Annotated in this window: 50 protein-coding genes (1 of these 50 running past the window's edge); 18 read left to right on the top strand and 32 right to left on the bottom strand. The window is 67.6% G+C overall.

All coding sequences use genetic code 11. From position 1 onward, the window contains the following. Nucleotides 1-31, bottom strand: partial view of a TetR family transcriptional regulator gene (locus tag ABZS43_RS00250; RefSeq protein WP_355033603.1) — the 5' portion only. It extends 587 nt beyond the left edge of the window; 31 of the gene's 618 nt are visible here — the first part of the coding sequence; its start codon is at nucleotides 29-31; the stop codon falls past the left edge of the window. Nucleotides 32-184: 153 nt separating this feature from the next. Here ABZS43_RS00250 and ABZS43_RS00245 point away from each other — a divergent pair, with 153 nt between their 5' ends. Then, nucleotides 185-1,387, top strand: coding sequence for a cytochrome P450 (locus ABZS43_RS00245; protein WP_355033602.1), 1,203 nt, complete (start codon nucleotides 185-187; stop codon nucleotides 1,385-1,387). Further along, on the top strand, nucleotides 1,384-1,575 hold the full coding sequence (locus ABZS43_RS00240) for a ferredoxin (protein ID WP_355033601.1): 192 nt from the start codon (nucleotides 1,384-1,386) through the stop codon (nucleotides 1,573-1,575). Before ABZS43_RS00245 ends, ABZS43_RS00240 begins: the two co-directional genes overlap by 4 nt. Before the next feature lie 18 nt (nucleotides 1,576-1,593). Here the strand turns inward: ABZS43_RS00240 and ABZS43_RS00235 are convergent, their stop codons facing one another. Beyond that, on the bottom strand, nucleotides 1,594-2,199 hold the full coding sequence (locus tag ABZS43_RS00235; RefSeq protein ID WP_355033600.1) for a hypothetical protein: 606 nt from the start codon (nucleotides 2,197-2,199) through the stop codon (nucleotides 1,594-1,596). A gap of 176 nt (nucleotides 2,200-2,375) precedes the next feature. Between ABZS43_RS00235 and ABZS43_RS00230 the strand changes: the two genes are divergently transcribed. From ABZS43_RS00230 to ABZS43_RS00220, 3 genes are all read left to right on the top strand, one after another. Then, nucleotides 2,376-2,918, top strand: coding sequence for a YaeQ family protein (locus ABZS43_RS00230; RefSeq protein ID WP_355033599.1), 543 nt, complete (start codon nucleotides 2,376-2,378; stop codon nucleotides 2,916-2,918). Nucleotides 2,919-3,316: 398 nt separating this feature from the next. Beyond that, nucleotides 3,317-4,096, top strand: coding sequence for an HNH endonuclease family protein (locus ABZS43_RS00225; RefSeq protein WP_355033598.1), 780 nt, complete (start codon nucleotides 3,317-3,319; stop codon nucleotides 4,094-4,096). Between the two features lie 56 nt (nucleotides 4,097-4,152). Then, nucleotides 4,153-4,356 carry a hypothetical protein gene (locus tag ABZS43_RS00220; protein WP_355033597.1) on the top strand — a complete coding sequence of 68 codons (204 nt, stop codon included), beginning with the start codon at nucleotides 4,153-4,155 and terminating at the stop codon, nucleotides 4,354-4,356. Between the two features lie 9 nt (nucleotides 4,357-4,365). Here ABZS43_RS00220 and ABZS43_RS00215 read toward each other — a convergent pair whose 3' ends face one another. Then, nucleotides 4,366-5,379 carry an NAD(P)-dependent alcohol dehydrogenase gene (locus ABZS43_RS00215; protein ID WP_355033596.1) on the bottom strand — a complete coding sequence of 338 codons (1,014 nt, stop codon included), beginning with the start codon at nucleotides 5,377-5,379 and terminating at the stop codon, nucleotides 4,366-4,368. Between the two features lie 17 nt (nucleotides 5,380-5,396). Continuing rightward, a complete protein-coding gene (locus ABZS43_RS00210) occupies nucleotides 5,397-5,609 on the bottom strand; it encodes a hypothetical protein (RefSeq protein ID WP_355033595.1) in 213 nt (70 codons plus the stop codon). A gap of 134 nt (nucleotides 5,610-5,743) precedes the next feature. On the opposite strand from ABZS43_RS00210, the gene ABZS43_RS00205 reads away from it, so the two are divergent. Further along, nucleotides 5,744-6,535, top strand: coding sequence for a helix-turn-helix transcriptional regulator (locus ABZS43_RS00205; RefSeq protein ID WP_355033594.1), 792 nt, complete (start codon nucleotides 5,744-5,746; stop codon nucleotides 6,533-6,535). Nucleotides 6,536-6,540: 5 nt separating this feature from the next. Here the strand turns inward: ABZS43_RS00205 and ABZS43_RS00200 are convergent, their stop codons facing one another. The 10 genes from ABZS43_RS00200 to ABZS43_RS00155 all read right to left on the bottom strand — a co-directional run bounded on the left by ABZS43_RS00200 (nucleotide 6,541) and on the right by ABZS43_RS00155 (nucleotide 27,862). Continuing rightward, nucleotides 6,541-7,353: an ABC transporter permease gene (locus ABZS43_RS00200; RefSeq protein WP_355033593.1), complete on the bottom strand. Its 813-nt coding sequence runs from the start codon at nucleotides 7,351-7,353 to the stop codon at nucleotides 6,541-6,543. Beyond that, nucleotides 7,353-8,171, bottom strand: coding sequence for an antibiotic transporter (locus ABZS43_RS00195; protein ID WP_355033592.1), 819 nt, complete (start codon nucleotides 8,169-8,171; stop codon nucleotides 7,353-7,355). Before ABZS43_RS00195 ends, ABZS43_RS00200 begins: the two co-directional genes overlap by 1 nt. Next, on the bottom strand, nucleotides 8,168-9,196 hold the full coding sequence (locus tag ABZS43_RS00190) for an ATP-binding cassette domain-containing protein (RefSeq protein ID WP_355033591.1): 1,029 nt from the start codon (nucleotides 9,194-9,196) through the stop codon (nucleotides 8,168-8,170). The genes ABZS43_RS00195 and ABZS43_RS00190 overlap by 4 nt, the downstream gene beginning before the upstream one ends. Beyond that, the gene (locus ABZS43_RS00185; protein ID WP_355033590.1) at nucleotides 9,180-22,559 is read right to left on the bottom strand and encodes an amino acid adenylation domain-containing protein; all 13,380 of its coding nucleotides are present in this window, start codon (nucleotides 22,557-22,559) and stop codon (nucleotides 9,180-9,182) included. The genes ABZS43_RS00190 and ABZS43_RS00185 overlap by 17 nt, the downstream gene beginning before the upstream one ends. 346 nt (nucleotides 22,560-22,905) lie before the next feature. Continuing rightward, nucleotides 22,906-23,358, bottom strand: coding sequence for an AMP-binding protein (locus tag ABZS43_RS00180; protein ID WP_355033589.1), 453 nt, complete (start codon nucleotides 23,356-23,358; stop codon nucleotides 22,906-22,908). Nucleotides 23,359-23,572: 214 nt separating this feature from the next. Then, nucleotides 23,573-24,778: an NAD(P)/FAD-dependent oxidoreductase gene (locus tag ABZS43_RS00175; RefSeq protein WP_355033588.1), complete on the bottom strand. Its 1,206-nt coding sequence runs from the start codon at nucleotides 24,776-24,778 to the stop codon at nucleotides 23,573-23,575. 202 nt (nucleotides 24,779-24,980) lie between these two features. Continuing rightward, nucleotides 24,981-25,631: a PadR family transcriptional regulator gene (locus tag ABZS43_RS00170; protein WP_355033587.1), complete on the bottom strand. Its 651-nt coding sequence runs from the start codon at nucleotides 25,629-25,631 to the stop codon at nucleotides 24,981-24,983. 133 nt (nucleotides 25,632-25,764) lie between these two features. Next, nucleotides 25,765-26,022 carry a S1 RNA-binding domain-containing protein gene (locus ABZS43_RS00165; protein WP_355033586.1) on the bottom strand — a complete coding sequence of 86 codons (258 nt, stop codon included), beginning with the start codon at nucleotides 26,020-26,022 and terminating at the stop codon, nucleotides 25,765-25,767. Nucleotides 26,023-26,218: 196 nt separating this feature from the next. Further along, nucleotides 26,219-26,926: a hypothetical protein gene (locus tag ABZS43_RS00160; protein ID WP_355033585.1), complete on the bottom strand. Its 708-nt coding sequence runs from the start codon at nucleotides 26,924-26,926 to the stop codon at nucleotides 26,219-26,221. Between the two features lie 216 nt (nucleotides 26,927-27,142). After that, on the bottom strand, nucleotides 27,143-27,862 hold the full coding sequence (locus ABZS43_RS00155) for a TetR/AcrR family transcriptional regulator (RefSeq protein WP_355033584.1): 720 nt from the start codon (nucleotides 27,860-27,862) through the stop codon (nucleotides 27,143-27,145). A gap of 77 nt (nucleotides 27,863-27,939) precedes the next feature. Here ABZS43_RS00155 and ABZS43_RS00150 point away from each other — a divergent pair, with 77 nt between their 5' ends. The 4 genes from ABZS43_RS00150 to ABZS43_RS00135 all read left to right on the top strand — a co-directional run bounded on the left by ABZS43_RS00150 (nucleotide 27,940) and on the right by ABZS43_RS00135 (nucleotide 31,326). Then, entirely contained in the window at nucleotides 27,940-29,343 is a 1,404-nt protein-coding gene (locus ABZS43_RS00150) for a lipase family protein (RefSeq protein ID WP_355033583.1), read from the top strand. 116 nt (nucleotides 29,344-29,459) lie between these two features. Beyond that, a complete protein-coding gene (locus ABZS43_RS00145) occupies nucleotides 29,460-30,335 on the top strand; it encodes an oxidoreductase (protein WP_355033582.1) in 876 nt (291 codons plus the stop codon). 131 nt (nucleotides 30,336-30,466) lie between these two features. Next, nucleotides 30,467-30,937 carry a transcriptional regulator gene (locus tag ABZS43_RS00140; RefSeq protein WP_355033581.1) on the top strand — a complete coding sequence of 157 codons (471 nt, stop codon included), beginning with the start codon at nucleotides 30,467-30,469 and terminating at the stop codon, nucleotides 30,935-30,937. 26 nt (nucleotides 30,938-30,963) lie between these two features. Next, nucleotides 30,964-31,326: a DUF3817 domain-containing protein gene (locus tag ABZS43_RS00135; RefSeq protein ID WP_355033957.1), complete on the top strand. Its 363-nt coding sequence runs from the start codon at nucleotides 30,964-30,966 to the stop codon at nucleotides 31,324-31,326. 106 nt (nucleotides 31,327-31,432) lie between these two features. On the opposite strand, the gene rdgB is transcribed toward ABZS43_RS00135, so the two are convergent. The 10 genes from rdgB to clpS all read right to left on the bottom strand — a co-directional run bounded on the left by rdgB (nucleotide 31,433) and on the right by clpS (nucleotide 38,701). Continuing rightward, the gene (gene rdgB / locus ABZS43_RS00130; RefSeq protein WP_355033580.1) at nucleotides 31,433-32,041 is read right to left on the bottom strand and encodes an RdgB/HAM1 family non-canonical purine NTP pyrophosphatase; all 609 of its coding nucleotides are present in this window, start codon (nucleotides 32,039-32,041) and stop codon (nucleotides 31,433-31,435) included. After that, on the bottom strand, nucleotides 32,041-32,814 hold the full coding sequence (rph, locus tag ABZS43_RS00125; protein WP_355033579.1) for a ribonuclease PH: 774 nt from the start codon (nucleotides 32,812-32,814) through the stop codon (nucleotides 32,041-32,043). The genes rdgB and rph overlap by 1 nt, the downstream gene beginning before the upstream one ends. 76 nt (nucleotides 32,815-32,890) lie before the next feature. After that, complete coding sequence (locus tag ABZS43_RS00120) at nucleotides 32,891-33,655, bottom strand: cyclic nucleotide-degrading phosphodiesterase (RefSeq protein WP_355033956.1); 765 nt, start codon at nucleotides 33,653-33,655, stop codon at nucleotides 32,891-32,893. 69 nt (nucleotides 33,656-33,724) lie between these two features. After that, on the bottom strand, nucleotides 33,725-34,462 hold the full coding sequence (locus ABZS43_RS00115) for a rhomboid family intramembrane serine protease (RefSeq protein WP_355033578.1): 738 nt from the start codon (nucleotides 34,460-34,462) through the stop codon (nucleotides 33,725-33,727). A gap of 225 nt (nucleotides 34,463-34,687) precedes the next feature. Beyond that, entirely contained in the window at nucleotides 34,688-35,650 is a 963-nt protein-coding gene (locus ABZS43_RS00110; protein WP_355033577.1) for a cysteine synthase, read from the bottom strand. Between the two features lie 8 nt (nucleotides 35,651-35,658). Next, nucleotides 35,659-35,931 (bottom strand): MoaD/ThiS family protein, encoded by a 273-nt coding sequence (locus tag ABZS43_RS00105; protein ID WP_355033576.1) that lies wholly within the window; start codon nucleotides 35,929-35,931, stop codon nucleotides 35,659-35,661. 55 nt (nucleotides 35,932-35,986) lie between these two features. Continuing rightward, a complete protein-coding gene (locus ABZS43_RS00100; RefSeq protein ID WP_355033575.1) occupies nucleotides 35,987-36,415 on the bottom strand; it encodes a M67 family metallopeptidase in 429 nt (142 codons plus the stop codon). Nucleotides 36,416-36,608: 193 nt separating this feature from the next. Further along, nucleotides 36,609-37,667, bottom strand: coding sequence for a P1 family peptidase (locus ABZS43_RS00095; RefSeq protein ID WP_355033574.1), 1,059 nt, complete (start codon nucleotides 37,665-37,667; stop codon nucleotides 36,609-36,611). Nucleotides 37,668-37,765: 98 nt separating this feature from the next. Continuing rightward, a complete protein-coding gene (locus tag ABZS43_RS00090) occupies nucleotides 37,766-38,335 on the bottom strand; it encodes a DUF2017 domain-containing protein (protein ID WP_355033573.1) in 570 nt (189 codons plus the stop codon). Between the two features lie 45 nt (nucleotides 38,336-38,380). Then, nucleotides 38,381-38,701 (bottom strand): ATP-dependent Clp protease adapter ClpS, encoded by a 321-nt coding sequence (gene clpS / locus ABZS43_RS00085; protein ID WP_355033572.1) that lies wholly within the window; start codon nucleotides 38,699-38,701, stop codon nucleotides 38,381-38,383. A 109-nt stretch (nucleotides 38,702-38,810) separates the two neighbouring features. On the opposite strand from clpS, the gene ABZS43_RS00080 reads away from it, so the two are divergent. After that, entirely contained in the window at nucleotides 38,811-40,124 is a 1,314-nt protein-coding gene (locus ABZS43_RS00080; RefSeq protein WP_355033571.1) for a nicotinate phosphoribosyltransferase, read from the top strand. Between the two features lie 156 nt (nucleotides 40,125-40,280). Here ABZS43_RS00080 and ABZS43_RS00075 read toward each other — a convergent pair whose 3' ends face one another. Beyond that, nucleotides 40,281-40,511 carry a hypothetical protein gene (locus ABZS43_RS00075; RefSeq protein ID WP_355033570.1) on the bottom strand — a complete coding sequence of 77 codons (231 nt, stop codon included), beginning with the start codon at nucleotides 40,509-40,511 and terminating at the stop codon, nucleotides 40,281-40,283. Between the two features lie 93 nt (nucleotides 40,512-40,604). On the opposite strand from ABZS43_RS00075, the gene ABZS43_RS00070 reads away from it, so the two are divergent. From ABZS43_RS00070 to ABZS43_RS00060, 3 genes are all read left to right on the top strand, one after another. Next, a complete protein-coding gene (locus tag ABZS43_RS00070) occupies nucleotides 40,605-41,168 on the top strand; it encodes a nicotinamidase (protein ID WP_355033569.1) in 564 nt (187 codons plus the stop codon). An 84-nt stretch (nucleotides 41,169-41,252) separates the two neighbouring features. Continuing rightward, the gene (locus ABZS43_RS00065; RefSeq protein ID WP_355033568.1) at nucleotides 41,253-43,292 is read left to right on the top strand and encodes an ATP-dependent DNA helicase; all 2,040 of its coding nucleotides are present in this window, start codon (nucleotides 41,253-41,255) and stop codon (nucleotides 43,290-43,292) included. An 81-nt stretch (nucleotides 43,293-43,373) separates the two neighbouring features. Then, nucleotides 43,374-44,084 (top strand): methyltransferase domain-containing protein, encoded by a 711-nt coding sequence (locus ABZS43_RS00060; protein ID WP_355033567.1) that lies wholly within the window; start codon nucleotides 43,374-43,376, stop codon nucleotides 44,082-44,084. A 207-nt stretch (nucleotides 44,085-44,291) separates the two neighbouring features. On the opposite strand, the gene glgP is transcribed toward ABZS43_RS00060, so the two are convergent. Continuing rightward, nucleotides 44,292-46,859 carry an alpha-glucan family phosphorylase gene (glgP, locus tag ABZS43_RS00055; protein ID WP_355033566.1) on the bottom strand — a complete coding sequence of 856 codons (2,568 nt, stop codon included), beginning with the start codon at nucleotides 46,857-46,859 and terminating at the stop codon, nucleotides 44,292-44,294. A 150-nt stretch (nucleotides 46,860-47,009) separates the two neighbouring features. Here glgP and ABZS43_RS00050 point away from each other — a divergent pair, with 150 nt between their 5' ends. Together ABZS43_RS00050 and glgB are read left to right on the top strand one after the other, a co-directional pair. Further along, a complete protein-coding gene (locus ABZS43_RS00050) occupies nucleotides 47,010-49,016 on the top strand; it encodes an alpha-1,4-glucan--maltose-1-phosphate maltosyltransferase (RefSeq protein ID WP_355033565.1) in 2,007 nt (668 codons plus the stop codon). Further along, nucleotides 49,013-51,190: a 1,4-alpha-glucan branching protein GlgB gene (gene glgB, locus ABZS43_RS00045; protein WP_355033564.1), complete on the top strand. Its 2,178-nt coding sequence runs from the start codon at nucleotides 49,013-49,015 to the stop codon at nucleotides 51,188-51,190. The genes ABZS43_RS00050 and glgB overlap by 4 nt, the downstream gene beginning before the upstream one ends. A 120-nt stretch (nucleotides 51,191-51,310) precedes the next feature. On the opposite strand, the gene ABZS43_RS00040 is transcribed toward glgB, so the two are convergent. The 3 genes from ABZS43_RS00040 to ABZS43_RS00030 all read right to left on the bottom strand — a co-directional run bounded on the left by ABZS43_RS00040 (nucleotide 51,311) and on the right by ABZS43_RS00030 (nucleotide 53,888). Further along, complete coding sequence (locus ABZS43_RS00040; RefSeq protein ID WP_355033955.1) at nucleotides 51,311-52,153, bottom strand: tetratricopeptide repeat protein; 843 nt, start codon at nucleotides 52,151-52,153, stop codon at nucleotides 51,311-51,313. Nucleotides 52,154-52,214: 61 nt separating this feature from the next. Continuing rightward, nucleotides 52,215-52,592: a DUF3817 domain-containing protein gene (locus ABZS43_RS00035; protein WP_355033954.1), complete on the bottom strand. Its 378-nt coding sequence runs from the start codon at nucleotides 52,590-52,592 to the stop codon at nucleotides 52,215-52,217. A 111-nt stretch (nucleotides 52,593-52,703) separates the two neighbouring features. Then, nucleotides 52,704-53,888: an acetyl-CoA C-acetyltransferase gene (locus ABZS43_RS00030; RefSeq protein WP_355033563.1), complete on the bottom strand. Its 1,185-nt coding sequence runs from the start codon at nucleotides 53,886-53,888 to the stop codon at nucleotides 52,704-52,706. Nucleotides 53,889-54,032: 144 nt separating this feature from the next. On the opposite strand from ABZS43_RS00030, the gene mce reads away from it, so the two are divergent. Both mce and ABZS43_RS00020 read left to right on the top strand, forming a co-directional pair. Further along, on the top strand, nucleotides 54,033-54,506 hold the full coding sequence (gene mce, locus ABZS43_RS00025; RefSeq protein WP_355033562.1) for a methylmalonyl-CoA epimerase: 474 nt from the start codon (nucleotides 54,033-54,035) through the stop codon (nucleotides 54,504-54,506). Between the two features lie 86 nt (nucleotides 54,507-54,592). Then, nucleotides 54,593-55,594 carry a hypothetical protein gene (locus ABZS43_RS00020; protein WP_355033561.1) on the top strand — a complete coding sequence of 334 codons (1,002 nt, stop codon included), beginning with the start codon at nucleotides 54,593-54,595 and terminating at the stop codon, nucleotides 55,592-55,594. 104 nt (nucleotides 55,595-55,698) lie between these two features. On the opposite strand, the gene ABZS43_RS00015 is transcribed toward ABZS43_RS00020, so the two are convergent. Genes ABZS43_RS00015 through nucS form a run of 3 tightly spaced genes read right to left on the bottom strand, consistent with a single transcriptional unit; the run spans nucleotide 55,699 to nucleotide 57,457 of the window. Next, nucleotides 55,699-56,001, bottom strand: a complete 303-nt coding sequence (locus ABZS43_RS00015) for an ATP/GTP-binding protein (RefSeq protein ID WP_355033560.1) — start codon at nucleotides 55,999-56,001, stop codon at nucleotides 55,699-55,701. A 24-nt stretch (nucleotides 56,002-56,025) separates the two neighbouring features. Next, nucleotides 56,026-56,745, bottom strand: coding sequence for an endonuclease/exonuclease/phosphatase family protein (locus tag ABZS43_RS00010; RefSeq protein WP_355033559.1), 720 nt, complete (start codon nucleotides 56,743-56,745; stop codon nucleotides 56,026-56,028). Nucleotides 56,746-56,773: 28 nt separating this feature from the next. Then, complete coding sequence (gene nucS, locus ABZS43_RS00005; RefSeq protein WP_355033558.1) at nucleotides 56,774-57,457, bottom strand: endonuclease NucS; 684 nt, start codon at nucleotides 57,455-57,457, stop codon at nucleotides 56,774-56,776. Nucleotides 57,458-57,671: the final 214 nt, after the last annotated feature.

Here is a 57,671-nt window from a genome sequence, read left to right as displayed (position 1 = left end):
GCCGCTGCTGTCGGGTCCACCGCTCCACCATGGGCCACATCCTGCCAAACGATTTTCACATACCACCCCGTATCTGACATACGAGAATGTATCTTGGTGACGAAACCGCCTCCGGGCGAGAGGGTTACGGCACCCACGGGTAGTCGCATCGAGATCCGCCGACGATGACGAAGGGGTGCACGTCATGACGAAATCCGCAGTGGAATTCGATCCGTTCTCCGAGGAGTTCTACGCGAAGCCGTACGAGATTTACCGACGGATGCGGCAGGACGCTCCCGTCTACTACAACGCCGAATACGACTTCTACGCGCTGACCAGGCACGCGGACGTCGCCGCGGCGTTCAAGGACCACGGGACCTATTCCTCGGCGCGCGGTGTCGACCTCGCACAGGTGAAATCCGGCGTCCCGCCGCAGAAATCGATCATCTTCATGGACCCGCCCGACCACAGGCATATGCGCAACCTGCTCAGCAGGGCGTTCACTCCGCGCGCGGTCCAATCCCAGCGGGACACGATCAGCGATCTGGTGCGCAAATATCTGGACGGGGTCGATCCCGCCGGATTCGACTTGATCCAGGATTTCTCCGCGCTCTTTCCCGTGGAGGTCATCACCCGCATGGCGGGCGTGCCGGAGGAATTTCGGCAGCAGGTGCGCTTGTGGATCGACGAATCACTGCACCGCGAACCGGGGCAGATGGAGATGAGCGAATCCGGCGTGCAAGCCGCGACGGACACCTCGATCTTCTACTACAACCTCGTCCAGCAACGGCGCGCCGAACCGCGCGACGACATGATCAGCGCCCTCATCGCCGCCGAGATCGAACGCGACAACGGTGAGACGACCACCCTCGACGACCTCGAGATCGCCGCCTTCGCCACTCTCCTCGGCGGGGCCGGGGCCGAAACCGTCACCAAACTGCTCGGGAACGCCGTGGCGATCTTCGCCCGCCATCCCGATCAGTGGCGGAAACTACTCGACGATCGCGACAAGATTCCCGCGGCTGTCGAAGAGGTCCTGCGATACGAAGGCCCCGTCCAATACAACGTGCGGTGCACCCGCACGCAGGTGCGGGTGCACGATGTCACCATCCCGGCGGGCAAACCCGTCTTCCTCATCGGCGCGTCCGCGAACCGCGACCCGGACGCCTTTCCCGACGCCGACACCTTCGATATCGACCGCGACCGCACCCGATCGCAGAATCTCGGACTCGGCTACGGGATCCACAGCTGTCTCGGCGCCGCCCTCGCCCGTTTGGAGACGACGATCGCACTCGCCCATCTCCTCGATTTCATGCCGCGCTACGAAATCCTCTGGGACCGTTGCGAACGTGTCACCATGCAGAACGTCGCCGGATGGTCCCGACTGCCGATGAAGGTGCTGCGATGAGAATCGATGTGGATTACGGATTGTGCGAGAGCAATGGCGTATGCGCGGGCATCATCCCCGAAGTGTTCCAACTCGGAGATGACGACCAGCTCACCGTCGTGCGCGCCGAAGTGACGCAACGCACCGAAGGACCCGTGCGCGAGGCGGTCCGGCAGTGCCCACGGCAGGCGATCACCGTGGTCGACTGACATACCCGGCCCGGTCCACTATTTCGCAAACGCTTTGCCGCCGGTCGGGGCCACCGCGAACCATGTCCCGCCGACACCCTGCCCGAGCAGATCGCCCGGATTCTTGTCCTTGGAGAAGTAGTACACCGGCCAGCCGCCGATGGTGATCTGGCAGTTCCCGTCGGCCCGCTCGATGAGCCCGACCCGCTGGGGATCGACGCCCGCCGCGAACAGCGCCTGCTCCCTGGTCACGGTCAGCGGGGGCCAGGTCTCCGCGCACTGGCCGGAGCAATTGGATGCCGACGGCTGCGCGGTGTCCTTGTCGAACCGATACAGCGATCTTCCCGTGCCATCCGAAACATATTGTCCGACAGCTGGACTGTCGATCACCTTCAGTTGTACCGAGTTCGTGCCCGTCGGAGCGGTCCCCGCGTAGATCTTCAGCCATCCCTGCGTCTTCGCGACGGCGGGGGCCTGCCCCGTGACAGGTTCGCCCGCGGCGGTCGCGCTCGACGTCGCCGCCCGCGGGGCAGGCACGGCCTGCGAGGCTTCCTCGCCGCCGCACGCACTGAGCAGGCCGACCAGAACGACCGCCGAGGCCGCGACGGGGACCATGGAACGCTCGACTCGCTTGACAGAAAACATTTTTCACCTTCCGGTGCGCTTCGGCGCGGCACTCGCCGCGACTTCTCACCCATTCCACGGACTGCCGCGAACTTCGGTTCACCGCTCTGCGTGCCGAATGCCGCGTCACACCGCCTGGGACGTTCACCCGCCGGGGCGCGGGACGGTGCACGGCAGTGCTCTAAGCTGCTGTTTCCATGGCTCTCAGCGCAACAGTGCACAACTTCACCGTCCAGGTGGCCGACGTAGACCGGGGCGTCTACGAGGATCTGACCCTGAGGTTGGCGCGGCATCCGTCCGAGACCGCCGAATTCATGCTGACCCGACTGCTCGCCTACTGCCTCGAATACGAGGAAGGCATCACCTTCAGCGAAGGCGGTGTCTCCTCCACCGATGAACCCGCGGTGCTGGTGCGCGATCTCACCGGCCGCGTCACGGCATGGATCGAAGTGGGCGCACCCGACGCCGAACGCGTGCACCGAGGGAGCAAACTGGCCGGGCGCGCCGCCATTTACACCCACCGCGACCCGGCCAAAGTGCTGGCCCAACTCGCGGGCAAACGCATCCACCGGGCCGAGCGGATTCCGCTCTACAGTTTCGACCGCGCCTTCATCGATGCCGCGTCCGCCGCGATCGAGCGCCGCAATACCGCCACCCTGTCGATCACCGAGCGTTCGATGTACCTGGAGCTGAACGGTACGAGCCTGAGCACATCGATCGATGAGCACCTCCTGGGGTAGTTTCACGCGCCGCACAGGAGCATCGCCACGCCGGGTGATCCGGCGCAGGCACGCGGACTCGGGGCGGGTCAGCTTCTTCCGGGACTTTCGATACCGGTCACCGTGCCGCACAATTGATTCACCGCGAGTGTGCTGAACCTCATACGTGGCGTTGGCCTTCCGCACGCCCGTAGCAAGGTAGCTTGACGCCCGATTCGGTAACTGGTTGTCGGCATGAGGGAGTTCGATGAGGTTCTCGGCCCGTAGGCCGTCACGACTCCCGCTCGGCCACAACCGTCGCGACAGGAGCTCCGTCCGTCCGGATCGGGCCAGTTCGCGTGATCTCACCGGTATTACCGCATTTCGACGCAGCGTGACGTGAGCGGCATGGTTGCAGTCCTGTTCTACGGAGTGTTCTTGTGAAGTGGTCCACCTCCCGTACCGCGCGTAGGGCTTTCGCCGTGTGCGCACCGATCTGCCTGGCCGCCGTGGTCGCCAGCGCCTGCACCGCCGTCGACGAGTCCACACCGATCGACGGCGGCGCACCCGGTCCCGTGCCCACCGCGACGCGGTCGGGCAAGGACATCGGCGATATGGTCGAGAAGCTGGTCGAAGCGCCGGAGGCGTCGATGTCCGGGTACAGCCGGGAGAAGTTCCCGCACTGGGATACCAATAAGCCCGAGCACGGATTCGGCGACCAATTCGCGCAATACAGCCGCTGCACCAGCCGAGATGTGATGATGCTTCGCGACGCCGTCGGATCGGTCACCCTCGATCCGAATACCTGTGACCTCAAAGTCGGCAAGGACGGCGGCTGGCGCGACGAGTACGGGTTCATGGACCCGAAAACCGGGAAACTCAAGCCGTACAAGTGGATCACCAACCCGGCCGGAGTCGACGCCGAGCATATCGTCGCGCTGGCCGAGGCATGGCGTTCGGGTGCGAGCAAACTCGATGAGGACACCCGCCGCCGCATCGCCAACGACGCTGTCAACCTGGAGGCCTCCGACCCTTCGGCCAACCGGTCCAAGGGTGACCAGGACGCTGCCAACTATTTGCCGCCGGGCATATTCCGGTGTGTCTATCTCGAGCGCTATATCACCATCAAAGTAAAGTACGGGCTGACAGTCGATCCCGCCGAACATGGAGCATTGCGCACCGCAGTCGCCGATTGCGTTAGTCGAGGAGAGTTCAGATAAATATCATCATCGAGTTCACCACCAAGATAGCCGTCCTCACCGAGGAGGAAGGGACGATGTCGGGTGAGCTCGATGTCACTCTCGACGACACGGGTAAGGGGCTCGTCCGGTATCGCGATACCGAGCAGTGGTACACCATCGGCAATTTCGACGCCGAGCCGCCGCGCACCTGGAAGTCCGTGCACGAGCTCGCCTCGGCCATCCATGCCGGGATCGGCGCGCGTGACGCCGCGGGCAACACCGTGCCCTTCGAGGCATGAGCGGCGTCTTCACGGCACGCTGATCACCACCTTCCCGAACGGATCCGCTTGCCGGTAGAAGCGGTACGCCGCGACCGCCTCGTCCAGCGGAAAGGTCCGATCGAGCACCGGCCGTATCCGGTGTACGGTCATCGCCTCGTTCATCGCCTCGAAATGCGCGCGGCTGCCCACGGCGATACGGCGGATCGACAGGTAGGAACCGCCGAACGGATTGCCGTCGCCCCCGTTCAGCGCGGGGCCCGGCATCGCGCCGATGAGGGTGAGGCGAGCGTTGTAGGCCCCGGACCGTACCGATTTCGGCAATGTCGCCATGCCAACCGCGTCCACGATGTGCTCCACGCCGTCACCGCCGGTGAGGCCGCGCACCCGCTCGTCCCAGTCCGGGTTCTCTCCGCGCAGGATCACCTCGTCGACGCCCATGGCGCGCAGGCGTTCGGCTTTCGCCAGCCCCGAGGTGATCGCGATGACCCTCGCCCCGAGTGCGCGCGCGTGCTGGACGGCGAACAGCGCGACCGCGCCGGTGCCGACGACCAGCACGTTCTCGCCCTGCCGCACCGGCTCCGGGGTGGTGAGCGCCGTCCAGGCGACGACTCCGGCGCAGGTCAGGGTGGCCGCTTCGGCATCGGTGAGATACGCGGGGACGTGGACCACCGAATCCTGTTCCAGCACCGCGTAGGTGGCGAGCATGCCGTCGTGATTCGCGCCGTACTGTTCGGCGACGTGCGCGCGACGTTGCGGGCCGTCGATCCAGCGCACGAAATACGACGCGGTCACACGGTCGCCGAGTGCGGCGCGGGTCACGTTGTCGCCCAGCGCGATCACCTCGCCCACCCCGTCGGAGAGCGGGATAACGCCCGCGGTCGCGGGCAGCGGGTAGGTCCCGTCCATCAGCATGAGGTCGCGCCGGTTCAGCGATGCGGCCCTGACCCGGATGACCAGCTGATTCGGGTCCGGCACCGGGATCGACTGTGCTCGGACGGTCAGCCCGTGCCGCGAATCCAAATGGTAGGAAATGGCGTTCACGATGCGCTCCTTGTCGATCAGATGCCGATGTACTGGTGGTCCAGCCGGATTCGGCCGTCACCGTCGAGCGCGATGACCTCGTAGCGCATCGCCCGCGGCGGATCGAGGAGAATCTGCGCGCCGTCGACCGACCACAGGTCGTGGATCAGCGTGCGGCGCAGGTGCGCGTCGGGTTCGTTCCACTGGGCCAGGTAGCGATCGGCGAAATCGGTGTCGTCGTGATTGCTCATGGGAACGAGCTTCACGAAGACGGTAAACGTCCGCGATTCCCCACAGGGAATGAGAGCACCTGAGCGCAGGTCCCCTGCCGTTCATACCCTGCGGGGAATGGCAGGTGACCCACACGGTCGGCTATCACTGAGTAATGACAGCAGTGGCAGAGCCGACCGGATTCGCGCGCCAGCTCAAACACTGGCGGACCCTGCGCCGGATCAGTCAGCTCGATCTGGCGATCAGCGCGGACACCAGCCAGCGCTACCTGAGCTTCTTCGAACAGGGGCGCTCGCGCCCCGGACGGACCATGGTGGTGCGCCTTGCCGAATCACTCGGACTGTCGCTGCGCGAGCGCAACGGTCTGCTGCTGTCGGCGGGCTACGCGCCGGTGTTCCCCGAGTCCCGTCTGGACACCCCCGAATTGGCGCCGGTCAAGGCCGCGCTCGACCGCATTCTTGACGGGCATATGCCGTATCCGGCGGTGGTGGTCCGTCCGTCCGGCATACTCGTCGCCGCCAACGCCGCCTTCGACATCCTGAGCGAGGGCAGCGCGCCGGAACTGCTCGCGCCGCCGGTCAATGTCCTCCGGCTGGCGCTACATCCGCGGGGTCTGGCACATCGGGTGCTCAATCTGGCCGAATGGGGTAGACACGTCACCGAATCCCTGCGCGGGCGCGCACTGCGCAGTCCGGACCCCGGCCTCGACGCGTTCATCGCCGAATTGGAAAGCTATCTCCCCGACGCCGATCCCGGCCCGGATCATCTCGGTTTCGCGGTCCCGCTGCGGCTGCGTTCGGACTCCGGCGAACTCCGGCTCATCACCACGATCACCTCGTTCGCCACCGCCGTGGATATCACCCTGTCCGAACTGCACCTGGAAGCGTTCCTCCCCGGTGACGAGCGCACCGCGGACATCCTGCGCCGCCGCCACGACGAGCGCTGACCCGGTTACCTGCGGCTGGCCCGGCGGTAGCCGATGACGGCGGGTACCGCGAACACCACGATCGCGCCGAGCGACCACATCGCGGTCAGCAGCAGCGGCCGGGCGAGCGGCCCGCCCAGCGACAGTGCCTTCATGGCGTCGACGGCCACCGACATCGGCTGATTGCGCACCACCGGCTGAATCCACTCCGGGAACGCGGCCAGCGGCACGAATCCGGTACTGAAGAACATCAACAGTGAACTGAGGATGGTGATGCCCTCGACCAGGGTCGCCTTCGCGGTGAAGACGGCGACGGCGGTGACCATCGTCGCGAACGCGAGACCGAAGAGCACCGGTATCAGGATGAACAGCGTGGCCGCCGCTGGTCCCTGCTGGAAACGGAAGCCGAGCAGATGGCCGACCACAACCACGGCCAGCGTTCCGACGAGGATGCGGCAGCCTTCGGCCAGGATGCGCGAGATCAGTCCGGATGCCCGGTGCACCGGCAGCACCCAGAAGCGGGCGAGCAGGCCGGCGTCGCGTTCGCGGCCGAGCATGACACCGCTGGCGACCGCGCCGGACAGCGCACCGACGATGGCGACCATCGGGACCGACCCGTAGAGGGCGTCGGTGCCGACGAATTTCTCGATCTGGCCGCCGATGACGATATCGAGCATGAGCAGCAGCAGGCACGGGATGATCAGGGTTTCCAGCAGCGACACCGGATTGCGCGACCAGCGCAACAGCAGCCGCTGGGTCTGAATCGCGGTATGCCGCAGCAGCGAGACCGGTGCGGTTTCCGACGATACGGTCCGAATGCGAGCGTCCGAGTACACCATCACGCCTTCCTCGAGCTCAGCCGGATGGCCAGTGGCAGGCACACCGCGAGAATTCCGATGGCCCACAGCAGCGGTGGGCCCATGAGCGACCAGCTCACCTCGCCCGCATTACCTTTCGCATCGCCGGCCAACGCCCGCAACGCGATGGCCCACTGGGAGATGGGCTGGTTGCGAACGAAAGGTTCGATCCAATCCGGGAATTGACTCGCCGGCGCGAGTCCTGTCGAGAGCATGCCGAAGATCAGCGGCGGCAGCACCAGCGCCTGGGTCGTCGCCTCCGGACTTTTCGACACCGTGCCGATCACATCCGCGCCGAGGGTCAACGCCACCCCGATCAGTAGGGAGAACAGCACCCAACCCAGCGTGTGCCAGGCGTCGAGGTAGAAACGGAAGCCGATGACCTTTCCGCACACCACCGCCGCCACCAGGGCGATCAGCAGCCGGAACAGATTGCCCGACATGCGCGCCCCCACGGGGACCAGCGCCCCGATCGGCATCGACCCGAATCGGCGATCCAGTCCGGCGACCGCGTCGGTGGCCGACCGGAAGGCCGCGCCGATGGCGGTGAACGCGGCGGCCTGCAGGATCACCAGCGGCATCATGAACTGCGCGTAGCTGCTGAAACCGTTGCCGGAGAACATCATCACGGTCTTGAGCGGAATGTAGAAACTGGCGGTGAACGCGGCGGGAGCCAGGACAGAGGACAGCACCTCACCGGTCTTGACCGAAGGCACGATCAACCGGGAGGTGAGCACCCACCACTGCTGCACCCGGAACGGGGTGGCGCGGGCGTCGGCCAGCCAGGCCCCCGTCGTCACGCGACGTCCTCTTTCGGTTCCGATTCCGCCAGATGCCCGGTCAGCTGCAGGAAGACATCATCGAGGGAGGGACGCCGCAGGGCGATGTCGACGAGTTCGACACCGGCGGAGTCGAGGCGGCGCAGCGCCTCGGCGAGTGTTCTCGCACCGTCCGGGGCCGGGATCGCGATCCGGTCCGACTCCGCGGTGAGCGCGGCGCGATTCCCGTCCGGCAGCAGTGAGCCGAGCGCGGCGGCGATGGCTGGCAGATCCTTCAGATCCAGCGGCACCACTTCGCAATAGCTGCCGCCGGTGCGCGATTTCAGTTCGTCGGCGGTGCCTTCGGCGATGACGACACCGTGGTCGATGACGATGATCCGGTCGCACAGCGCGTCGGCCTCCTCCAGGTACTGCGTCGTCAACAGGGTGGTGATGCCGTGCTTGCGGAAACCGGAGACGAGATCCCACACCCCCTGTCTGCTGCGTGGATCGAGACCGGTGGTCGGTTCGTCGAGGAACACCACATCGGGCCGGACCACGAGACCGCACGCGATATCGATACGCCTGCGCATACCGCCGGAGTAGGTGCCGACCCTGCGGCCCGCCGCGCCCTCCAGATCGAATTCGACGAGCAGTTCGGTAGCGCGGGCGCGGGCTGCCCGTTTGCGCAGCCCCATGAGCCTGCCGAACATCACCAGATTCTCGTAACCGGTGAGCATGTCGTCGAGGGCGGCGAACTGCCCGGTCAACATGATGGCGCGGCGTACGGCGGCCGGATCGGTGACCACGTCGTGGCCCGCGACCACCGCCCTGCCCTTATCGGGGGAGACGAGCGTGGACAGGATATTCACCATCGTGGTCTTGCCCGCGCCGTTCGGGCCGAGGATGCCGAGCACCTCCCCCTGCGCGGCGACGAAATTCACACCGCGCAAGGCGTGTACGGCGCCGAAGGATTTCTCGACACCCTCCACCACTACTCCCGTCTCGGCCCGCCCATCCGTCGTCGGGCGGACACCCCTCACGGAATCGCTACGCGATGCGGTCATGTTCTGCCTCCTGTTTCGGGCGGGAGCTCCGCGCCGTCAAATGCTCGTCGAGTACACGCGCGATGATCGGGAGCACGTGCGGTGCGGTCAGTTCGTCGTGGGTGACATCGATGTCGATATTGGTGATCTCCCCGGTGACGTGGGGACGCCAGCCCTGCGGCCCGAAAATGTCCGAACTATCCACGGTGGCACTGAAATACAGCACATCACCGTCGAAAATGGGCCTGCGGTAGCCGGTTCTGGTCCTGGCCGAGGCATTGTAGGAACCCGCCATCCGTTCCAGGGTGTCGGCGTCGACCAGTTGCGCGCCGCCCATCCGTTCCCGGATCAGGTCGGCGGCCTCCTGGGCGGTGGCCTCGGCGGGCACATCATCGATGCCGAACACCGCGCCGAAGGTGCTGATGAACGCGCCCGCGGTGAGTTTCTCGATGCTGTCGCCGTCGATATCGGCGGTGTCGGCGTCCAGCAGTGCGACGACGCCGACCTCGTGACCGGCCGCGGTCAGCTTGGTGGCGACGGCGTGCGCGATGAGTCCGCCGAACGACCAGCCGAGCAGATGGTAGGGCCCATGCGGCTGGACGGCGAGTATCTCGCGCACATAGCGGTCGGCGAATTCCTCGATGCTGCGCGCCGAGGGTTCCCTGCCGCTCAGGTCAGGGGCCTGGAGGCCGTAGATCGGGCGGCCGGGAGCCAGCGCCTCGGCCAATCCCAGGTAGGTCCACGCCATTCCGGACGACGGGTGCACACAGAACAGCGCGGGTTCGTCGCCGCCCGCGCGAATCGGCAGGAGCACATCGAGTCCGAGCGCATTACCCGGCTGGTCCGACGCGGCGCGTGCCATGGCCATGGCCATGGCCCGTTCCTCGTCGGCCCCGGCCTGCGCCGCCTCCGGTGTCCGCGCGAACGCCGCCGCCGCGGCGAGCGCGTCCACCCAGAGCCGGGCGAGTTCGGCGACATCGTCGCGCTCGAGCAGATTCTCGGGGAATCCGAAACTCGCGGTCAGTCGGTCACCGAGTACCACCGCGTTCACGTCGATCTCCGATTGCAGTGCGACATCGGGATATTCGGTGGCAGGCAGCTCGCCGAGTTCATCGGTGGGCAGCCAGCCGAGACCCTCGAGTCCGGCGGGAATATCGCCGGTCGAGTACCTGCCGAGGTAGTTGAAGCCGATACGGCCGGGCAGGCGCCGCGGAAGTCGTTGTGCGGTCTCGGCATTCAGGTAGCGCAGCAGTCCGAATCCGATGCCCTTGTCCGGCACCGCGAGCAGCCGATGTTTGGCGGCGCGGATGGCCGTGCCCATGTCGGGGCCGCCCGCGAACGCGGTATCCACATCGACACCGTCGGCGTCGACGCGCACCGGGTAGACGGTGGTGAACCAGCCGATCGTCCGCGAGAGATCCGCTCCGGGGACGATTTCCTGCTGGCGGCCGTGTCCTTCGAGCCGGATCAGGACGCTGTCACCGCCGTCACCGCCGTCGTTCTCCGTCGCCCGATCCGCGCGCCACCGGCGTACGGCCAGCGCCAGCGTGGCGAGCAGGGTGTCCTCCACACCGCCGTGGAACAGGCCGGGCAGCGTGGTCAACAGTGCCGCGGTGACATCCTCCGGCACCTCCACCTCGATCTGGCGCAATGTGAGCGCCCGGTCGACGGCGGGGTCGAGGTCACGGGCGCCGAAACGCGGATCGGGTCCCTCGATCACCTCACGCCAGTATCCGAGTTCGGCGATCCTGCTGTCGCGGTGCGCCTCTTCGGTCAGCGCGTGCGACCAGCGACGCATCGAGGTGCCGGTATCGGCGAGCACGGGGGTGGCGCCCGCGGACACCTGCGCCCAGGCCGCCATGAGATCGGGGACGAGGATTCGCCACGACACACCGTCCACCACCAGGTGGTGGGCCACCACGATCAGACGCCCCGCCCTGGTGCGGTCCCCCGCTTCCCCCACCGGATCGAGCCAGAGCAATCGCAGCACCCTGCCCCTCGCCGGATCCAGCCGATTCATCGCGGAATCCAATTCGGTGACGGCGAATTCACGCAGGTCGACGGTGTCGGCGTCCGCGGCGAACTCGACACGGCGGATGAGCGCGGCGATATCGACCGATCCGGGTTCGGCGACCTCGAGCCGATAGTCGCCGTGCGGTCCGCCATTACCTTCCGGGCGCACCTCCCGATAGAGGCGGGCACGGAGCATATCGTGGCGATCGACCACGGCCGCGACGGTGGCGACGAGCTGATCGTGCCGGATGCCGACCGGCAGTTCCAGTACCGCGGTCTGGGCGAAACGGTTGTGGTTGCCGCCGCGTTCGAGCATGTACCGCACGATGGGCGTCAGCGGCATCGCACCGACGCCGCCGCCGGGCAGTTCGTCGAGGGTGACGGCCGCACCGGCCGCGTCCGAGGCCGCCGCGAGCGCGGCGACGGTGCGATGTTCGAACACCTGCAACGGAGTCACCGTGATGCCCTGCGCGCGGGCCCGCGAGACCAGCTGGATCGCCAGGATACTGTCGCCGCCGAGGGCGAAGAAGGAATCGCGCACGCCGACCTTGTCGCGGCCGAGCAGTTCGGCGAAGACCTCGGCCAGGATCTCCTCGGTGGGCGTGCCCGGTGCGACGTATTCGGTCTCGTCATCGGCGAATACCGGTTCCGGCAGCGCTTTTCGATCGAGCTTGCCGACCGCGGTGAGCGGGATGGCGTCCATGACGACGATCGAGGACGGCACCATATAACCGGGCAGCGATTCGGCGGCGTAGGCGCGCAGCGCCGCGATATCCACCTCGACCCCCGGCTCGCGCACCACGTAGGCCGCGAGCGCGGTGGAACCCGCCGGGCCGCGCACACCCAGTGTCACCGCGAATTCCACGCCGTCGGCGCGTCCGAGAACAGCATCGATCTCACCGAGTTCGATGCGCTGACCGCGCACCTTCACCTGGAAGTCGGTGCGGCCGATGTATTCCAGCCGCAGCCCCGCCGCCGTCCCCGCCGCGCGGACCCAGCGCACCAGGTCACCGGTGCGGTACATCCGATCCCCCGGGGCACCGTAGGGATCGGCGACGAATCTGGCCGCGTTGAGATCGGGCCTGGCGTGGTATCCGCGCGCCAATGCCGGTCCGGTGAGGTACAGCTCGCCCGCCACCCCGACCGGAACCGGACGCAGGCGCTCATCGAGCACGAGGACCGCCGCGCCGCGGATCGGGCCGCCGATGGTGACCGGTTCGCCCACCGTCAACGGTGCCGAACCCGTTGCCCAGATGGTGAATTCGGTGGGCCCGTACAGATTGACCATGGTGCGCCCGAGCGCCCAGCGCTCGACGAGTTCGGCGCCGACGGCCTCGCCCGCCACCGCAAGCACCCGCACGCTCGACACCCGCTCCGGATCCACCGTCGCCAGCGCCGAGGGGGTGATGACCATATGGGTGACCCGGTGCGCCTCGATCAGTTCCGCGAGCGCGTCGCCGCCGAATACCTCCGGCGGTGCGACGACCGCCGCGCCGCCCGATCCGAAGGCCATGAGTGCCTCGAAGATCGAGGCGTCGAAACTCGGCGACGCCACTTGGAGCACGCGGGAATTCTCGTCGACGCGCAGTGATTCCTGTTGGGCCGCGACGAGATCGGCGAGGCCGCGGTGCGACACCGCGACGCCCTTCGGCGTTCCGGTCGACCCCGAGGTGTAGATCATCCAGGCCGGGTGGTCGGGCCGGATCGGTGCGCGCAGATCGGTGGAGCGCAACGCGCGGGCCTCGGCCGCCTCCCAGGTCGCGGCGAATTCCGGGTCGTCGAGTACCAGCCAGCGCGTCCCGTCCGGCAGCCGCTCCCGGTGCGCGCCGACCGTGAGGCCGAGTGCCGCATCGGAATCGGAGAGCATGTGCTCGATCCGGTCGGGCGGATACTTCGGATCGACCGGCAGGAATGCCGCGCCCGCCTTCGCCGCCGCCCATACGCCGATCAGCAGTTCCGCGCCGCGGGTGAGGCCGAGGGCGACGACGGTTTCCGGGCCTGCGCCCGCCTCGATCAGCAGTCGGGCCAGCCGGTTCGACCGCGCGTCGAGTTCGCGGTAGCTGGTCGTGACACCGTCGACCACCAGCGCCGGATGGTCCGGGTAGGCCGCCGCCGATTCCGCGAGCAGCCACGGCAGCGGCACGGTGCCGATCCCGCGCGGGCCGCGTACCGGGACCAGCGCCGCGCGCTCGCCCGCCGCGAGGATGTCGATGTCGGCGATCGTCAGATCGGGGTCGGCGACCACCGCGGCGAGCACCCGCTGCCAGCGGTCCGCGAACGCCGCGACCGTGGCCGCGTCGAAAAGGTCGGTGGCGTAGGTGAGCACCCCGTCGAGACCCGCCGCGTCGGTGCCGGAGAAGCGTTCGCGCAGGTCCAGTGTCAGATCGAATTGCGCGGCATCGCGATCCAGATCCTCGACCTCGATGCGAAGGCCAGGCAGCTCCAACACGGGTTCCACGAAATTCTGCAGTGACAGCGACACCTGGAAGATCGGATGGTGCGCCGTCGATCGGGCCGGGTTCAGCACCTGCACCAACCGTTCGAACGGCACATCGGCATTGGCGAAGGCGTCCAGATCCGATGCCCGCACCCGGCCGAGGAATTCGCGGAATCCGGCATTCGGGTCGACGGGTGTCCGCAGTGCCAGGGTGTTGACGAACATGCCGACCACACCGTCCAGCGCGGCCTCGCCGCGCCCTGCCACCGCCGTGCCGACGACCACATCGTCGGTGCCGCCGAGACGGGCCAACAGGACCGCGAGCGCGGCGTGCACCACCATGAACAGGCTGACGTCCGCGGCAGCCGCGAGATCGGCCACACCGCGGTGCAGCGCGGGATCGACGGTGAATGCCAGGTCGGCGCTGTGCATGGACTGCACGGCGGGACGCGGGCGGTCGGCGGGCAATTCCAGCAGATCCGGCGCGCCGGTGAGCGAATCGGTCCAGTAGCCGATCTGACGCGCGGCGAGCGATTCCGGATCGGATTCGTCACCGAGCAGTTCCCGGTGCCACAGCGCGAAATCCGCGTATTGCACCGGCAACGCGGGCATGTCGGTTTCGACGCCCGCGGCGCGCGCGGCGTAGGCGGTCATCAGATCGGTGGCGAGCGGCGCCATCGATGTGCCGTCGGCGCTGATGTGGTGGACCACGAGCACAACCACATGCACCGGGGGCCCGCCCTCCTGGGACGAGTCGTCGTGGACACGGAAAAGCCCCACCCGCAACGGCGGCTCGGTGGCGAGGTCGAATCCGACACCGGCCAGCTCAGCGATCCGATCGCGCAGTGCCGCCGGGCTGTCGGCATCGACCGGGCGCAGTGTCGGCGCGGCCACCTCGACCCCGACCACGACCTGGCGGGGCCCGTCGGCATCGGCGGGATACATGGTGCGCAGACTCTCGTGCCGCGCGACCACATCGGCCAGGGCCAGCCGCATGGCCTCGGTGTCCAGTTCACCGGTCAGCCGCAACGCGACGGCGATGTTGTACGCGGGCGAACCGGGTTCGAGCTGATTGAGCACCCACATCCGCTGCTGCGCGGGCGAGAGCGGGATGCGATCGGGGCGGATACGCGGGGCGAGACCGAACCGGGCGCGCTCCCCCGCACCCGCGGGGACGACGCGGGTCGCCAGCTGCGCGACGGTCGGCGCGTCGAACAGATCGCGCAGGGCGATCGTCGAGCCGAGCGCGGCGTTGACCCTGGCCACCACGCGGGTCGCGCTGAGCGAGTTGCCGCCGAGTTCGAAGAAGGAGTGATCGACGCTGACCCGTTCGTTGTCGAGCACTTCGGCGAAGACCTCGGCGACGGCGTGTTCGACCGGGGTGCGCGGGGCCAGGTAGCGGCGCTGGAAACTCTCGAAATCCGGTATCGGCAATGCCTTTCGATCCAGTTTGCCGACCGGCGTGAGCGGAACGTCGTCGAGCACGATCAGGTAGCCAGGGACCATATACCCCGGCAGCGCGCCCGCGATGCGCACCCGCAGGCGCTCGGTATCGAATTCGCTGTCGGCGCCGACGGATTCGCGCCAGGCCTGGGTCGGCACCACGTAGGAGACCAGCACGGTCTCCCCCGCCGGACCGGGGCAGCCGATGGTCGCGGCGTATTCGACCTCGTCGTCGGCGGACAGTACGGCGTCGATCTCGCCGAGCTCGATTCGCAGACCGCGAATCTTCACCTGGAAATCGCTGCGCCCCAGGTATTCCAGCTCCAGTGTGTCGTTCCAGTCGACCCAGCGCACCATATCGCCGGTCCGGTACATCCGCTCCCCGGCCGCACCGTAGGGATTGGCGATGAACCGCGCCGCGGTCATACCGAAACGATTGAAGTAGCCGCGGGCGATGGCGGGCCCGGCCAGATACAACTCCCCTTCGACACCGACCGGCACCGGACGCAGCCAGCCGTCGAGCACCATGACCTCGGCGCCGCGGATCGGACCGCCCATGGTGACCGGCTCGCCCGCCCGCAATTCACCGGGACCGGTCGCCCAGATGCTGAACTCGGTCGGTCCGTACAGGTTCGCCATGCGCCGTCCCACCGACCACTGCGCGGTCAGCTCGGCCCCCGCCGCCTCGCCCGCGACCGAGAGCACCCGCAGATCGGGCAGTCCGCTCGGATCCATGGTGGCGAGCACCGACGGGGTGATCACCGCGTGGGTGACCCGCTGGGCGCGCAGCAACTGCTCGAGTTCGGATCCGCCGTAGACCTCCGGCGGGGACAGCACCAGCCGCCCGCCCATGGCGTGCGCGGTCAGCAATTCGAAGACCGACGCGTCGAAACTCGGTGAGGCGACCTGCAATGCGCTGGCCGTGGGGTCGAGATCGAGCGTTTCCCGCTGTGCCGTCACCAGATTCGCGATCCCGCGATGGCTGAGCAGCACCGCCTTGGGTTTGCCGGTGGAGCCGGAGGTGTAGATCAGGTACGCGGTCTGATCCATCCGGATCGCGCCGCCGCGTTCGTCATCGGTGATGGGCGCGTCGGAGACGGTCATCACGCGCCGGATCGTATTGAGGTCGTCCAGCAGCAACCAGTCGATACTGCCGGGCAGCGTCTCACCGGTCGCCCGGACGGTGACGCCGATCGGGGCCTTGGAATCGGTGAGGATGTGCTCGATCCGCTCCACCGGGTAATTCGGGTCGAGCGGCGCGAAGGCGGCGCCGGTCTTGGCGAGCGCCCACACCGCGACGACCGATTCCACCGAGCGGGTCAGCGCGAGGACGACGAAGACCTCCGCGCCGATACCGCGACGCAACAGCACCCGCGCGAACCGGTTCGACCACGCGTCGAGTTCGCCGTAGGTCATGCTGTCACCGCCCGCGTCGACCGCGATGGCATTCGGATTGATCCGCGCCCCCGCGCCGAGCACATCAGGCAGGGTGCGCTGGGGCACCGATTCCGGCCCGCGCACCGGCAGCAGCGCGGCCCGTTCGGCGGCGTCGCAATGGTGCAGCCGCGCGACAAGGGATTCCGGATGTTCGGCGATCTGGGTGAGCAGCAGCACGAACCGGTCGAGCAAGCGCCGCGCCGCGGATTCCGCGAGGTGGTCGGCGAGGAATTTCACGGTGACGCGCAGGGTGTCGTTGCTGCCCGGCATCCCGTGCAGTGGAATCACCATGAGGTTCAACGGATACGGGGTGGCGTCGGTGCCCGCGACGTCGAGGATGCGCATACCCGCGATATCCATCGACCGCGACAGCGCCTCGCGGTCGATCGGATACGACTCGAAAACCGTGAGGGTGTCGAACAATTCGGCCAGACCGACGGCCTTGTGGATGGCCGCGAGCCCGACGTGCTGATGATCGAGCAGCCGCGCCTGTTCGGACTGTACCCGCGCCAGCAGCGCCGACACCGATTCCGACGGGTCCAAACGCACCCGTACCGGCAGGGTGTTGATGAACAGCCCGACCATATCCTCGACGCCGGCCAGCTGCGGCGGCCTGCCGGAGACCGTACCGCCGAACACCACATCGGTGCGTCCGGTCGACATCGCCAGCAGCAGCGCCCACGCCGCCTGCACGGCGGTATTCACGGTGGCCCCCGCAGCGCGGGTGGCGGCTTCCAGCCGCGCGATCAACGCGGCGGGCAGATCGACCGAGACCATGCCGGATTCGGTCGAACGGATATCGGCGAGGGTCGGAATGGCCCTGGTCGGCGCGTCGATTCCGGCCAGCGCGTCACGCCACACGGCCAGGGCCGCCTCCGAGCCGCCGAGTGCGCCGCCTGCCGCGGCGGCGTCGTCCTGCTCGGCCAGCCAGGACAGGAATTCCCGGTACGACGGCGCGGGCGGCAGGACATCCGCCACGGCCGCGCCCGCACCCGTCGCGATGTAGACGGTGAGCAGTTCACGCACCAGCAGCGGGGTCGACCAGCCGTCGAGCACCAGATGGTGATTGGTCATCAGCAGGGTGTAGGTCTCGGGACCGGTGTGGATGAGCAGGAACCGCAGCAGCGGCGGACGGGTGAGATCGAAACGGCTGTTCGCGTCGACCGCGATCAGGCGTTCCAGCTCACGTTCCCGCTCGGCCGGATCCGGGAGGCGGGTGAGGTCGAGTTCCTGCCAGCGCACCTCGGCGGCGGAGAGCACGAGCTGACGCGGCCCGTCCTCGGTTTCCACGAACGCGACCCGCAGATTCTCGTGGCGATCGACCAGAGTCTGTGCCGCGGTGCGCAATCGGGACGCGTCGACCCGGCCCGCGAGGCTGAGCCTGGTCTGCACGGTGTACCCGTCGGCGGTGTCGGTGTCGTACCAGGCGTGGAACAGCAGACCGTATTGCAGCGGCGACAGCGGCCAGACCTCGGCCAGATCCGGATAGGTGCGCGCCCAGCCGTCGATCTGACGTTGCGTCACCGTGGTCAGCGGGAAATCCGACGGGGTGTGGCCGCCCGCGTCTCGCGAGGTCGCGTGCGCGGCCAGCGCGCGCAGCGCCGCCGTCCACAGCTCGGCCAGTTCGGCGACCTGGCCCGCGTCCAGGACACCGGAGGCGTAGGCCCAGGTCACGTCGAGGGCCGACGCGCCCATGATCGCGTTGACATCGATGATCGCGGGCAGTGGTGCGCGATCGTCCTGGGTGGACGCGAAACGCCGTGGCAGCCATGCCTCGTCGGTTCCGCCCGCCCCACGTCCGAGATAGTTGAAGCTGATCTGCGGGACGGGAGCGCCTTCCAGCGCCGCGGCGCCCTCCGGGTCCAGATAGCGCAGCATTCCGTAACCGACGCCGCGATCGGGCACGGCGCGCAACTGTTCCTTGGCCGCCTTGATCGCCGCGCCCGCGGCGGGACCGCCCGCGAACGCGTCGTCCAGATCGATCCCGGTCAGATCGATGGCCACCGGGTACACGCTGGTGAACCAGCCCACCGTCCGCGCGACGTCGGCGCCGGGCAGCACGGATTCCTCACGGCCGTGGCCCTCCAGCGTGAACAGCGCTCCGGTGCGGTCGCGCCAGCGGCCCACGGCCATGGTCAACGCGGCGAGCAGCACGTCATCCGCGCCGCAGTAGAAACGCGCCGGCGCGATATCGAGCACCGCGTCCGCGATTTCGGCGTCCACGGTGGTGCTCAGTTGCGCCATGGTGGCGACCACGTCGACAGCCGGATCGGCGGCACGGCTCCCGATCACCGGGTCCGGCGTCCGCAGAATCCGTTGCCACAGCGGCAGTTCCGCGCGCCGCGAGGCGGCCTGTGCCACGGTGGCATGCGCCCAGCGCCGGAACGAGGTGCCGACCGGGTCGAGCGCGCCGCCGAACCACGCGGCGGCCAGGTCGGGCAGCAGAACGCGCCACGAAACCCCGTCGGTGACCAGGTGATGCAGGACCAGCCACAACAGCGAACCGCCGGACGGGTCGTTCTCCGGGCGGATCAGCACGAATTGGGCGACGACGCCCGCCGCCGGATCGAGTCGGTCGGCGGCACGCTGCAATTCCCGCTCGGCGATCTCTTCGGGGGCACCGTCCGCGGTGACCACCTCGATCAGATCCGCCGCATCGACCGAACCCGGCTCACCGACCACCCATTCCCAGCCGTCGCCGGACCGCCGCAAGGTGCTGCGCAGCAGGTCGTGATGATCGAGCAGGGTCCGCACCGCCCCGGTCAACGGGGCCGCATCGGCGCCACCGGGCAGTCCGATCAGCACCGCCTGGCTGTAGCGCTGCCAGGTGTCGCCCTGTTCGAGCATGGCGTGCACGATCGGGGTGAGCGCGACCGGGCCGACACCGCCGCCGGGCAATTCGACGACCGCGCTGTCGGCCACGTCGGTGGCCGTCGCGGCCAGTGCGGCAACGGTTTTGCGCTCGAAGACGTCACGGGCGCTGAACTGCATGCCCGCGGCACGTGCCCGGGAGACCAGTTGGATGGAGACGATGCTGTCACCGCCGAGGGCGAAGAAATTCTCGTCGACGCCGACCGAATCCAGACCGAGCACCTCGGCGAATATCGCGGCGAGGGTCTCCTCGCGCGGCGTCGAGGGAGCCCGGTGTTCGGTGGCGCGCGCGCCGAAATCCGGTGCGGGCAGGGCGCGACGATCGACCTTGCCGACCGGGGTGAGCGGCAGATGATCGAGCACCATGATGACCGACGGCACCATATAGGACGGAAGATTCTGTCCGACAGCGACTTTCAGCGCCTCGGGCTGCAACTGCGCGCCCGGCACGCCGAGTACGTAGGCGGCGAGCGCGGTGGCTCCCGAGGGGGTCGTCGCGCCGATGGTGATGGCGAAGTCGACACCCGGCTGCTGTTGCAGCGCGGCATCGATCTCCCCCAGTTCGATACGGTATCCGCGCACCTTCACCTGGAAGTCGCCGCGCCCGGCGTAGTCCAGTTCCAGCCTGCCGTCACGATGACGCCAGCGCACCAGGTCGCCGGTGCGATACATCCGCTCACCCGGTGCGTACGGATCGGCGACGAATCTGCTCGCGGTCAGGCCGTTGCGCCGGTGATAGCCGCGGGCGACAGCGGGCCCGCCGAGGTACAGTTCGCCCGCCACACCGGGTGCGACGGGTCGCAGCCACGGGTCGAGCACCACCGCGCGCACCCCCCTGGTGATGCCGCCGATGGTGATCGGGGATTCGGGCGTCAGCGGTGCGCTGAGCGTCACCGTGATCGTTGTCTCGGTCGGCCCGTACCCGTTCAACAGGGTCCGGCCCGACCATTTCGCCACCAGTTCCGGCGGGCAGGCGTCGCCGCCGACGATGACGGTGCCCAGCTCAGGCAGCGTCGCCGGATCGAGCGAATTCACCACGGCGGGAGTCACATTGAGATGGGTCGCCCGGTACTCGCGCAGTACCCGCGCCAATTCCTCGCCCGCGTAGGCCGAAGGCGGCACCACCGCGACCGTCGCGCCCGCCGCCAACGCGACCAGCAATTCCTCGACCGAGATATCGAAACTGGGCGAGACGGCATGGGCGATCACCGACTCCGCGGTGACGCCGAATCCGGCCCCGGAGTTGGCGACGAGATTCGCCAGTCCACGGTGGGAGACCATGACGCCCTTGGGCAGGCCGGTCGATCCCGAGGTGTAGATGAGGTAGGCGGTCTGGTCGAGACGCAGATTCGCGGTGCGGTCCGCGTCGGTGACAGCGCCCGAATCCTGTGCGGCGACAGCGTCATCGGTGCCGGGGTCGTCCAGCGCGAGCCAGGCGACCTTGTCGGGCAGCGCATCCCGTGCCGCCGCCACGGTCAACCCGGCCACCACGCCGCTGTCGTCGACCATGTACTCGATGCGCTCGGCGGGATAGCCGGGATCGATCGGCACGAAGGCCGCGCCGGTCTTGGCGACCGCGCACATCGCCAGCACCGACTCCGCGGAGCGCGGAATCGAAATCGCCACGCTGCGTTCGGGGCCCGCTCCGGCGGCGATCAGCACCCTGGCCAGGCGATCGGTGTAGTCGTCGACCTCACGGTAGGTCAGCCTCCGATCGCCCGCGCGAATCGCGACCGCGTCGGGCGCGAGTGCCGCGCCGTCGGCCAGGATCTCGGGCAGGGTCCGCGGGCGCACATCCTCGGTGCCGCGGGCGGGGGCCAGTTCGGCGGATTCCGGCTCGAACAGTACCGCGATACTCGCCACCGGCGCGTCGGTCCCGGCGACCAGGAAGCGATGCAGGAAGGCGAGGAAGCGGCGGTGCTGGGCCGCGAGCTCGGCGTCGGCGTAGAGATTCGGGTTGGCCTGGAAATCGATATGGGTGCTCTCGCCGCCCACGCCGGGGTACAGATTGAGGAACAGATCCTCGATCAGTCCCGAGGTGAGGACATGCATGCGTCCGGTGACCGGTCCCAGCGCGATCCTGGTGTCCATCATCATGAGATTGACCGTCGGACCGAAGGAAGCGGCCTCGTCCACGGCCCAGCCCAGATCGCGGACGATATCCTCCTGGCGATACCGCTGCCTGCGCAACGCCGAGGTCAGCTCCCCTTGCGCGGCGCGGATCAGCGCACCGACGGTCACCGTCGAATCCAGCCGCAGGCGCAACGGCACCACATTGGCGACCATGCCGCCGGAACGGCGCAGCGACGCGGTGGTCCGGCCCGAAACCGGCAGGCTGAGCATCACTTCCGGCGCACCGGTCATCGCACCCAGGTAGGCGCCGAACGCGGCGACCACCACCGGCGCGATACTCGAATTCTCCGATTTGGCCACGGCGTCCATCAACGCGGCGGTATCCGCGGGCAGCTCACCGGTGACCAGACTGGGATGGGCGTCGACATCGGCCGCCCGGCCCGCCAGACTCACCGGTTCCGCCATCCCGGCCAGATGTTCACGCCAGTGCTCGCCGTCGGCCTTGAACCGGTCCGACGCGCGGTAGGCGAGGTCGGCGTCGATGATCTTGCGCAGATCCTCGGCCTTACCCTGCGGTTCCGGCTTGCCATCGGCCGCCGCGGCGTACAACTCGGCGATGCGCTGCAGCAGGGTCATCGCACCGAAGCCGTCGAGCACGATGTGGTGAATGCGCTGGTACCAGAGCCAGTGCTGCTCGCCGACCCGCAGCATCGTCATCGCGGCGAGCCGGTCGCGCATCAGGTCCAGCGGAGCGCTGTACTCCGCCCGCATCCAGGCGTGCGCGGCCGCCACCGGATCGGATTCGTCCCGGAAATCCACGACGACCAGGTCGTCGTCCAAGGTCGGGTCGATCACCTGGTACGGAAAGCCGTCGACCTCGATCAGCCGCAGATAGCCGGTACCGAATTCCCTGCCCGCCCGCCGCGAGGCCATCGCGAGCAGTTCGAGATCGATCGGTCCGTCGAATTCGGTGTACTGAGCGATGGAAATGGGGGTGTCGCCCGCGAAATGCTGGGCGAACCAGATTCCGCGCTGCGCGGCGGAAAGGGGGAAGGCTTCGGCGGGCAACTCGTTGTCCGACGCAACCGGCGAAGGAGATCGCTGTGGCATAGGTGATTCCTGCGTGCTCAGGCGAGGGTCAGTGTGGACAAGGCGGAACGCGCGCCGCACCGAGCTCGGGCAAGCGCGCAGTCGGCCGCAGGATGCCTGCTCGATCGGGGGCGAACGAGCCGTTCGGCGGGTGATTCGACCAGCGTGCGCATGTGTTTGCTCCCTCGGAAGTCTATCCCGCGGCGGCACTCGGATATCTCGGAATTCACCTGCCGTGACGGGATCTCGGTGCGAGCGCGTTCTCACCCGAAGAACCGACCGAAAGCCGGGAATCGACGGACGTTTTTCGTCGGTCGATTCCCGGCCGGTATCGCGGGGATAAACGGTGGGGTGAGGTGTTCGGCGTTCAGGAGGCCTGGCGTGCGGGCATCCGGTCGGCGTCGGTGATGGGCGCGTCCGAACCGGTCATGTAGCGGACCAGAGTCGAGCGGTCGTCCAACACCAGCCAGCCGACCGAATCCGACAGCTTGCCGCGGCGCGCCTTGGTGGTGACACCGAGGTCGATGCCGAAGGGCACCGCGTCGCCGTCGACCGGGGTGGCGCCGGTCTTCGCGATCGCCCAACGGGTGACAGCCGCTTCGATGGCAGGCTCGACCGCCACCGCGATCCGCGCACCGGGGCGGGCCCCGAGTTCGAGCAGCACCCGGGCCAGCCGGTTCGACCAGGCGTCGAGCTCGCGGTAGGTGAGGTCACAATCGGCGGTGGACACCGCGACGGCGGCCGGGTCGATGGTCTCGACCAGCGCGAGGGCGTTGGTGCGGGTCTCAGCGACAACAGGAGTTACGGCCGTCGTGTACATATCGTGCCCCTTAGGAGTTTCATCCGTTGGCGTTCTCGGTATGCCTCTAATCTCCTCCGGGAAGGCCCGCCTCGACAGGAACCCCAGTGCTGTCCCCCGCCCCTCCGAGGGTTATCGAATCACCACCCTTGGGGGCGGCAGTGGCCCTGATCGACCTGCGGATTCACCGGACGCGCCCGCGGGGGTGGTGTCACCACCACCCCCGCGGGCCCCACTACGCGGACACGAACTCCTGCTGAACCGGTGCGTCCCAGTCGATGCGGTAGCGCTGCTCAGGGCCTAGCGTCTTCTCCGGGTTCATCACCGTCTTCGTCATCAACGGCATCAGCAACGTCATCATCGCGCGGGTCACCGGACCGGGGGTTTTGCTGTGGTTGATCCTGGCGGCCCGCTTGGCCACACCTTCGACCCGCTCCCGCCGCAGACCTTCGTACGCGGCGAAGGCCCCGGCGGGGTCGGGCAGGTCGCGCAGGCACCGTGCCACCTGCACGGCACTCTCCACCGCGAGCGACGCGCCCTGTCCTGAGCTGTTGGACGGCGCGTGGACCGAATCGCCGACCAGCACCATCCTGCCCCGGTACCAGTGCCGCACCGGCGGCATGATGTGCAGCGCGCCGACCGTCTCCAACTGCTCGGCGGTGGTGCGCCTGGCAAGTTCGCCGCCGGGCGTGTCGTCGCCATAGGTCTCGCGGATGATCCGCAGCCAGTTCTCGGCCGGGATCGCCCGCGCCTGGGTGAGCGAGAGATATTGCTTGTGCGGCAGATTCACTCCCCACGCGATCCGGCCGTCGTCGTGACGCCAGTAGAGGTAGTAGGCCCGCTTGCCGAACGCGAAGGTCATGGTGTCGGGCTCGACGTCGATATCGCATTCGGTGAGCGCGCCGAAACCGAGCATGCCCGTGTAATCCGGGCCCTTCGCCGCCGGATCGATCAATCCGCGCACCGTCGAACGGATGCCGTCGGCCCCGATCAGTACGTCGGCGGTGGCGGTGCTGCCATCGGCGAAACGCGCGGTGACGCCCGCCTCGCCTTCCTCGACGTCGACCAGCCGCTTGCCGTATTCGAACGCGACGCCCGCGTCTATCGCGTGGTCGTGCAGGGCGCGGTGCAGTTCGCCGCGATCGACCACCTGCAACGGCGGCATATCGGACAGGCCGGGGACGGGCAGCATCTTGCCGTTCATGGACAGTCGCATCCGCGACACCGGCAGCGCGATAGCGCGCACCGGATCGCCCGCGTCGATGACATCGAGGGCGGCCAGGCCGTTCGGCGCCAGCGCGAGCCCGCTGCCGATGCCGTCGGACGGACTCGGGTACGCCTCGTAGACGCGGGCGTCGATACCCGCTTTCAACAGGGCGGTGGCGGCGACCGGTCCGGCGATGCCGCCGCCGATCACGAGTGCGGTACGGGTAGTGGACATGGGTATCTCCCAAGGGTTCGGTGAATTCCCCGAACCGCCCCGCGCACCACCCGGTTATCCTGTGGTTGCCAGCCTCGTGGCCGGGTGCGCTCTCGCGGGCACGGTTCGAGACGGTTCGATCAGGTCCGGCGGCGGTGTTGCCGCACCCCGCCGGGCCTCGGTCTCCTCACCCGGCCGATGCCGGGCGATAACTGTTCGGGTTCTATTCGGGGGCGGTCCCCCTCTCCACCATGTCGACGATCGCGCCGGGATCGATGCCCTCGGCATGCATCCGCCGCCAGAATTCGAGGTCGGGGAACGTTCCCGCGACCAGCTCGTCACGCCAGGAACGCGCCCAGGCCGCTTCCGCCTCCAGCATCGCGACGCCGTATTCGGCTTCGATCACGAACAGCCTGGGCAGTGCGCCGGCACGCAGCGCCGCCAATTCCGCGTCGCTCGCGGCGATGATCTGTTCGAGCGCGGCGATCCTGGTACCGAGTAGTTCGATGACCTCGTCGGGCGGCAGCGCTCCGATCACCGAAAGGCCAGCCGTGAAATGCGGGAACTCCGCCTCCGGTGAGGCGATCAGTTCTCTTGTCCAGTCCGACATTTCGGCGCGACCGGCGTCGGTGATCCGATAGATGACCCGCTCGGGTCGCGCACCGTCGCGCTCGCTGCCGACCGCTTCGAGGAATCCGGCCTTCTCCATGTTCTGCACGACCGTGTAGAGGGAGCCCCATTTGATGGCCATATCGCGGTCTTTGCCGCGTTCACGCAGTTTGGAGGCGATTTCGTAGCGGTGCATCGGCCCCTCGATGATCACCGAGAGCACCGCGAGCGCCAGCAGATTGTTGACCTTGCGCTTCGTCGCCACGAATCCCTCCTTACTCGTATACGAATATACGTGTACGAGTATGTGGGCACAAGCGGGCGATTAGGCTGAACGCGTGTGCGGAGGCAGGTGGAGTCTGCCTCCGCACACCCGAATCACCTTTTACCCGCGACGATTACGCCGCGGCCAGGCTCACCCGGTGCCGTTCGGCATCGATGGCCAGAACCCGGACCGGCATCGTGACGCCGACCTCGGGGCCTGTCGACCCCTCTTGCCACTCGGCGCGGTGCCACAGGCCGTGCACACCGGGAGCGACCTCGAGGAACGCGCCGAACGCGACGATCTCGACGACGGTCGCGTCGAGGACCCCGCCCACAGCGTGCGCGTCGACGAACCGTTGCCACGAATCCGCGGAAGATTCCGATTGGGACATGAACTCACCTCCTCTCACAGTCCCGTGGAATACGAAATACCTTGCGGTATAGGGGAATTGCGAGAGGAGAGGCGGGCCTCTGGCCCGCCACCGGATCACCCGGCGGCCGGGGAACCCATCTGTGTACGGCGCAAGGCCGACCCGGCAGTCACGACGATCACCCTAGACATCGGTACACGCGCGGGCAACCCCCGCCTCAGCCGACCTTGGCCGTATCCTCCTCGCGCAACTGCTCTTCGAGCAGATCGGTCGCGATATTGCGCAGCGCCAGGTCGAGTAGCGCACGGTCATCGGGGTCACGGTCATCCCAGGTGTCGAGCCTGGTGCTCAGCCAACTGCGCCACGTCTCCTCCACCCGATCGACCTCGGCCTGGCCCGCCGCGGTGAGCCGCAGACACCCGTCCTCGGCGTCGACGAGACCGCCGCCGATCACCTTCAGGAAGATCGGCTCGACCACCTCCTCGGGCACCCGATGCGCCACGGCGATCGCGTCGATCGTCGCCGTTCCCCGAATCTTGTTGTGCAGGAACACCTGTCCGACCGCCCATGCCTCGCCTCTGGTCAGCCCGCTGCCCGCGTCGGCCAGCATGCGCGGCATGACGGGACCTTCCCTGCGCGCCTTGCTCATGGCCGAGGAGACCGCGCGTTCCAGCAGCGCGACCCGGTCGGAGGTGTTGGGCACCGAGAAACCCTCGCCCATATCCCCGGCGCCGACCCGCGCGCTGTCGCGCAGCGGCACCTCCTTCAGGAACCACGCGACCACGAAACCGATCAGCGCGACCGGCACGACCCACAGGAAGACGAAATCGACGGCATCGGCGTAGGCATCGATGATCGGCGCGGCCTGCTCGGGCGGCAGACCGCGCAGCGCCACCGGATTCGCGGCGACCTCGGGTGGCACCACCCGGACCTCGCTCAGCGCGTCGGACAACGCCGGGGTGAGACGATTGGTGTAGAGGGTTCCGAAAATAGCTGTGCCGAAGGCACTTCCGAGGGTGCGGAAGAAGGTGGCGGCCTATCGTCACCAGCGACACGGCAGCGAACCGTCGGAGCGGTCGCCGGTCCGGTAACGCTCGGATCGATGACGCGGACGGTCGGATCGTCCAGGCCGGGCGGGAATCTACCCGGGGGTTTCGATCAGGGCGACCGCGACCGGGACCAGCAATTCGACCAGCGCGTCGACCGGGGGCCTCGGATCTGCGAGCAGCCATTCCTGGGTGAGCCCGTTGATCGCGCCGATCAGCGCGCTCGAGGCCATACCCGGCGCACCGCGAACCCGTCCGCCGGGCACCACGATCGGCACCACCGTCGATTCGAGTACCGCCGCCCAGGCGTGCCTGCGCTCGCGCCGATGCCGCTCCATCCGCTCGCTCACCCCGACCACCTCGATGAACGCGACCTTCGCACGGTACGGATCCGCGCCGATCGAACCGACGTAGGCGGTGATGATCGCGTGCATCGCGGTGTGGATATCCATACGCGGATCGAGATCGCGCAGGCCGTCGACGACAGCGGCGGCGGCGGCGTCCTGGATCCGGTCATAGGCCGCGACGAGCACGTCTTCCCTGGTTTCGAACTCCTCGTAGAACTGTCGCTTCGACAGCCCGGCCGCCGCGCAGACATCGGCGAGAGAACAGTCGGTGTAACCGCGTTCGGCGAACAACCGGGTGGCCGCCTCCAAGAATCGGAGCCGGCGTTCAGCCTTCCGTTCGGCCACGGCGCGTCCGCCGTACTGCCTGCCCACGATCGTCACGCCGTCCACGGTACGGCCAGCCGCCCCCGCGGCGCTCATCGGGAACGGCGGCGGCCACCGCACCGGCGCTGTTGTGATCGAGGTCATGTTCGGTGCATACTCTGCAGCAGTCTGAAACCAATTGGGCTCACTTAATGGGGCTCGCGGAACGAAGAGGTCCACTCTTGGCAAAGCACGCATCGAAGCTGCTGGCCGTCTCGGTCGCCCTGGCGGCCTGCCTGCCGCTCGTCCTCACCGCTGGGGCGATCGCGGAACCACCGCCCGACAATCCCGCGGTCCAGCCCACGCTGCCGTTCCCGATCCCGCCGATGCCCCCGAGTTTCGACCCGGCGTTCTACCGTCCCGCCGCCGAGGAATTCGCCGATCTGGAGCCCGGACAGCTGATCGCGGCGCGAGCGGTGAATCTGGCCGATCTCTCGCTGCTTCCGGTGAACGTGGACGCTTGGCAGCTGTCCTACCGTTCGACCGATACCCGCGGCGAGGCGATCGCGGCCGTCGCCACGGTCGTCAAACCGCGCGGCGCGATGCCCGACCGGCCGCTGCTGTCGTATCAGATCGCCGAGGACTCAACGGGCAACTACTGCATGCCGTCCTATCAGCTACAGATGGGCTCCATCCCGGCGACCGTCACCGGATCGGTACTGGTCGCCGCGCAATTCCTCGAAGTGCAGGCGGCGCTTGCCCAGGGCTGGGCGGTGGTCGTTCCCGATCACCAAGGGCCCGATTCCGCCTACGGCGCCGGACCGCTGGCGGGCAGAATCACCCTCGACGGCATTCGCGCCGCGCGGAATTTCTCGCCGATGGAATTGCCTGGCGACCGGACCAGGGTCGGGCTGATGGGCTACTCCGGTGGAGCCATCGCCACCGGCCATGCCGCCGAACTGAAACAGAGCTACGCGCCCGAGCTGAATATCGTCGGCGCGGCGGAGGGCGGAATCCCCGCGGATCTCGCGGAGGCGCTGAAGCTGGCCAACCGGAATCTCTCCTCGGGTCTGATCATGGCGGGCGTCCTCGGCGTCTCCCGCGAATATCCGGCGCTGCGCGAATTCCTCGATCGCCACGCGAATCCACTCGGCCGATTCATGCTGACGGCCAAGGACCAACTGTGCGCGAGTTACCAATCGGCGCTGTTCCCCTTCGGCGACAATCTCGGCATGCTCGACGCCGACCCGTTCGGCGATCCCGGCGTGGTCGAGACCCTTGCGAAAACCCGTATGGGACAGCAGGTACCGGATATGCCGATGTACATGTTCCAGGCGAATATGGACTGGCTGATCCCGGTCGGACCGGTGAACGCCCTGGTCGACACCTACTGCGCGGATCCGAAGGCGCGAGTGCGCTACACCCGCGACCACTTCAGCGAACATCTCACCCTCGATCCCATCGGCGCGCCGAGCGCGCTGCTGTGGCTGCGGGACCGCTTCGCGGGCGTGCCGGTCGCGGCGGGGTGTTCGACCAGCGATGTCGGGTCGATGATGCTGGACCCGGATACCAGGCGGGTCTGGGAGGATGTCGCCGGGGTGACGCTCGCGGCAGCCTTCGGGCAGCCGATCGGCACGGGGCGCTGACGGTAGACGCTCCGAAATGTCGTTTCGGCGGGAAACGACATTCCGGAAGCGTATTGTCCGAGCCGATTCCCTCGCACCACCTTCCGTCAGAACTTACTCCAGAGTAAGGTTTTGGTATGGCGTGGAAACCTTCTGAGATCCCGGACCAGACCGGGCGCACCTTCGTAATCACAGGTGCCAATGGCGGCTTGGGCGCCGAGACCACCAAAGTACTGGCGGCCAAAGGCGCGACCGTGATCATGGCCTGCCGCAACGCGGCCAAGGCACAGCAGGTCGCGGACGCTATTCCCGGTGATGTCCGCACGGCGGCGCTCGACCTGGCCGATCTGAGCTCGGTGCGCGAATTCGCCGAGAACACCGGCGAATTCGACGTGCTGATCAATAACGCGGGCCTGATGAACGTCCCGTTCTCACGTACCAAGGACGGGTTCGAAACCCAGTTCGGTGTCAACCATCTCGGCCATTTCGCGCTGACCGGGCTACTGCTCGATCGTATCGGCGACCGAGTGGTCACGCTGGCGAGTATCGCCCACAAGCAGACCCCGAAATTGTGGATCGACGACCTGAATTACGAGAACCGTCGATACCAGCGCAATCTCGCCTACGCGCAGGCGAAACTGTCGAATCTGATGTTCGCCAGGGAACTCCAGCGCAGGCTGGCCGAATCCGGTTCCGCCAAACGCTCCTACGGCGTGCATCCCGGCGTCTCGGCCACCGATCTGTTCGCCCACACCGAGACTCCGCTGGACCGGATCAGCAAACCGTTCATCCGGCTCATCGGGCACGCGCCGGACAAGGCGGCGCACTCCACCCTGTTCGCCGCGACCGTCCCCGACGCCGATCCCGAAACCTACTGGGGCCCCACGCGGTTGATGCAGAGTCGGGGTCCGGTGGAAGCGTCTCCGTCGTCCAGACTCTCGCGGGACAAACAGCTGTGGCGGCGGCTGTGGGAGGAATCGGAACGAATGACCGGGGTCACCTACAAGTTCTGACACACCGTCTGACGCACCACAGACATCGGGCCCGTCCCGTGTGGACGGGCCCGATGTCGTGGCCGCATCGGACGCGCCGCTGGTCACGGCCCGCCGACCTGCTCCTACGGGCCGCGTAGTAGACGGGTACCGTGGTATCCGTGTCCGCTTCTCCCCGCCGCTCGGCACACAATCGCCCGGCCCTCATCGCCCTGGTGATCGTGGCCGCGATCGCCTGCCTCGCGCTGGGCTGGTGGCAGTGGCAACGTTTCGAATCGGCCAGCGGCACGGGACAGAATCTCGGGTACGCGCTGCAATGGCCGCTGTTCGCCGGATTCGCGATATTCGCCTACTTCCGGTTCGTCCGACTGGAGCGCGAGGCCGACGCCACCGAAGACGAATCGGTCGGCGACGGCACGCCCACGCGGAAGCCGCCGAAACCGGCCGCACCGCGTGAGATCCCCGCTGGCATCCTGCCGGAGCGACCGAAAGCGGCCCGCGACACCGACCCGGTCCTGGCCGAATACAACAGATACCTGGCCGAGTTGCATGCCGACGATATCGACGTCCAGGTCCGTAAGGCGGGCCTGAACGCTCGCGACACCGAGAGGAGCGCCGGTTGAGCGCCAGCGAGAACGCCGCCGAGACCGTGGTCTCCACCACGTCCCCATCCCGGGACGAAGCCACGGGCACAGGCGCGAATACCGCCAAGATCGCGAGCGCGCTGCTGCGCTATCGGGTGCTCGCCTGGGTCACCGGCCTGTGGCTGCTGTTGCTGACCGGCGAGATGATCGCCAAATACGGCTTCGACGTGGACACCCCGAGTTGGATCGCCGTGGTCCACGGGTGGGTGTACTTCGTCTACCTGCTGGTCACCGCCGACCTGGCGGTCAAGGTCCGCTGGCCCATCGGCCGCACCGTCGGCACACTCATCGCGGGCACCGTTCCGCTGCTGTCCTTCTTCGTCGAACACCTCAACGCGAAGAAGGTCAAGCGCGACTACGCGCTGTGACCCACAGCGCTCTGCCCCACAACGCTCTGCCCCACAACGCTGTGACCCATAGCGCTGTGACCCACAGCCCTCCGAGCCGCAGCCGTCCGAATTCAGGCGTCCGGATTCAGGCGTCGGCGAGGGCGGCGAGGGCGGGCAACAGCAGTTTCAAGGCCCGGCCGCGGTGCGAGACCGCGTCCTTCTCGGCGGGGGTCAACTGCGCGGCGGTCACTGTTCCACCGTCCGGGACGAACAGCGGGTCGTAACCGAAACCACCGTCGCCGACCGCGCCACGGTTGATGGTCCCCGGCCATTCGCCCCGCACCACGGTCTCGGCGCCGTCGGGCACCACGAGCGCGCAGGTGGAGACGAAACGAGCGCCGCGTCGTTCATCGGGGACATCGCCGAGTTGCGCGAGCAGCAGCGCGTTATTGGCCGCGTCCTCGCCGTGGCCGCCGGACCAGCGGGCAGAGAGAACGCCGGGCATACCGTTGAGGGCGTCCACCTCGAGACCGGAATCATCGGCCACGCACGCCAATCCGGTGGCGGCGGCGCCATCGCGGGCCTTGGCGACGGCGTTCTCTTCGAAGGTCGCCCCGGTTTCGGGTGCTTCCTCGTAAGGCGGCACATCGTCGAGCCCGAGGATCTCGATGCCCGCGACACCCGCCTCGTCCAGGATGCGGCGCAGTTCCTTCAGTTTCTTCGCATTGCGACTGGCGAGCAGAACTCGGGTCATCACTTCTTCTTCGACGGCTCGGCGGGCTCGGGGAGCACGCCGGGATACGGCAGGGCCAACGCCTCTTTCTGCACCACGAACAGCTGATCGCAGCCCGCGAGCGCCGAATCGAGCAGTTTGTCGAGGGTGGAACGCGGGAAGGTGGCGCCCTCGCCGGTGCCCTGCACCTCGACCAGCGTGCCGGTATCGGTGGCGACCACGTTCATATCGACCTCGGCGCGCGAATCCTCTTCGTACGGCAGATCCAAGCGCACCCGGCCGTCGACGACGCCGACGCTGACCGCGGCGATGGCACACGAGATCGGCTGCGGATCGGCCAGGCGGCGCGCCGCGGCGAGATAGGTGATCGCGTCCGACAGCGCGACATAGGCGCCGGTGATGGCCGCGGTGCGGGTACCACCGTCGGCCTGGAGCACATCGCAGTCGATGGCGATGGTGTTCTCGCCGATAGCGGCGAGATCGATGCAGGCACGCAACGACCGCCCGATCAGCCTGCTGATCTCCTGGGTACGACCGCCGATCTTGCCCTTCACCGACTCCCGGCCGGATCGGGTGTGGGTGGCGGCGGGCAGCATCGCGTATTCCGCGGTGAGCCAGCCGAGTCCGGACTCGCGCCGCCACGGCGGCACGCCGTCGTTGACGCTCGCGGTGCACATCACCCGCGTCTGACCGAACTCCACCAGCACCGAACCGGCTGGATTCGTGGTGAATCCACGGGTGATCCGTACCTCGCGGAGCTCATCGTCCGCCCTGCCATCGGCTCGTCTCGACACGGGGGTAAGCGTACTGGGTGGCACTTTTCGTGCCTGCGGCGCGCCGCGTGCCCGGTAATTCGAAGCGCTGGAAAACTCAGATATCGAAGGTCTCGCCCGGTGCGACCGCGTGCACGGGACCGGAGAACACCGCCTTCGCCTCGGCGATCACGTCCTCGCGCGAGGTCCACGGCGGAATATGGGTGAGCAGTAATTCCTTGACCCCGGCCTCGGTCGCGATCAGCCCGGCCTCGGTGCCCGAAAGATGAATTCCGGGCGGACGATTCGCCGGATCATGGGTCCAAGACGCCTCCGACATCAGGATGTCGGCGTCCCGCGCCAGTTCGCACACCGAATCGCACATGGCGGTATCGCCGGTGTAGACGAAAACGCGGCCGGACGCGGTGACGAAACGTAGTCCATAGGATTCCGGCGGGTGATACATCCGGCGCGCCACGACCGTATGGCCCGGCCCGAATTCGACCGTCTCCCCCTCGCGCCACACCCGGTGGTCGATCACATCGGACCAGTCGTCGCATTCGCCGCCGACCTCGGCCGAGGCGTTGCCGATCCGCACCGGCGCGTCGGAAGGACCGCGCACGATGGCCCGTCCCACCGGCGGAGTCGGATGATAGCGCCGCCACACCAGCAGCCCCGGCAGATCCAGACAGTGATCGGCGTGCAGGTGGGTGAGGAAGATATCTATCTCGCCGGGGTCGGCGTAACGCTGGAGCGCGCCGAGCACACCGGGGCCGAAATCGATGACGACCGGTGCCATGTCCGGACCGGTCAACAGGTATCCCGACGCGGGGGAGTCCGGGCCGGACACGCTGCCCGAGCACCCGAGGACGGTAAGGCGCATTCCCTCATGCTGCCACGACGAATTATCGGTCACGAAAGGATCCCCCAAATTCCTGAGCGGGCCGCAGACTCACCGTGACGACGCAATGACTCCGGACTGATCCCCGCGACGTTTTCGGCGTGCATCACCAGAGAGTACCCAGCCCGCAAACACTCCACCCATCGCCCCGAAAAGATGCCCCTGCCAAGATATTCCGGGCTGTCCGGGCAGCACACCCCATAAAAGCGATCCGTAGACGGCAACGACGACCAGCCCGATCAGGATTTGGCCGACGTGCCGGGCGAACCAGCCACGACAGATCAGATAGGTCAACCAGCCGAATACCAGCGACGACGCGCCGATGTGCACGGTACCGTCCGCGCCGGTCAGCCAGGTGCCGAGGCCCGCGACGAGCCAGATGATGCCGGTGGCGGCGAGCCCGCGCCAGATACCCGACAGCAGCACCAGGAAGCCAAGGATCAGCAGCGGCAGGGTGTTGCTCATCAGATGATCCCAGCCGCCGTGCAGCACCGGGGCCCAGATGATGCCCGTCAGCCCGTCCGCCTCGCGCGGCTCGATACCCGCGCTGTCGAGTTGGCGGCTATCGATCTCGTCGACGCCCTCGATGACGTAGAGCAGGCCGACGAATCCGGAGATCAGCGCGCCGGCGCGCAGCCAGGGTGGTCCGGCGGCGAGGCCGCGCCGCCGGACCGGACTCGTCGGTGGCGCCGCGATGGGTGGTGTGCCGCCAGGATTCGAGAACCGGGCACGCAGTGCCGCGATCCGATCGGGGTCGAAGGACGACCCGTGGCCCGCACCGCCGGTCATGCGTACCTCCTCGTCAGCGGGGTCCACCGCTGCCTCCGAGGGTACCGACCCGGACGATTTTCGCCGGACGCGACGACGACGCGCCCAGCGCGGCGGGCTGACACTGCGCCCAGCGCGGCGGGCTGACACTGCGCCCAGCGCGGCGGGCGGACACTGCGCCCCGCGCGGCGGGGGACAACCGCGCCAGCGCGGCGGACTACCGCGCGGGCGCGGCGTATCGAACGATCAGGCCCAGAGCTGGCCGTCGAGACGTTCTTCGGCTTCTTCCAGCGTGCCGTCGTAGGCGCCGGTCGACAGATATTTCCAGCCGCCGTCCGCGACGACGAAGGCGATGTCCGCGCGCGCGCCCGCCTTGAGTGCCTTGCGTGCGACGCCCAGCGCGGCGTGCAGGATCGCGCCGGTGGATATGCCCGCGAAAATCCCCTCTTCCAGCACCAATTCGCGGGTCCGTTTGACGGCGTCGAACGGACCGACGGAGAACCGCGTGGTCAGCACCGACTCGTCGTACAGTTCCGGGATGAAACCCTCATCGATATTGCGCAACCCGTAGACGAGTTCACCGTAGCGGGGTTCGGCGGCGACGATTTCGATATCCGGCACCTTCTCGCGCAGAAATCGGCCGGTGCCCATGAGAGTTCCCGTGGTGCCGAGTCCTGCGACGAAATGCGTGATCTCCGGCAGGTCGGCGAGAATCTCGGGGCCGGTGGTCTCGTAATGCGCCAGCGCGTTCGCCGGGTTGCCGTACTGGTACAGCATCACCCAATCCGGGTGCTCGGCCGCGATCTCCTTGGCCAGTGCGACGGCCTGATTCGATCCGCCCGCGGCGGGGGAATCGATGATCTGCGCACCGAACATGGTGAGCAACTGTCTGCGCTCGACGGAGGTGTTCTCCGGCATCACGCATACCAGCTTGTAGCCCTTGAGCTTGGCGGCCATCGCCAGCGAGATTCCGGTATTGCCGCTGGTCGGCTCCAGAATCGTGCATCCGGGGGTGAGCAGGCCGTCGGCCTCGGCCTGTTCGATCATCCGCAGCGCGGGCCGGTCCTTGATCGATCCGGTGGGATTGCGGTCCTCCAATTTGGCCCACAGCCGCACATGGTCGTCGCCGTCCCAGCGGGGAGACAGCGTGCGCAGCCCGACCAACGGGGTGTTGCCGAGGGTCGCGATCAGCGATTCGTAGCGCGCCACGGGACGGATCAGCCTCCGGCGACGGCGGGCAGGATGGTCACCGACGCGCCTTCGGGCACTTCGGCCCCGAGGCCGCCGGTGAAGCGCACATCCTCGTCGTCGACATAGATATTGACGAAGCGGTTCAGTTTGCCGTCCTTGAGCAGCCGCTCGGCCAGCCCCGGATGGTTGACGTCCAGATTCTCGATCAGCGCCGACAGCGTCGCGCCGTCGGCCTGCACCCGCTTCTCGCCCCCGGTGAGGCCGCGCATGATGGTCGGGATGGACACGGTTACCGACATGGGTACTCCTCGATTTCGACCTTCGCGGCCGGTTGGTTGAACGCCGCTCGATTGATCACAGCTGGGCGGCCTCGTATTCGTCGACGATCCGCACCGGTTCCTCGGTGACCTCGCCGTCGACGATCCGATAACTGCGCAGCTCGTGCTGTCGCGGATCACGGGTGGAGATCAGCACGTAGTGCGCGTACGGCTCGGAGGCGTAGGAGATGTCGGTGCGGCTCGGGTAGGCCTCGGTCGCGGTATGCGAGTGGTAGATCACCACCGGCGTCTCGTCGGCGTCGTCCATCGCACGCCAGACCTTCAGCTGTTCACCGGAGTCGAAGCGGTAGAAGGTGGGCGAACGCTCGGCGTTGATCATGGCGACGAACCGCTCCGGGCGATCGGACCCGTCCGGGCCCGCGATGATGCCGCACGCCTCGTCCGGGTGGTCGGCGCGCGCGTGCGCCACCATCGCCTCGACCAGGTCGGCCTTGATCACCAGCACGAGTCAACCCTTCCGCGTTTCGGCACCGCGCCGATTCGGCACAATGCCGCCGACCCACTCGCAGTCGACAACCAGTGAGAATATTCGGCTATTCCCCGCGCCCGCTCCCCCGGTACCCGTTTCCGAGGGCCACATCACGTCCCCGCACCGGGGGCGTGGTGAACCGATCGCGGAAACCCCCGGGTATCGGGGGTCAGCCGGGAAACAGATCGGCGTATGCGGGGATGCCCGCGACCGAGACCGCCGTGCGGATCGCGTCGACGATGGCGCGTTCGACGCAGACCGCGGCCGCCGTGCTCACCGCGTCCAGAACCAGGAGATCCGCGGGAAAGGCGGAGGGGACCGGGTAGGAAGGCGGCTCGACCGCTCCGGTCGACAGCGCGAAGAGAGTGTCGCCGTCCAGCGGGGAATGCGCGGGGCGGATGGCGCGCGCGAGGCCGTCGTGGGCGGTCATCGCCACGCGGCGACACCCGATCGGATCCAGCGCGGCGTCGGTGGCGATCACGCCGATGGTGGTGTTGAGGACCGTGCCCTTCACCGGCAGGGCATTGGCTCGCGCCAACTGTTGCTTCGTCGGCGGACACAGACCGAAGAAGTCGGGACCGTCGGTGCCGACGCCCCACGGCAGACCGGTGCGCGGATCGAAGACCGAGCCGACCGGATTCGCGACGATCAGCGCAGCCACTGTCACACCCGCGGCCGGACCGTCGCCGAGCACGATGCTGGCGCTGCCGACCCCGCCCTTGATCGATCCGGCGCGCGCACCGACCCCGGCCCCGACCGAACCCCGCTCGAATTCCGTCGCGGCGGCCGAGGCGGCCAGGTACCCGAATTCGGCGGTGGGCCGCAGATCCCACGCGCCAACCGGAAGGTCGAAGATGACCGCAGCGGGCACGATCGGCACCACCCGGCTCGCGTCGGACGGGTCCATCACGATGCCCTCGCCGTGCTCCTCCAGCCATCGCATCACCCCGTCGGCCGCCGCGAGACCGTAGGCGCTGCCGCCGGTGAGAAGAATCGAATTCACTTGGCGCACCGTATTACTCGGGTCGAGCAGATCGGTTTCCCTCGTCCCTGGCCCGCCGCCGCGCACATCGACCGCCGCCGTCGCACCGCCGGGCGCGTGGACGACGGTGCAGCCGGTCGCGAAGCCCGAACCGAGCGCCGCGTCGGCGTCGAGGGCGTGATGGTGACCGACCAGAAGTCCCGCGACATCGGTCAGCGAATTACGTGGACCGGCAATCGCATTCATCTGCCACACCTTCCTTCGCGGACCCGATCCCGTCGCGATGCGATGGCCTCACCCCGAACCGCGCACGGTGACGACCCGCGCTCGCGATATCCGCCGTTCTACGGCGCGAGCGCCTGTAGGAGCGAATCCTGTATCCACGTCAGCCAGTGATAGACGTCCAGGTGCGGACCGCGCGGGTCGTCGGGGTCGAGATGGTCGGGAGTCTCGGCGTCGATCCCTAGTACCGTGCCGAGCGCCAACCGCACATCGGTCAGCGCGGTCAGCCAGGCATCGGCCTGCTCGGGGGTGAGAACGATCTTCCCGCCCTCGGCGGGGACCGTATCGAGCACCACCGATCCGGCGGCGAGTTTACTGTCGATGATCTCCGGTTCGTGCAGACCGCGCAGCGCGCTGTTGAGATCGGCGCGGTCGGCATCGGGCGAGCCGGGTTCGCTGCGATGGAAATCCGGCAGCAGCCGATGCAGCCGGGGATCATCGGGCGGGGTGGTGTTGCCGGTGCGCATGCCGGTCAGGGCCGCGAGTTCGTCGTCGGGGGCGGATAGGGCTCGCTCGGTGAGCAATCCGGAAACCGCACCGATGAGCGAACGCAGCACACCGGCCTCACGCGCGTCCATCTCGGATCGCAACTTGAGGCCGCCCAGGGTGTTCTTGCGGCTCCACTTACGCACGGCGCTGGCTCCAGTTCGGCACGCCGTCGAGGGTAGTCCTAACGATCAGTCGTCCCGCTGCATGGTGGCCCACAGACCCGCGGCATGGAGCCTGCGCACGTCCTGCTCCATCTTGTCGCGCGAACCGGAGGACACCACGGCTTTGCCTTCGTTGTGCACCTGCAGCATCAACTCGGTGGCCTTCGCCTTGGTGTAGCCGAACAGCTTCTGAAAGATGTAGGTGACGTAGTGCATCAGGTTGACAGGATCGTCCCAGACCACCGTCACCCAGGGACGGTCTTCCGCCTCCAGGATCTCGGTGTGCTCCACCGTCTCCGGGGTCGCCTGTGCCGCCGACAGCCTCGTCTCCGTTTCGCACAAGCCCATGACCTCAAGGGTACGACTCGACCCCGGATACACAACACCCGTCCCGCACCAGCGCACAGGTGGCGGCAGCGATCCCCGCACGACATATCCGCTGTCTACAGTTGCTCGAGTGGAGATCCGCGACGACCGCGCCAGCACCGCGCTGCTGACCGACCAGTACGAATTGACCATGGTGGCGGCCGCTCTCGCCGACGGGTCCGCGCACCGCCGATGCACCTTCGAGGTATTCGCCAGGCGATTGCCGAGCGGGCGCCGCTATGGCGTCGTCGCGGGCACCGGACGTTTACTCGAGGCCATGACGCGGTTCGGTTTCGGCGATCGGGAACTCGCCGTCGTCACGCCGTTCCTCGATTCCCGCACTGTCGACTGGCTGCGCGAATTCCGCTTCACCGGCGAGATCGACGGCTATCGGGAAGGTGAACTCTATTTCCCCGGCTCGCCGATCCTGTCGGTGCGCGGCAGCTTCGCCGAATGCGTGGTGCTGAAAACCCTCATCCTGTCCGTGCTCAACCACGACAGCGCGATCGCCTCGGCCGCGGCCAGAATGGTCAGCGCCGCCGCGGGCAGGCCGATGATCGAGATGGGATCGCGGCGCGCCCACGAACTGGCAGCGCCGTCCAGTTCCCGCGCCGCCTACCTGGCCGGATTCGACGCCACGTCCAATCTGGAGGCTGTCCGCAGCTTCGGGGTACCCGGCGCGGGCACGAGCGCGCACGCCTTCACCCTCCTGCACTGCGGCGCGGACGGCGCGCACGAGGCCGAAGCGTTCCGCAGCCAGGTAGCCGCACTCGGCGTAGGAACCACACTGCTGGTCGATACCTTCGACATCACCAGGGGCGTCGCCACTGCCATCGAGGTGGCCGGTCCCGAACTCGGCGGGGTACGCATCGACTCCGGCGATCTGGGGGTGCTGGCCAGGCAGGTCCGCGAACAGCTCGACGGGCTCGGCGCGACGGCGACCCGCATCGTGGTATCCGGCGACCTCGACGAATACGCGATCGCCGCGTTGCGCGCCGAACCGGTCGACGTGTACGGCGTCGGAACCTCGCTGGTCACCGGGTCGGGCGCGCCAACGGCTGGCATGGTCTACAAACTGGTCGAGGTCGACGGCGTGCCTGTCGCCAAGCGCAGCAGCCACAAGCAATCGCGCGGCGGCGCGAAGAAGGCCATGCGGCTCGCGCGTTCGACCGGGACGATCATCGAGGAGATCGTCTACCCCGCGGCAGGCCCGCGACCCGATACCGGGGGATCGGACAGCCGCGAACTCCTCGTTCCGCTGGTCCGCGACGGCAAGGCGATCGAGGGTTTGCCGACGCTGACCGAGAGCCGCGATCTGGTCGCGCGCGGACTCGTCAGCCTGCCCTGGGAGGGGCTGAAACTGTCCGCGGGCGAACCCGCTGTCCCGACCACATTCGTGAGCTGAGCACGCCGCGTTGCCACAGCAGCGCCGTCGCCGCCGACAGCACGACGGCGATAACGCCGACCATCGTCGCCACCCAGCCCCGATAGGCCAAAGCCAGCGACAACGCGACGAATATCGCCCAGTACGCCGCGAATCCCGCGCCGATTCTCGCGATGGTCACCGGTTGGACCGATCCGACCGGACCGCGTCGCGCGCCTTGGCCTGCTTACGCCTGTTCGCCCACTCGACCGCGTAGATGGCCGCGCCGACGACCAGAAAGCCCTTGACCGCCATCCCCACCCAATCGCCGACGCTGTCAGGACGCGCCCCGAGCAGAAATCCCAGCGCGGCGTATACGCCATAGCCGACCACGACGGCGACCAGAATCCGAACCATACTGTTGTTCACGAATACCTCCGCTACCTCGGCCGCCGAAAGGCGACACAGGGTAATTCACCGGCGGCGTAGTCTTCGTTTACACCGCGCGAAAGGTAATGCGTCATGAATCGGGCGTTGATCATCGTCGACGTGCAGAACGACTTCTGCGAAGGCGGATCGCTTGCGGTCACCGGCGGCGCGGCGGTCGCCGAACGCATCAACGACCACATCGCGGGCGCGGAATACGCCGCCGTGGTCGCCACCCGCGACTACCACATCGATCCGGGTGCGCACTTCTCCGAACATCCCGACTACGTGGATTCCTGGCCGCCGCACTGTCGCGTCGGCACGCGGGGAGCCGAATTCCATCCGAACCTGAACACCTCCCCGATCCAGGAGATCTTCTCCAAAGGCGAATACTCCGCCGCCTATTCGGGTTTCGAGGGCGCCGCGACCGACGGCACCACCCTCGCGGACTGGTTGCGCGCCCGCGAGGTCGGCGAGGTCGATATCGTCGGAATCGCCACCGATCACTGCGTGCGCGCCACCGCGCTGGACGCGCTCGCGGCGGGTTTCGATACCACGGTGCTGCTCGACCTGACCGCCGGCGTCGCCCCCGCGACCACCGCCGACGCCATCGACCAACTCCGCGCGGCCGGGATCGCGCTGTCGGGGGCCACCGGGTAACGAGTTGTCCAGGTGTACGCGCGGATTACCGTCACACCGGGCTGGGCCGCCGATCGTGTCGGTGCCGGGCAGTAGGCTGCTCACGTGCCCGAACTGCCGCCCGTCCCGGAGCTGTTGTCCACCGCCGTGCAGGCGCTCGGAGGTAAGGAACGCAGCGGGCAGGTGACGATGGCGACGGCGGTGGATCACGCGATCGACACCAAGGAACATCTCGCCGTACAGGCCGGAACCGGCACCGGGAAATCCCTCGCCTATCTCGTGCCCAGCCTGCGCCACGCCGTCCGCACGGGCCGCACCGTCATCGTGTCGACGGCGACCATCGCCCTACAGCGTCAGCTGGTCGATCGGGATCTGCCTCGGCTCGCCGATGCGCTGAGCACCCCGCTCGGTCGGCAGGCGAAGTTCGCGATCCTCAAGGGCCGCAACAACTATCTGTGCCTGAACAAGATCAACAGCGTGCTGCCAGACGAACCCGCCGAGGCCGAACTCTTCGACGCCTTCGCCATCTCCCGGCTCGGCAGGGAAGTCCAACGGCTCAACGAATGGGCCTCCGACACCGAGACCGGCGACCGCGACGAACTCGCCCCGGGCGTGACCGATCGAGCCTGGCGGCAGGTCAGTGTGTCCTCGCGCGAATGCCTAGGCAAATCGCGCTGCCCGTTCGGACAGGACTGCTTCGCCGAACGCGCCCGCGCCGAATCCGCGCAGGCCGACGTCGTCGTGACCAACCACGCCCTGCTCGCCATCGATGCCATCAGCGGTATCCAGATCCTGCCCGAACACGACGTCGTCGTCATCGATGAGGCGCACGAACTCGTCGATCGCGTCACCGGCGTCGCCACCGCGGAGCTGGCGCCCTCCGCGATCAGCGCCGCCGCCCGCCGCTGCGCCAAACTCATCGATGAACGCGAAGTGGACCGGCTCGAGGGTGCGGCCGAAGCCTGGCACGAGATCCTGGACGAACTTCCCGCCGCCCGGTGGGACACCATGCCCGACGGCGTCGCCCCGGCGCTGGCCCTGGTCCGCGACGCCGCGTGGAATGCCCGCACGGCGCTGAATCCGCCCGGCAGCACGAGTGCGCAGGGCGATCAGGACACCGCGGCGGCTCGTACCCTGGCGCTGGCCGCGATCGATGAGGTACACGACAGCGCGGTGCGTGCGCTCACCGCCTTCGACGAACCCGATCCGGCCGCCCGGCGCGATGTGATCTGGCTGGCCGCAGAGGATATTCGCGGCGTCGCGCGGAAATCGCTGCGGATGGCGCCGCTTTCGGTCGGCGGACTGCTGCGCACCCGACTGTTCGGCACCGCGACGGTGGTGCTGACCTCGGCCACCCTCCAGATCGGCGGCAATTTCGACGGACTCGCCATCACCTGGGGACTGCCAGCCCAGACACCGGGCCGCTCCGACACCGGCGCCGCCAACGGAGCACAGGCTCCCTCGGACGCCGACACCGTGCGCTGGAGTTCGCTCGATGTGGGCTCACCGTTCGACCACGCCAAATCCGGCATCCTCTACGTGGCCAAACACCTGCCCGCGCCCGGCCGCGACGGCCTCGCGCCCGCCTACCTCGACGAGATCGAGCGACTCATCTGCGCCGCGGGCGGGCGCACCCTCGGCCTGTTCTCCTCGATGCGCGCGGCCAAAGCCGCCACCGAGGCGCTGCGCGACCGGATCGGCACCCCCATCCTGTGTCAGGGTGACGATTCGACCGGTGCGCTGGTGCGCAAATTCGCCGACGATCCGGAGACCTCGCTGTTCGGCACACTGTCGCTGTGGCAGGGCGTCGATGTGCCCGGCCCCTCACTGAGTCTGGTGATCCTCGACCGCATTCCGTTCCCCCGGCCCGACGATCCGCTGCTCGCGGCGCGGCAGCGCGCGGTGGAATCGCGTGGCGGCAACGGATTCATGGCCGTCGCGGCCAACCACGCTGCCCTGCTGCTCGCCCAGGGCACCGGGCGACTGTTGCGCAGCGTGGACGATCGCGGCGTGGTCGCCATTTTGGATTCCCGTCTGGCGACAGCGCGTTACGGCGGGTATCTGCGGGCGTCGCTGCCTCCGTACTGGGAAACCGCGGATCCCGAGGTGGTCACTAAGGCACTTCAGCGCCTGACAGCGGGCTGACCAGCGCACTTCGAGTCCCCGCGGAATTCTGCTATCGCATATTCTCTTTCGCACTCCGGCGACACATGAGACGGTTTTCGAATGAACCCACCTCCCGATAGCGATGCCCTCGGCGAGTTCCTGGTCAGCGCACGGTCTTTGGCGGAGTACCGCGCGATCTTCGCACTCTCCGACGCGGAACTGCGCCACCGCCGCATACTCGACTGCCCCGGCGGGGCCTCGAGTTTCACCGCCGAAGCCGGCGAACTCGGCGCACACGTCACCGCCGCCGACCCGATCTACGCCCGCCCGGCCACGCAACTGCGCTCTCTCGCACTCGCCGAAACAGATCGTGGACGCGAATGGGCGAACACCCATCACGACCGCTACCGGTGGGATTGGTACGGCACCCCCGACCAGCACCACCACATCCGCAGCACCGCCGCGACCACCTTCGGCGCCGATATCGCCGACCACCCACAGCGCTACGTCGCGGCCTCCCTGCCGTTCCTCCCCTTTCCCGACAACAGTTTCGACCTGGTCCTCAGCTCCCACCTGCTCTTCACCTACGCCGACCGCCTCGATGCCGACTTCCACCTCGCGGCGCTGCTGGAGCTGTCCCGGGTCGCGATCGGCGAAACCCGGTTGTATCCGCTTGTCGACCACCTCGGCGAACCCCAGGACGAGCTGGTCGCGCGTCTCCGGAAAGAACTGCGCGACAAAGGGATCGACACAAGCATCCGCGATGCCGACTACGAATTCCATCACGGGGCGACGGCGCTGCTGATCCTTCATTCCCCCAGCGAAGGCTGACGCCTCCCTGCGGCATGGAAACCCGGTGATTGGAGGCGCGAGGATCGGCTATCCCCGCACCGCCACCGCGTCCACCTCGAATCGCATGTCCGGCAGTGCCAGTGCCGCGACGCCGAGCAGGGTTCGCACCGGCTTCGATGCTCATCTGGTCTCTCCTCGAACCCTCGCGAGGACGACGATGCGGGCAGCCGGAGTGTGATATCTGCGTCAGGCGTTCGGAGCGACCACCAAACCCAGTTCGGCGGTAGAGGCGAGCAACTCGTGGTGCGGAAGCACGCGAACCGTATAGCCGACGGCGCCGGACAGCGGAACCGGCGTCTGCACCGCGAACAGTTCCACGCCCGCATCGGATCCGACGTGCGCCATGGGGACCACGGTGGTGTCGGAGAGATCATCGGCCGTGGAGACGCGCCCGAGGACCGCCTGCACCACGACGTCGGACACACCGAGTCCGCCGAGGTCGACGCGCGCGGTCAGTGACAGCTCGGCCCCGATGACGGGGGTGTCGGGCAGGCCCGCGCTGTCCACCTGGACCACCTTCACCGACGGCCACGCCGCTTCCACACGCCGCCGATAGTCGGAAACGGTGCGCGCGCCGGCGAATTCGTCCTCGGCGGCGCGCCGATAGGCCGCGGCGGCCGGAGCGTAGTACTGCACGGCGTAATCGCGCACCATGCGGGAGGCCAGAACTTTCGGTCCGAGCGTCTGCAGGGTGTGGCGGACCATTTCGACCCAGCGCACCGGCATCCCCTGGTCGTCGCGGTCGTAGAAGCGGGGTGCGACGGTGCGTTCGAACAGTTCGTAGAGCGCGGCGGCCTCCAGATCGTCGCGGCGGTGTTCGTCGGAGACGCCGTCGGCGGTCGGGATCGCCCACCCGTTCTCCCCGTCGTACATCTCGTCCCACCAGCCGTCGCGGATGGAGAGGTTGAGTCCGCCGTTGAGCGCGGATTTCATGCCGGAGGTACCGCATGCCTCGAGCGGGCGGAGCGGATTGTTCAGCCACACATCGCATCCCCAGTAGAGGTAGCGCGCCATCGACATGTCGTAGTCGGGGAGGAAGACGATGCGATGCCGCACCTCGGGGTCGTCGGCGAATCGGACCACCTGCTGGATCAGCGATTTGCCCCCGTCGTCGGCCGGGTGACTCTTACCCGCCACCACGAGCTGCATCGGACGGTCTGGATCGAGCAGCAACGAGCGCAACCGCTGCGGATCGCGCAGCATCAGCGTCAGACGCTTGTAGGTCGGCACCCGGCGGGCGAACCCGACGGTCAGCACATTCGGATCGAAAACCTGGTCTACCCAACCGAGTTCGGCTTCGGCCGCACCGCGTTCGAGCCAGGACGCGCGCACCCGGCGGCGCACTTCGGCGATCAGAGTTGCGCGCAATGTGTTCCGCGTCGACCAGAGCTCGCCCAGTGGCACGTCGCGCAACCGCTCCCACCCGCGCGCCTCCTCGACCAGCTCGGCGCCGATGTATTCGCGGGCCTTGTCGAACCATTCGCGCGCCGCCCAGGTCGGGGCATGCACACCATTGGTGACCGAGCCGATCGGCACCTCGGCCGGGTCGAAACCAGGCCACAGCGCCGCGAACATCGAACGGCTGACCTCGCCGTGTAACTTCGATACACCGTTGGCGCGCTGGGCCAGTCGCAGACCCATATGCGCCATATTGAAGACCTCGGGATCGGTCTCGCGTCCGAGCGCCACGATCCGGTCCACCGAAAGTCCCGGCAGCAGCGCGGATTCGGATTCACCGTGCGCGCCGCCGAAGTAGCGGCGCACCAGCGGCATGGGGAATCGGTCGATACCGGCGGGCACCGGAGTGTGGGTGGTGAAGACGGTTCCCGCGCGGACGGCGGCCAGCCCCGTCTCGAAATCCATTCCGGCCGCCACGTATTCGCGGATCCGCTCGACACCGAGGAACCCCGCGTGACCCTCGTTCATGTGGAAGACGTCGGGATCGGGCAGATCCTCGGCACGGGTGTAGGCGCGAACAGCGCGCACCCCGCCGACACCGGCCAAGATCTCCTGCTTGATGCGATGGTCCTGGTCGCCGCCGTAGAGCCGGTCGGTGACAGCGCGCAGTTCCGGATCGTTCTCCGCGATGTCGGAATCCAGCAGCAGTAGCGGCACCCGGCCCACCTGGGCGATCCACACCCTGGCCCGGAGCACCCGCTGATCCGGCATGGCGACATGCACGAGCACCGGCGACCCGTCCGCGGTGAGCAGACGCAGCGGCAGCCCCTGCGGGTCGAGCGCCGGATAGTGCTCCAGCTGCCAGCCGTCCGCCGACAGCGACTGGCGGAAGTAGCCGGAACGGTAGAGCAGACCCACCGCGATCAGCGGCAGTCCCAGATCCGACGCGGCCTTGAGATGGTCGCCCGCCAGGATGCCCAGACCACCCGAGTAGTTCGGCAGCACCTCGGTGACGCCGAACTCCATCGAGAAGTAGGCGATGCCGCGCACCCCGGGTTCGGTCCGCTGGAACCAGCCGGGGGCGTCCAGATAGCCGCGCAGATCGGCGGCGGCCTCATCGACGCGACGGGTGTAGTCCGGGTCGGCGGCCAGTTCGTCCAGCCGGGCCGCGGGCACCTCGCCCAGCATTCGCACCGGGTCGTGGCCGACATCGCGCCAGCGTCCCGGATCCAGCTCCCGGAACAGATCCTGCGTAGGCCAATGCCACGACCAGCGCAGATTCGTGGAGAGCTCACCCAGGGCCGCGAGTCGCTCGGGCAGATGGGCACGGACGGTGAATCGACGAAGTGCCTTCACCCGGCGAACCATACCGAACATTCGCGCGGCGATCTCTCCCGGCGACGCAGGTCACTCCGCCCCGCGCCGGACACCTCCCGGACCCGGCCAGGTGTGGCATGCCGGGCCGCTGATCACGTCGTCTCGGCGCGCTGACGGTAGGTTGGTCCCGTGACCGGCCGCATCGCCATCGATGACACATCCCCGTCCGCTGGACCTGGACACAGACCGGCCAAGGCCGCAGTGGGCGAGGTTTTCCCTGTACGCGCCGTGGTGTGGCGCGAAGGGCACGATGCCGTCGCCGCCACGCTCGCGGTGCGCGCGCCGGGCGTCTCCCGGGTGACCCGAATCCGGATGGCGCCGGACTTCGAGCCCGACGTCTTCAACGCCCTCTTCGTCCCGAACGTGACAGGCGCATGGACCTTCCGTATCGAAGGCTGGAGCGATCCGATCGCCACCTGGCGCCATGCCGTCGAAGCCAAGCTCGCGGTGGGTCAGAGCGCCGCCGATCTGGCGAACGATCTGGAACGGGGCGCACGATTGTTCGAACGCGCCGCGCAGGCCGTTCCCAAGAAGCAATTCGAGCGCTTGCGCGCGGCAGCCGTCGCACTACGCGCGGACGAGCAACTCCCGGCGCGGGTCGCGCCTGCTTTCTCCGAGGAAGTGGCCGAGATACTGCGGGCCACCCCGTTGCGGGATCTGGTCACCCGGGGCCCGGTGCATACGGTGCAGGTCGAGCGAACGCGGGCGCTGTACAGCTCCTGGTACGAATTCTTCCCCCGCTCCACCGGGGGCCGCGACGCGAACGGGAAGCCGGTGCACGGTACCTTCCGTACCGCCGTCAAGGAGCTGCCGCGCATCGCCGCCATGGGCTTCGATGTGGTGTACCTGCCCCCGATCCACCCGATCGGCACGGTGAATCGCAAGGGACGCAACAACTCTCTCACCGCCGAGCCCGGAGATGTCGGTTCGCCGTGGGCGATCGGATCCGAGGACGGGGGCCACGACGCGATCCATCCCGAGCTCGGCACCGAATCGGATTTCGCCGAATTCATCGCCGCCGCAGCCCATTCCGGTATAGAGGTGGCACTCGATCTGGCCCTGCAGTGCGCACCCGACCACCCCTGGGTGGCCGCGCATCCCGAGTGGTTCACCACGCTGCCGGACGGCACCATCGCCTACGCCGAGAATCCGCCCAAGAAATACCAGGACATCTACCCGATCGATTTCGACAACGATCCGGACGGCCTGTACGCCGAAGTCCTGCGCGTGGTAAGGCATTGGATCGCGTTGGGCGTCAAGATCTTCCGCGTCGACAATCCGCACACCAAACCCGTCGATTTCTGGGAGTGGCTGATCGCCACGGTGCGGCACACCGATCCGGATGTGATCTTCCTGTCGGAGGCGTTCACTCGCCCGGCCCGCCTCTACGGCCTGGCCCGGCGCGGATTCAGCCAGTCCTATACGTATTTCACCTGGCGGGTCGCCAAATGGGAGCTGACCGAATTCGGCAACGAATTGGCCGCCAAGGCGGATGAGGCCAGACCCAACCTGTTCGTCAACACCCCCGATATCCTGCACGAAAGCCTCCAGCACGGCGGCCCTGGCATGTTCGCCATCCGCGCGGTGCTCGCCGCGACCCTGGCTCCCACCTGGGGGGTGTATTCCGGCTTCGAACTCTTCGAACACCAGGCGGTGCGGCCCGGCAGCGAGGAATACCTGGATTCGGAGAAATACGAACTGCGACCACGCCCCTTCGCGGAGGCGCTGGCGCGCGGCGAATCGCTGGAGCCGTGGCTGACCAGGCTCAACGAGATCCGCCGTAACCATCCGGCGCTGCAACAATTGCGCTGCCTGCACTTCCATCATGTCGACAACGACGCGCTACTGGCCTATTCCAAAATCGATCCGAGCAGCGGGGACGCGGTGCTCGTCGTGGTGAACCTCAATCCGTACGGCGCCGAACAGGGTTTCATCTCGCTGGATCTGCCCGCGATCGGCCGCGAATGGCATGACCATCCCGTGGTGTACGACGAGGTCAGCGGCGACGAATACCACTGGGCGCAGAAGAATTACGTTCGCCTCGACCCGGCCCGCGCTGTCGCCCACATCATCGCGCTGCCCCCGGTGCCGCAGCACGCTCGCGCCGAACTGGCCTACCGAAAGTCGTTCACATGAACCGTACGGCCACGATCAACCGCCGCGACCTCATGCTGCTCGCCGCGGGCACCCACGCCGACCCACATACCGTGCTCGGCGCGCACCCGCATCCGGACGGCACCGTGGTGCGCGCACTGCGCCCGCACGCAGAATCGGTCGCGGTGCGCGTCGGCGACGCCGAGTATCCGCTGACGTCGATGGGACACGGGATTTTCGCCGCGGTGCTGCCATATCCCGATCTGATGGACTACCGCGTCGTGACCACCTATCCCGGCGGGCAGCGGGTGATCGATGCCGACGGGTACCGATTCCTGCCCACCGTCGGCGACCTGGATCTGCATCTGATCGGCGAGGGGCGTCACGAGCGGTTGTGGGAGGTGCTCGGCGCACATCCGCGCCATTACTCGACACTGGACGGCGAGGTGGACGGCACCTCGTTCGCGGTGTGGGCGCCCAATGCCCGCGGTGTCACGGTGATCGGCGATTTCGACGGCTGGAGCGGTAATTCCGCGCCGATGCGGGCACTCGGTTCCTCGGGAGTGTGGGAGGTCTTCCTGCCGGGAGTCGGTCTCGGCGCCCGCTACAAATACCGCGTGCACGGGGCGGACGGAAGGACGGTCGATCACGCCGACCCGCTGGCCTTCGCCACCGAAACCCCGCCCGCCACCGCATCGGTTGTCGCCGCGAGCAGCCACGAATGGCAGGACAGCGAGTGGCTCGAACGCCGCGCGCGACTCGACCCCACCCGAGCGCCCATGAGCGCCTACGAGGTGCACCTCGGATCGTGGCGGCCGGGACTGTCCTATCGCGAAGCGGCCGATCAGCTGGCCGAGTACGTGACCGCGGCCGGATACACCCATATCGAACTACTGCCCGTCGCCGAGCATCCCTTCGGCGGCTCGTGGGGCTATCAGGTCACCTCGTACTACGCGCCGACGGCGCGGTTCGGCTCCCCCGACGATTTCCGCGCGTTCGTCGATCGCATGCACGCGGCCGGAATCGGTGTTCTGCTGGATTGGGTGCCCGCCCATTTCCCGCGCGACGAATGGGCGCTGGCCCGATTCGACGGCACCCCTCTATACGAACACGCCGATCCACGTCGCGGTGAACAGCTCGACTGGGGCACCTACATCTTCGACTTCGGCAGGAACGAGGTCCGCAATTTCCTCGTCGCCAACGCGCGGTACTGGATCGAGGAATTCCATATCGACGGCCTGCGCGTCGACGCCGTCGCCTCCATGCTCTACCTGGACTACTCGCGTTCGGAAGGCGAGTGGGAACCGAATGTGCACGGCGGCAGGGAGAATCTGGAGGCCGTCGACTTCCTGCAGAATCTCAACGACACCGTGCACCGGCACCATCCCGGCGTCGTCACCATCGCCGAGGAATCCACCACCTGGCCCGGCGTCACGCGCGGCACCGATGTCGGCGGCCTCGGATTCTCCATGAAGTGGAATATGGGCTGGATGCACGACACCCTCGGTTTCCTCGGCCGGGATCCGATCCACCGCAGCTGGCATCACAACGAAATCACCTTCTCGCTGATGTACGCGTGGAGCGAGAATTATGTGCTGCCCATCAGCCACGACGAAGTGGTCCACGGCAAGGGCACATTGTGGACGCGGATGCCGGGCGATGATTTCGCGAAGGCCGCGGGCGTGCGCGCGTTGCTGGCCTATATGTGGGCGCATCCGGGCAAACAACTGCTGTTCATGGGTCAGGATTTCGGCCAGTTCCGGGAGTGGTCGCACGACCGCGGCCTGGATTGGGGCGAACTGGACAATCCGCTGCACCGAGGAATCTCGGACTCGGTGCGCGCGATGAACACGGTCTATCGGGCCCATCCGGCGCTGTGGAGTCAGGACACCACTCCCGGCGGACATTCCTGGATCGAGGCGAACGACCGGGAGAACAATGTGCTCGCCTTCCTGCGCTACGGGTCGGACGGTTCCGTCATCGCCTGCGTCTACAACTTCTCCGGGTCGGTGCACGGCGAATATCGCGTCGGACTGCCGTCGGCGGGCGAATGGATCGAAATCCTCAATACCGACGCGGCCGACTACGGCGGTTCCGGCATCGGGAATATGGGCTCGGTGCAGACCACCGACGTGCCGTGGCACGGACGTCCGGTCTCGACCACGGTGGCATTGGCGCCCAACAGCGCGATCTGGTTGGCGGGGCCGACTTCTTGACCGCTGCCTTCATGACAGCTGCCTTCATGACCGCTGCCTCTATGACCGCAGCCTTCTTGACCGCAGCCGTCTTCCACCGACGGAAACGGCCCCCGCCGCGGCGGGGGCCGATCGCTCGACTCAGTAGAGGGCGGCGGCCAGCTTGCGCCGGGCGGCCACCACGAAGGGTTCGGCGGGATCGAACAGTTCGAACAGTTCCAGCAGGCGGGTACGGGCCTTGGTGCGGTCGTCTCCGGCTGTGCGTTTGATCACATCGATCAGCCGGTCGAAGGCGGCCTCCGGCTGCTGCCCGAGCAGTTCGAGGTCGGCGGCGTCGATCGCGAGATCCACATTCGCCGGATCCAGATCCGCGTTCGCGACGGCGGATTCGGGCACCTGCTGCGCGCGGGTGAGGAACCGCAGCTGCCGCAGCGCGTTCTTGGCTTCCTCGTTGGCGGGTTCGGCCGCGATAATGGCCTCGTACGCGGCTTCCGCGCCCGCCATATCACCGCGATCGAGCGCCTCCTCGGCCGCGGTGAATCGGGGATCCTCGACGGGTGCGGGCTCGCCAACGGCCCCACCCTCGAGTTTGCCCGCGACCGCGTCGATCACCGCGTCCAGCCACTGCCGCACCTGCGGCTCCGGCTGCGCGCCCTCGAAATCGGCGAGGGGCTGGCCGCCCGCGATCGCGATCACGGTCGGAATGCCCTGCACCCGCAGCGCTTGCGCGATCTGCATATTGCTCTCGGCCTCGACGGTGGCCAGATCCCACGCGCCGCCGTCGGCGGCGGCGAAACGCTCCAGCGTGCGGACCAGTTCGACGCTGCCGGGGCTGCGCTGTGAATACAGCACGACCACGACGGGCACCTGCGTCGAGCGGCGCAGTACTTTGGTCTCGAAATCCGCCACCGAGACCGCGTGATCGGCGCCAGCGCTCCCCGCGGGAGGCTGCTTGAGACTGGACAGATCCACCGCCCCGGACATGGCGGCGGCGACGGCTGGCGAAGGACGGCGTGCGGCAGGTCGAGTCACGACATCCAGTTTGTCACGAGGTGGCGCCCGCGGCTGCCACGGCGTCGGTCGAGTCGGTGGCCGCGGGTGCGACGAGCTTGCCGGTGCGTACCGCCCAGACCTCGAAAACCACGGTGAAGAACGGCGGAATACTCGACAGCAGAGCGAGGACGGTGGTCTTCCAGTTCCAGTCGAGTTCGCGCGAAGCCAGCAGCGCGGTCAGCAGGAACAGGATGAAAACGGCGCCGTGCACCGGACCGAAGATCTTCACCCCGATCTCGTTGCCCGGATCGGGCAGGTACTTGAAGGCCATTCCGGTCAGCAGACCCAACCACGACAGTGCCTCGAGCACCGCGAAGAATCGGAACCTACCGGCAACGCTGCGCAGATCGAAGAAACCCATGGCCACCATTGTGCCGTACGCACTACGACGGACCGTAGTTGAACCGATCACATCGGACGAAACGGACACCGCCGCCGGATCATCCGGCGGCGGCTCCGAGAGGTCTTCTTCCGCGAGCGATCAGGCGGGAACCCTGACGATGAGAGCGTCACCCTGGCCGCCGCCACCGCACAGCGCGGCCGCACCGATTCCGCCGCCGCGGCGCTTGAGCTCGAGCGCCAGATGCAGCAGGATGCGCGCTCCCGACATGCCGAGCGGATGACCGACGGCGATCGCGCCGCCGTTGACGTTGACCTTGTCCTGATCGATGCCGAGTTGGCGCGCCGAGGCGATGCCCACCGCCGCGAAGGCCTCGTTGATCTCGATCAGATCCAGATCCGCGGGCGAAATACCCTCGCGCGCACACGCCTTGGCGATGGCGTTGGCCGGTTGGGCCTGCAGGGTGGAATCCGGTCCCGCCACGACGCCCGCCGCGCCGATCTCGGCGATCCAGCTCAGACCCAATTCCTCGGCCTTGGCCTTGCTCATCACCACGACCGCCGCCGCGCCGTCGGAGATCTGCGACGCCGTACCCGCTGTGATGGTGCCGTCCTTGCGGAACGCGGGCTTGAGCTTGGCCAGCGATTCCACCGTGGTGTCGGCCCGAATGCCCTCGTCGGTGCTGACCATGACCGGATCACCCTTGCGCTGCGGCACCGCGACCGGGACCACCTCGTCGTCGAAGACGCCGTTCTTCCAGGCCGCCGCCGCACGCTGGTGGGAGGCGGCGGCGAACGCGTCCTGCTCCTCGCGGGCGACGTAATCGCGGTCGTTGCCCTGTTCGGTCAGCGCACCCATCGGCTGGTCGGTGAAGATGTCGTGCAGGCCGTCGAAGGCCATGTGGTCGCGCAGTGTCACGTCGCCGTACTTGAAGCCCTCGCGACTCTTTTCGAGCAGATGCGGGGACTGGCTCATGGACTCCTGACCACCGGCCACCACGATCTCGTATTCACCGGCCCGGATCAACTGATCGGCGAGGGCGATCGCGTTGATGCCGGACAGGCAGACCTTGTTCAGGGTCAGCGCGGGCACATCCATCGGAATCCCGCCGGCCACCGCCGCCTGCCTGGCCGGAATCTGGCCCGCCCCCGCGGTGAGCACCTGACCCATGATCACGTAGTCGACCTGCTCGGGCGCGACCCCGCCCTTCTCGAGAGCCGCCTTGATGGCGAAACCACCCAGGTCGGATCCGCTGAAGCTCTTCAGGCCGCCGAGCAGGCGACCGATCGGGGTACGCGCACCGGAGACGATGACTGTTGTGGTCACGAGGAGCCTCGCATTCAGTAGATCGGGTCGGACCGAGGCGGGTCCACCGGGGGAGCACCGCCGCAGCGCGACGACAAGCTTTGTACTCAACGGTAGCTTGCCCGCCCCGGGCGTGTCCCCGGAGGTGCGCGCTACCGTCGAGTAGTGAGCACAGCACATGAGACTTCCGAATTCATCCCCGGCGACTACGTCATCGCCGTCGACCACGTCGGCATCGCGGTCCCCGATCTCGACACCGCAATCACCTGGTATTCCGAAAATCTCGGCATGATCGAGACCCACCGCGAGGTGAACGAGAGCCAGGGCGTGCACGAGGCGATGCTCTCGCTACCAGGCGCGGCCGATTCCGCGACTGCCCTACAGTTGCTGGCTCCCCTCGACGCGAACTCCACCATCGCCAAGTTCATCGATCGCAGCGGGCCGGGCCTCCAGCAACTCGCCTACCGCGTCACCGATCTCGAGGCGGTCTCCACTCACCTGCGCGACCGCGGCGTGCGTTTGCTGTACGACGCCCCCCGGCACGGAACCGCCGATTCCCGCATCAATTTCATCCACCCGAAGGATGCTGGCGGTGTGCTGATCGAGTTGGTCGAACCGAACCCGAATGTTACGCACTAGTATCAAGATCGGAGCAGGAAAACAGATCCGAATCACATTCGCGGTCGAGTCACCATCATGTGGCCGTAGGCTGTAGTTTGTGTGCCATGTCGTCACCTGAGTCCGATCGCAATCGCTTCGTTGCACTGCCCTTCACCGTTGTGCGCAAGGGTTATGCGCAAGACGAGGTACGCAACTACTTCGACCGCTTCGACGCGGAGCTGAGGGTCACCGCCACTGACCGCGACGCCGCTGCGGCGCAAGCACGTAACCTCGCAAGCCAACTGGAGGACGCGCGGGACGAGATCGACGAGCTCCGCAAGGAGGTCGACCGGCTCTCGGTTCCGCCGACCACCGCTGAAGGCATGTCCGACCGTATCTCGCGAATGCTGCGATTGGCGTCCGACGAGGCCTCGGAGGTCCGCGCGCTCGCGCAGGCCGAGGCCGCCGAAATGGTGTCGATCGCCGAACAGCAGGCCACCGAGATGCGCGGCAAGTACGAGTCGCTGCTCGCGGAGACGAAGGAGAAGCGAGAGGCTCTCGAAATCGAGTTCGAGCAGACCCTCGCGAATGCGCGTACCGAGTCCGCCAAGATCATCGAGGCCGCCCAGGCCGAGGCCGACCGCCTCGGCAAGGAAGCCGATGCCAAGCGCAAGGCCAACCAGCAGGACTTCGAGGGCACCATGGCGGAGCGGCGTACCAAGCTGACCCGCGCCATGGAGGAGCTCGAGGCCACCAGCCGCGCCGAGGCCGCCCAGCGCATCAAGGATGCCACCGACGAGGCCAACCGTCTCATCACCTCCGCCACGCAGACCTCCGAGCGCAAGATCGCGCACGCGAAGGAACTGGCCGAGGAGATGCGCGTACTGCGCGGCCGGGTGCTCGCCCAGTTGCTCGGTATCCGTGGCCAGCTCGACTCCGTGCCCGCGATGCTCGCCGCGGTCAACCGGGAAAGCGAACTGCTCGACGGTGTTCCGGACCGCAAGTCCATCGGCGGCGGTGGCACCAAGTCGGTCAACAGCTCGCGCGGCAAGGCCATCCAAGAGGTAGCGGGCGACGACGAGGATATCGACGCCGACGAGCGCGAGAACGCCGAGATCGCCAACTGACGTCCGAACGCCCTAGGCGACGACGCACCACCTGCACCAGAGTTCACCCGAAGGCCGTCCCACCCAGGGGCGGCCTTCCTTCATTTCCGGCGACGGGAAAGCGATCACGACCAGCGACGGGTGACGCGGCGAGTTCTACGGCCGTTCCAGCATCCCCGATGCCAATGCCTGCGGTCGTCCTCGCCGTCGTGCGCGGGCCACGCGACAATATGGGCGACGCCGGGCGGGATCACGTGATCGCAGCCGGGGCACCGGTAGGTCTTGACCGCGCGACTGCCTGGGATGGTGCGGACGATATAGGTCTCGTCGCGATCGGGCCCGGGTTCTGTGCGCCCGAAGACGTCGCTGAGCGGGGCAGATCCGGACCGTGGATCCTGGATGCGGGCGCGCGGTTTCCGGCGGGGCATGCCGTCGAGGATATTCGGCGCCCCTCATGCCCCGATCGGCGAGAGGGCGGCACGGACCGGATTGTGGTCCGAGAGGCCGTCCGCGCTGTCCACCGTCACCCCGCTCGCCACCGCACCGCGGACCACGACGTGATCGATGAACATGGACTTCGAACCCGACGTACGCGGCCGGGTGGGCAGCCCGTCCGAGGGCAACGGAGCCACGAGGAACTCCGGTCCGAGGTGATCGGCCACGACACCGCGGTCGGCATTGAAGTCGCCGAGCAGCACTATCGGGCCCGCCGAGGCCTCCGCGAATTCCCGCAGCCGTCCCATTTCGGCCGAGTGCCGCGAATCACCGGTGACGTGGGTGGCGATCACCGTGAAACCCGCCGTCTCGACAACCAGCGCGCCCTTGCCGTGATCCTGTTCGAACGCCTCCGCCGTGTTCTCGCGCCCGGGGCCGTCGGTCACGAGTACGAGATACTCCGCGCGATCGTTGAGCGCGGTGGGTCCGCGCCGCGACCGGGGCACACGGGGATAGCGCAGGGTGTGAAACGCGCGGTCCGGCATGGCATGGCGCAAACTCGTCAGCTGATCACCGCTGACCTCCTGCAGGGCGATGATCTGTTCGGTGCGCTGCGCGACACGTGTGCTGATCGCGGCGATACGCTCGGCCTCGTCGGGCCACCTGGTGGCGACGTCCTCGTACCAGTTCTCGGCGTGGACGCGATGCAGCACATTCCAGGTGGCGACCGTGATCATGAATTTCTTACTCCGATGGAACGTCTACTCAGAACAGGCGGAATTCGTTGCTCTCCGTACCTCGTAGAGCGTCGTAATCGAGGGTGAGGCAACGGATACCGCGATCCTCGGCGAGTGTTCGGGCCTGCGGCTTGATCTGCTGCGCGGCGAACACCCCCGCGACCGGCGCGAGCAAGGGATCCCGGTTGAGCAATTCCAGGTAGCGCGTGAGCTGTTCGACGCCGTCGATCTCACCCCGGCGTTTGATCTCGACCGCGACCGTCGCGCCGTCGGCATCCCGGCAGAGCAGATCGACCGGGCCGATTGCCGTCATGTACTCGCGGCGGATCAGCGTGTAACCGGGCCCCAATGTCTGGACATGTTCAGCGAGCAACTCCTGAAGGTGAGCCTCCACACCGTCTTTCACCAACCCGGGATCTATCCCGAGTTCGTGCAAGGAGTCGTGTTCGAATTCCTCGATGGTGATGCGCAATTCCTCGCCGGCCTTATTGGTCACCACCCAGAATGCCTTGGCGCCGTCGGGCACATCGTTCGGTCGCTCGTCCAGCCGGCACGGGGGGCTCATCCAGTTCAGCGGCTTGTACGACCCGCCGTCGGAATGCACCAGCACAGAACCGTCTGCCTTGATCATCAGCAAACGGCGTGCCATCGAAAGATGGGCGGTCAAACGACCGACGTAGTCGACCTGGCAACGAGCTATCACTAGGCGCACCGGTCGAGTCTAGGGCCTCGGCTGGCCCGGCCCCGACTCGGGATGCGGCCCGCTACCGATTGCGCGACAGAAGGTTCCGACTCTCGATGAGATACCGAGAGGGTGGCCCGTATGGGGCAGAACGCGAAAAGGCCCCCAGCTGTGCTGGGGGCCTTCCGCAATGATGTTCCGGCGGTGTCCTACTCTCCCACACCCTGTCGAGTGCAGTACCATC

This window comes from Nocardia sp. NPDC005366, from assembly GCF_040606855.1.
Lineage (GTDB): Bacteria > Actinomycetota > Actinomycetes > Mycobacteriales > Mycobacteriaceae > Nocardia.
Note: the sequence above shows the minus strand (reverse complement) of the source record. Positions and strands in the feature narration are given on the sequence as shown.

Bases quoted from the DNA above. Each gene is read 5' to 3' on its own strand.
- ABZS43_RS00105 (WP_355033576.1), bottom strand. From the start codon at position 35,931: ATGTCGGTAACCGTGTCCATCCCGACCATCATGCGCGGCCTCACCGGG.
- ABZS43_RS00035 (WP_355033954.1), bottom strand. From the start codon at position 52,592: ATGGTGGCCATGGGTTTCTTCGATCTGCGCAGCGTTGCCGGTAGGTTC.
- ABZS43_RS00210 (WP_355033595.1), bottom strand. From the start codon at position 5,609: ATGAGCAATCACGACGACACCGATTTCGCCGATCGCTACCTGGCCCAG.
- clpS (WP_355033572.1), bottom strand. From the start codon at position 38,701: ATGGGCTTGTGCGAAACGGAGACGAGGCTGTCGGCGGCACAGGCGACC.
- ABZS43_RS00190 (WP_355033591.1), bottom strand. From the start codon at position 9,196: ATGACCGCATCGCGTAGCGATTCCGTGAGGGGTGTCCGCCCGACGACG.
- ABZS43_RS00115 (WP_355033578.1), bottom strand. From the start codon at position 34,462: ATGACCGGCGGTGCGGGCCACGGGTCGTCCTTCGACCCCGATCGGATC.
- ABZS43_RS00185 (WP_355033590.1), bottom strand. From the start codon at position 22,559: ATGCCACAGCGATCTCCTTCGCCGGTTGCGTCGGACAACGAGTTGCCC.
- ABZS43_RS00010 (WP_355033559.1), bottom strand. From the start codon at position 56,745: ATGATCACGGTCGCCACCTGGAATGTGCTGCATCGCGTCCACGCCGAG.
- ABZS43_RS00060 (WP_355033567.1), top strand. From the start codon at position 43,374: ATGAACCCACCTCCCGATAGCGATGCCCTCGGCGAGTTCCTGGTCAGC.
- ABZS43_RS00095 (WP_355033574.1), bottom strand. From the start codon at position 37,667: ATGAATGCGATTGCCGGTCCACGTAATTCGCTGACCGATGTCGCGGGA.
- ABZS43_RS00205 (WP_355033594.1), top strand. From the start codon at position 5,744: ATGACAGCAGTGGCAGAGCCGACCGGATTCGCGCGCCAGCTCAAACAC.
- ABZS43_RS00020 (WP_355033561.1), top strand. From the start codon at position 54,593: ATGTCGTCACCTGAGTCCGATCGCAATCGCTTCGTTGCACTGCCCTTC.
- ABZS43_RS00235 (WP_355033600.1), bottom strand. From the start codon at position 2,199: ATGTTTTCTGTCAAGCGAGTCGAGCGTTCCATGGTCCCCGTCGCGGCC.
- ABZS43_RS00070 (WP_355033569.1), top strand. From the start codon at position 40,605: ATGAATCGGGCGTTGATCATCGTCGACGTGCAGAACGACTTCTGCGAA.
- ABZS43_RS00175 (WP_355033588.1), bottom strand. From the start codon at position 24,778: ATGTCCACTACCCGTACCGCACTCGTGATCGGCGGCGGCATCGCCGGA.
- ABZS43_RS00180 (WP_355033589.1), bottom strand. From the start codon at position 23,358: ATGTACACGACGGCCGTAACTCCTGTTGTCGCTGAGACCCGCACCAAC.
- ABZS43_RS00015 (WP_355033560.1), bottom strand. From the start codon at position 56,001: ATGCCCCGCCGGAAACCGCGCGCCCGCATCCAGGATCCACGGTCCGGA.
- ABZS43_RS00165 (WP_355033586.1), bottom strand. From the start codon at position 26,022: ATGTCCCAATCGGAATCTTCCGCGGATTCGTGGCAACGGTTCGTCGAC.
- ABZS43_RS00245 (WP_355033602.1), top strand. From the start codon at position 185: ATGACGAAATCCGCAGTGGAATTCGATCCGTTCTCCGAGGAGTTCTAC.
- ABZS43_RS00145 (WP_355033582.1), top strand. From the start codon at position 29,460: ATGGCGTGGAAACCTTCTGAGATCCCGGACCAGACCGGGCGCACCTTC.
- ABZS43_RS00200 (WP_355033593.1), bottom strand. From the start codon at position 7,353: ATGGTGTACTCGGACGCTCGCATTCGGACCGTATCGTCGGAAACCGCA.
- ABZS43_RS00120 (WP_355033956.1), bottom strand. From the start codon at position 33,655: ATGCGCCTTACCGTCCTCGGGTGCTCGGGCAGCGTGTCCGGCCCGGAC.
- ABZS43_RS00155 (WP_355033584.1), bottom strand. From the start codon at position 27,862: ATGACCTCGATCACAACAGCGCCGGTGCGGTGGCCGCCGCCGTTCCCG.
- ABZS43_RS00240 (WP_355033601.1), top strand. From the start codon at position 1,384: ATGAGAATCGATGTGGATTACGGATTGTGCGAGAGCAATGGCGTATGC.
- ABZS43_RS00220 (WP_355033597.1), top strand. From the start codon at position 4,153: ATGTCGGGTGAGCTCGATGTCACTCTCGACGACACGGGTAAGGGGCTC.
- glgB (WP_355033564.1), top strand. From the start codon at position 49,013: ATGAACCGTACGGCCACGATCAACCGCCGCGACCTCATGCTGCTCGCC.
- ABZS43_RS00040 (WP_355033955.1), bottom strand. From the start codon at position 52,153: ATGTCCGGGGCGGTGGATCTGTCCAGTCTCAAGCAGCCTCCCGCGGGG.
- rdgB (WP_355033580.1), bottom strand. From the start codon at position 32,041: ATGACCCGAGTTCTGCTCGCCAGTCGCAATGCGAAGAAACTGAAGGAA.
- ABZS43_RS00230 (WP_355033599.1), top strand. From the start codon at position 2,376: ATGGCTCTCAGCGCAACAGTGCACAACTTCACCGTCCAGGTGGCCGAC.